This window comes from Pseudoduganella sp. R-32, from assembly GCF_049913245.1.
GTDB lineage: Bacteria > Pseudomonadota > Gammaproteobacteria > Burkholderiales > Burkholderiaceae_D > Rugamonas.
Window position 1 is genome coordinate 2820568 of sequence record NZ_CP183987.1, and the last position, 56573, is coordinate 2877140.

The 56573-nt window shown below is 63.8% G+C and carries 52 protein-coding genes and 1 tRNA gene (1 of these 53 running past the window's edge); 36 read left to right on the forward strand and 17 right to left on the reverse strand.

The window, feature by feature from the left end:
* The first annotated feature begins 74 nt into the window (after positions 1-74).
* The 5 genes from ACN9MU_RS12995 (at position 75) to ACN9MU_RS13015 (ending at position 3274) form a co-directional block, all read left to right on the forward strand.
* Complete coding sequence (locus ACN9MU_RS12995) at positions 75-272, forward strand: hypothetical protein (RefSeq protein WP_426171144.1); 198 nt, start codon at positions 75-77, stop codon at positions 270-272.
* A gap of 93 nt (positions 273-365) precedes the next feature.
* Positions 366-1655, forward strand: a complete 1290-nt coding sequence (gene serS / locus ACN9MU_RS13000) for a serine--tRNA ligase (protein ID WP_426344679.1) — start codon at positions 366-368, stop codon at positions 1653-1655.
* Between the two features lie 82 nt (positions 1656-1737).
* Positions 1738-1828 (forward strand) — tRNA-Ser (locus ACN9MU_RS13005).
* 75 nt (positions 1829-1903) lie between these two features.
* Positions 1904-2239 (forward strand): DUF7716 domain-containing protein, encoded by a 336-nt coding sequence (locus ACN9MU_RS13010; RefSeq protein ID WP_426344680.1) that lies wholly within the window; start codon positions 1904-1906, stop codon positions 2237-2239.
* Between the two features lie 234 nt (positions 2240-2473).
* Positions 2474-3274, forward strand: coding sequence for a hypothetical protein (locus ACN9MU_RS13015; protein WP_426344681.1), 801 nt, complete (start codon positions 2474-2476; stop codon positions 3272-3274).
* A 4-nt stretch (positions 3275-3278) separates the two neighbouring features.
* Here ACN9MU_RS13015 and arsH read toward each other — a convergent pair whose 3' ends face one another.
* From arsH to ACN9MU_RS13035, 4 genes are read right to left on the reverse strand one after another with little or no spacing between them, the layout of a single operon-like run.
* Positions 3279-3992: an arsenical resistance protein ArsH gene (arsH, locus tag ACN9MU_RS13020; protein WP_426344682.1), complete on the reverse strand. Its 714-nt coding sequence runs from the start codon at positions 3990-3992 to the stop codon at positions 3279-3281.
* A 3-nt stretch (positions 3993-3995) separates the two neighbouring features.
* A complete protein-coding gene (locus ACN9MU_RS13025) occupies positions 3996-4718 on the reverse strand; it encodes an aquaporin (RefSeq protein ID WP_426344683.1) in 723 nt (240 codons plus the stop codon).
* On the reverse strand, positions 4715-5194 hold the full coding sequence (locus ACN9MU_RS13030; RefSeq protein ID WP_426322807.1) for an arsenate reductase ArsC: 480 nt from the start codon (positions 5192-5194) through the stop codon (positions 4715-4717). The genes ACN9MU_RS13025 and ACN9MU_RS13030 overlap by 4 nt, the downstream gene beginning before the upstream one ends.
* A complete protein-coding gene (locus tag ACN9MU_RS13035; RefSeq protein WP_426344684.1) occupies positions 5191-5517 on the reverse strand; it encodes an ArsR/SmtB family transcription factor in 327 nt (108 codons plus the stop codon). Before ACN9MU_RS13035 ends, ACN9MU_RS13030 begins: the two co-directional genes overlap by 4 nt.
* Positions 5518-5646: 129 nt before the next feature.
* On the opposite strand from ACN9MU_RS13035, the gene ACN9MU_RS13040 reads away from it, so the two are divergent.
* The 4 genes from ACN9MU_RS13040 (at position 5647) to ACN9MU_RS13055 (ending at position 9545) form a co-directional block, all read left to right on the forward strand.
* The gene (locus ACN9MU_RS13040) at positions 5647-5964 is read left to right on the forward strand and encodes an ArsR/SmtB family transcription factor (RefSeq protein WP_426171158.1); all 318 of its coding nucleotides are present in this window, start codon (positions 5647-5649) and stop codon (positions 5962-5964) included.
* A gap of 50 nt (positions 5965-6014) precedes the next feature.
* Entirely contained in the window at positions 6015-7445 is a 1431-nt protein-coding gene (locus ACN9MU_RS13045; RefSeq protein ID WP_426322812.1) for an NAD(P)-binding domain-containing protein, read from the forward strand.
* Positions 7446-7618: 173 nt separating this feature from the next.
* Positions 7619-8353, forward strand: coding sequence for a sterol desaturase family protein (locus ACN9MU_RS13050; RefSeq protein WP_426322814.1), 735 nt, complete (start codon positions 7619-7621; stop codon positions 8351-8353).
* Positions 8354-8363: 10 nt separating this feature from the next.
* Positions 8364-9545 (forward strand): MFS transporter, encoded by a 1182-nt coding sequence (locus ACN9MU_RS13055; protein ID WP_426322816.1) that lies wholly within the window; start codon positions 8364-8366, stop codon positions 9543-9545.
* Between the two features lie 21 nt (positions 9546-9566).
* On the opposite strand, the gene ACN9MU_RS13060 is transcribed toward ACN9MU_RS13055, so the two are convergent.
* The 3 genes from ACN9MU_RS13060 to ACN9MU_RS13070 all read right to left on the reverse strand — a co-directional run bounded on the left by ACN9MU_RS13060 (position 9567) and on the right by ACN9MU_RS13070 (position 11177).
* On the reverse strand, positions 9567-10040 hold the full coding sequence (locus ACN9MU_RS13060; RefSeq protein WP_426344685.1) for a GNAT family N-acetyltransferase: 474 nt from the start codon (positions 10038-10040) through the stop codon (positions 9567-9569).
* An 11-nt stretch (positions 10041-10051) separates the two neighbouring features.
* Complete coding sequence (locus ACN9MU_RS13065; RefSeq protein ID WP_426337436.1) at positions 10052-10510, reverse strand: MarR family winged helix-turn-helix transcriptional regulator; 459 nt, start codon at positions 10508-10510, stop codon at positions 10052-10054.
* 94 nt (positions 10511-10604) lie between these two features.
* Positions 10605-11177: a hypothetical protein gene (locus ACN9MU_RS13070; protein WP_426344686.1), complete on the reverse strand. Its 573-nt coding sequence runs from the start codon at positions 11175-11177 to the stop codon at positions 10605-10607.
* Between the two features lie 128 nt (positions 11178-11305).
* On the opposite strand from ACN9MU_RS13070, the gene zwf reads away from it, so the two are divergent.
* Positions 11306-12769 (forward strand): glucose-6-phosphate dehydrogenase, encoded by a 1464-nt coding sequence (gene zwf, locus ACN9MU_RS13075; protein WP_426322824.1) that lies wholly within the window; start codon positions 11306-11308, stop codon positions 12767-12769.
* Here the strand turns inward: zwf and ACN9MU_RS13080 are convergent.
* Together ACN9MU_RS13080 and ACN9MU_RS13085 are read right to left on the reverse strand one after the other, a co-directional pair.
* Positions 12753-13511 (reverse strand): LytR/AlgR family response regulator transcription factor, encoded by a 759-nt coding sequence (locus ACN9MU_RS13080; RefSeq protein ID WP_426344687.1) that lies wholly within the window; start codon positions 13509-13511, stop codon positions 12753-12755. The two genes, zwf and ACN9MU_RS13080, sit on opposite strands and share 17 nt — an antisense overlap.
* A complete protein-coding gene (locus ACN9MU_RS13085; protein ID WP_426344688.1) occupies positions 13508-14584 on the reverse strand; it encodes a sensor histidine kinase in 1077 nt (358 codons plus the stop codon). The genes ACN9MU_RS13080 and ACN9MU_RS13085 overlap by 4 nt, the downstream gene beginning before the upstream one ends.
* 155 nt (positions 14585-14739) lie before the next feature.
* On the opposite strand from ACN9MU_RS13085, the gene ACN9MU_RS13090 reads away from it, so the two are divergent.
* The 4 genes from ACN9MU_RS13090 to trxB all read left to right on the forward strand — a co-directional run bounded on the left by ACN9MU_RS13090 (position 14740) and on the right by trxB (position 19072).
* Positions 14740-16803: a TonB-dependent receptor plug domain-containing protein gene (locus ACN9MU_RS13090; protein WP_426344689.1), complete on the forward strand. Its 2064-nt coding sequence runs from the start codon at positions 14740-14742 to the stop codon at positions 16801-16803.
* Between the two features lie 129 nt (positions 16804-16932).
* Positions 16933-17310 (forward strand): thermonuclease family protein, encoded by a 378-nt coding sequence (locus ACN9MU_RS13095; RefSeq protein ID WP_426171174.1) that lies wholly within the window; start codon positions 16933-16935, stop codon positions 17308-17310.
* An 88-nt stretch (positions 17311-17398) separates the two neighbouring features.
* Entirely contained in the window at positions 17399-18028 is a 630-nt protein-coding gene (locus ACN9MU_RS13100; RefSeq protein WP_426344690.1) for a glutathione S-transferase family protein, read from the forward strand.
* 96 nt (positions 18029-18124) lie between these two features.
* Positions 18125-19072, forward strand: a complete 948-nt coding sequence (gene trxB / locus ACN9MU_RS13105; RefSeq protein WP_426171177.1) for a thioredoxin-disulfide reductase — start codon at positions 18125-18127, stop codon at positions 19070-19072.
* A 13-nt stretch (positions 19073-19085) separates the two neighbouring features.
* On the opposite strand, the gene ACN9MU_RS13110 is transcribed toward trxB, so the two are convergent.
* Positions 19086-20108 carry a glycoside hydrolase family 53 protein gene (locus tag ACN9MU_RS13110; protein WP_426344691.1) on the reverse strand — a complete coding sequence of 341 codons (1023 nt, stop codon included), beginning with the start codon at positions 20106-20108 and terminating at the stop codon, positions 19086-19088.
* A 114-nt stretch (positions 20109-20222) separates the two neighbouring features.
* Here ACN9MU_RS13110 and ACN9MU_RS13115 point away from each other — a divergent pair, with 114 nt between their 5' ends.
* Positions 20223-20762, forward strand: coding sequence for a DUF4256 domain-containing protein (locus ACN9MU_RS13115; RefSeq protein ID WP_426344692.1), 540 nt, complete (start codon positions 20223-20225; stop codon positions 20760-20762).
* Here ACN9MU_RS13115 and ACN9MU_RS13120 read toward each other — a convergent pair.
* From ACN9MU_RS13120 to ACN9MU_RS13140, 5 genes are all read right to left on the reverse strand, one after another.
* Positions 20759-23620 carry a response regulator gene (locus ACN9MU_RS13120; protein ID WP_426344693.1) on the reverse strand — a complete coding sequence of 954 codons (2862 nt, stop codon included), beginning with the start codon at positions 23618-23620 and terminating at the stop codon, positions 20759-20761. The genes ACN9MU_RS13115 and ACN9MU_RS13120 overlap by 4 nt on opposite strands.
* 79 nt (positions 23621-23699) lie before the next feature.
* Positions 23700-23945, reverse strand: coding sequence for a hypothetical protein (locus ACN9MU_RS13125; protein ID WP_426344694.1), 246 nt, complete (start codon positions 23943-23945; stop codon positions 23700-23702).
* A 254-nt stretch (positions 23946-24199) separates the two neighbouring features.
* The gene (locus ACN9MU_RS13130; protein ID WP_426344695.1) at positions 24200-26182 is read right to left on the reverse strand and encodes a site-specific recombinase; all 1983 of its coding nucleotides are present in this window, start codon (positions 26180-26182) and stop codon (positions 24200-24202) included.
* A 25-nt stretch (positions 26183-26207) separates the two neighbouring features.
* Positions 26208-28061, reverse strand: a complete 1854-nt coding sequence (locus ACN9MU_RS13135; RefSeq protein WP_426171187.1) for a glycoside hydrolase family 28 protein — start codon at positions 28059-28061, stop codon at positions 26208-26210.
* 10 nt (positions 28062-28071) lie between these two features.
* On the reverse strand, positions 28072-28731 hold the full coding sequence (locus tag ACN9MU_RS13140; RefSeq protein ID WP_426337442.1) for a FadR/GntR family transcriptional regulator: 660 nt from the start codon (positions 28729-28731) through the stop codon (positions 28072-28074).
* A gap of 174 nt (positions 28732-28905) precedes the next feature.
* Here ACN9MU_RS13140 and ACN9MU_RS13145 point away from each other — a divergent pair, with 174 nt between their 5' ends.
* The 5 genes from ACN9MU_RS13145 (at position 28906) to ACN9MU_RS13165 (ending at position 40186) form a co-directional block, all read left to right on the forward strand.
* On the forward strand, positions 28906-31815 hold the full coding sequence (locus tag ACN9MU_RS13145; protein ID WP_426344696.1) for a TonB-dependent receptor domain-containing protein: 2910 nt from the start codon (positions 28906-28908) through the stop codon (positions 31813-31815).
* Between the two features lies 1 nt (position 31816).
* On the forward strand, positions 31817-35587 hold the full coding sequence (locus ACN9MU_RS13150) for a pectinesterase family protein (RefSeq protein WP_426344697.1): 3771 nt from the start codon (positions 31817-31819) through the stop codon (positions 35585-35587).
* The gene (locus ACN9MU_RS13155; protein WP_426344698.1) at positions 35584-37398 is read left to right on the forward strand and encodes a glycoside hydrolase family 28 protein; all 1815 of its coding nucleotides are present in this window, start codon (positions 35584-35586) and stop codon (positions 37396-37398) included. Before ACN9MU_RS13150 ends, ACN9MU_RS13155 begins: the two co-directional genes overlap by 4 nt.
* A complete protein-coding gene (locus ACN9MU_RS13160) occupies positions 37395-38954 on the forward strand; it encodes a DUF5060 domain-containing protein (protein WP_426344699.1) in 1560 nt (519 codons plus the stop codon). Before ACN9MU_RS13155 ends, ACN9MU_RS13160 begins: the two co-directional genes overlap by 4 nt.
* 140 nt (positions 38955-39094) lie before the next feature.
* Complete coding sequence (locus ACN9MU_RS13165) at positions 39095-40186, forward strand: SMP-30/gluconolactonase/LRE family protein (protein WP_426344700.1); 1092 nt, start codon at positions 39095-39097, stop codon at positions 40184-40186.
* Here ACN9MU_RS13165 and ACN9MU_RS13170 read toward each other — a convergent pair.
* Positions 40159-40407, reverse strand: a complete 249-nt coding sequence (locus tag ACN9MU_RS13170; protein WP_426171196.1) for a hypothetical protein — start codon at positions 40405-40407, stop codon at positions 40159-40161. The genes ACN9MU_RS13165 and ACN9MU_RS13170 overlap by 28 nt on opposite strands.
* A gap of 82 nt (positions 40408-40489) precedes the next feature.
* Between ACN9MU_RS13170 and ACN9MU_RS13175 the strand changes: the two genes are divergently transcribed.
* From ACN9MU_RS13175 to ACN9MU_RS13185, 3 genes are read left to right on the forward strand one after another with little or no spacing between them, the layout of a single operon-like run.
* Positions 40490-42412: a TonB-dependent receptor plug domain-containing protein gene (locus ACN9MU_RS13175; protein WP_426344701.1), complete on the forward strand. Its 1923-nt coding sequence runs from the start codon at positions 40490-40492 to the stop codon at positions 42410-42412.
* Positions 42413-42416: 4 nt separating this feature from the next.
* The gene (locus tag ACN9MU_RS13180) at positions 42417-43013 is read left to right on the forward strand and encodes a YfiR family protein (RefSeq protein ID WP_426344702.1); all 597 of its coding nucleotides are present in this window, start codon (positions 42417-42419) and stop codon (positions 43011-43013) included.
* A complete protein-coding gene (locus ACN9MU_RS13185; RefSeq protein WP_426344703.1) occupies positions 43013-44890 on the forward strand; it encodes an ATP-binding protein in 1878 nt (625 codons plus the stop codon). Before ACN9MU_RS13180 ends, ACN9MU_RS13185 begins: the two co-directional genes overlap by 1 nt.
* A gap of 152 nt (positions 44891-45042) precedes the next feature.
* On the opposite strand, the gene ACN9MU_RS13190 is transcribed toward ACN9MU_RS13185, so the two are convergent.
* Positions 45043-45228: a hypothetical protein gene (locus ACN9MU_RS13190; protein ID WP_426171203.1), complete on the reverse strand. Its 186-nt coding sequence runs from the start codon at positions 45226-45228 to the stop codon at positions 45043-45045.
* 174 nt (positions 45229-45402) lie between these two features.
* On the opposite strand from ACN9MU_RS13190, the gene ACN9MU_RS13195 reads away from it, so the two are divergent.
* The 13 genes from ACN9MU_RS13195 to ACN9MU_RS13255 form a co-directional block, all read left to right on the forward strand.
* Entirely contained in the window at positions 45403-45540 is a 138-nt protein-coding gene (locus ACN9MU_RS13195; protein WP_426171205.1) for a hypothetical protein, read from the forward strand.
* Between the two features lie 67 nt (positions 45541-45607).
* On the forward strand, positions 45608-45967 hold the full coding sequence (locus ACN9MU_RS13200; protein ID WP_426171207.1) for a hypothetical protein: 360 nt from the start codon (positions 45608-45610) through the stop codon (positions 45965-45967).
* Between the two features lie 5 nt (positions 45968-45972).
* Complete coding sequence (locus ACN9MU_RS13205) at positions 45973-46836, forward strand: class I SAM-dependent methyltransferase (RefSeq protein ID WP_426171208.1); 864 nt, start codon at positions 45973-45975, stop codon at positions 46834-46836.
* 156 nt (positions 46837-46992) lie between these two features.
* The gene (locus ACN9MU_RS13210; protein WP_154668206.1) at positions 46993-47130 is read left to right on the forward strand and encodes a hypothetical protein; all 138 of its coding nucleotides are present in this window, start codon (positions 46993-46995) and stop codon (positions 47128-47130) included.
* Positions 47131-47211: 81 nt separating this feature from the next.
* Positions 47212-48186 (forward strand): TOMM precursor leader peptide-binding protein, encoded by a 975-nt coding sequence (locus ACN9MU_RS13215; RefSeq protein ID WP_426322863.1) that lies wholly within the window; start codon positions 47212-47214, stop codon positions 48184-48186.
* A 3-nt stretch (positions 48187-48189) separates the two neighbouring features.
* On the forward strand, positions 48190-49518 hold the full coding sequence (locus ACN9MU_RS13220) for a YcaO-like family protein (protein WP_426322865.1): 1329 nt from the start codon (positions 48190-48192) through the stop codon (positions 49516-49518).
* Positions 49515-50381 carry a SagB/ThcOx family dehydrogenase gene (locus tag ACN9MU_RS13225; protein ID WP_426171213.1) on the forward strand — a complete coding sequence of 289 codons (867 nt, stop codon included), beginning with the start codon at positions 49515-49517 and terminating at the stop codon, positions 50379-50381. The genes ACN9MU_RS13220 and ACN9MU_RS13225 overlap by 4 nt, the downstream gene beginning before the upstream one ends.
* Entirely contained in the window at positions 50378-52708 is a 2331-nt protein-coding gene (locus tag ACN9MU_RS13230) for an ATP-binding cassette domain-containing protein (RefSeq protein WP_426344704.1), read from the forward strand. The genes ACN9MU_RS13225 and ACN9MU_RS13230 overlap by 4 nt, the downstream gene beginning before the upstream one ends.
* Positions 52705-53814 (forward strand): ABC transporter permease, encoded by a 1110-nt coding sequence (locus ACN9MU_RS13235; protein WP_426344705.1) that lies wholly within the window; start codon positions 52705-52707, stop codon positions 53812-53814. Before ACN9MU_RS13230 ends, ACN9MU_RS13235 begins: the two co-directional genes overlap by 4 nt.
* A gap of 23 nt (positions 53815-53837) precedes the next feature.
* Positions 53838-54281: a DUF2141 domain-containing protein gene (locus tag ACN9MU_RS13240; RefSeq protein ID WP_426344883.1), complete on the forward strand. Its 444-nt coding sequence runs from the start codon at positions 53838-53840 to the stop codon at positions 54279-54281.
* Positions 54281-54955 carry an ABC transporter ATP-binding protein gene (locus tag ACN9MU_RS13245; protein ID WP_426344706.1) on the forward strand — a complete coding sequence of 225 codons (675 nt, stop codon included), beginning with the start codon at positions 54281-54283 and terminating at the stop codon, positions 54953-54955. Before ACN9MU_RS13240 ends, ACN9MU_RS13245 begins: the two co-directional genes overlap by 1 nt.
* Entirely contained in the window at positions 54952-56181 is a 1230-nt protein-coding gene (locus tag ACN9MU_RS13250) for an ABC transporter permease (protein WP_426344707.1), read from the forward strand. Before ACN9MU_RS13245 ends, ACN9MU_RS13250 begins: the two co-directional genes overlap by 4 nt.
* A gap of 3 nt (positions 56182-56184) precedes the next feature.
* On the forward strand, positions 56185-56573 hold the 5' portion of the coding sequence (locus ACN9MU_RS13255) for an outer membrane lipoprotein-sorting protein (RefSeq protein ID WP_426344708.1). It continues 322 nt past the right edge of the window; only the first 389 of its 711 coding nucleotides appear in the window; its start codon is at positions 56185-56187; the stop codon falls past the right edge of the window.

The window sequence follows — 56573 nt, forward strand, 5'->3', positions numbered from 1 at the left end:
GGCAGGGAGGCTTTAGGTACAGTGTAACCATGGAAGCACGGAAGTAGTTCAACACTGACCTGAAGGAGAACATCATGAAAGCCCTGAAACACATGGAAGCGATCTTCGTTATTGCAGCCGCCCTGGCCACCGTCACCAGCTTTGCAACCGCCACCACTCCGGTCCTGCACGTTGCCGCCGACCCGGTTGTTGCCAAGGTGGACACCAGCATTCCAACCGTGGTGGTGGCCGCCAAGCGCCTGACCGCAGCCGAAAAGGCAGCGCTGATCTGACAGCACAACGCCGGAGGGCGTAAAACTCGGTTGTTGTGCTGTCATCTTGGTACAATTGCCCCTTTCGATTAAACCTCGTAGCGGCAGCAAAACATGATTGACATCCAACTTCTCCGTAAAGACATTGATACTGTCGCCGCCAAACTGGCGACCCGCAAGTTCCAGCTCGACGTAGCCGGCTTCAATGCCCTGGAAGGCGAACGCAAAGCCATCCAGATGCGCACCGAAGAACTGCAAAGCAAGCGCAATTCGCTGGCCAAACAGATCGGCATGTTGAAGGGCAAAGGGGAAGATGCCTCCGCCGTGATGGCCGAAGCAGCCAGCCTGCCCGAAGAACTGAAGGCCAACGAAAGCAAGCTGGCCGAAGTGCAGGCCAAGATGAATGCTTTCCTGCAGGCTGTACCGAACCTGCCGCACGAATCCGTGCCGGCCGGTGCCGATGAAACGGCCAACGTGGAAGTCCGCAAATTCGGCACTCCGCGCAGCTTCGACTTTGAAGTCAAAGACCACGCCGACGTAGGCGCGGCACTGGGCCTGGATTTCGAAACCGCCGTCAAACTGACCGGCTCCCGCTTCAGCGTCATGAAAGGCGGTATCGCTCGCCTGCACCGCGCACTGGCGCAGTTCATGCTGGACACCCACACCGACAAGCACGGCTACACCGAGTGCTACACCCCGTACATGGTCAACGCGGAATCGCTCCTGGGCACCGGCCAACTGCCGAAGTTCGAAGCGGACCTGTTCTCGGTGAAGAAGGGCGGCGCCGAAGGCGAAGGCCAGAACTTCTACCTGATCCCGACTTCCGAAGTGTCGTTGACCAATATGGTGCGCGACGAGATCGTGGCAGTCGAAACGCTGCCGATCAAGGTCACCGCCCACACTCCATGCTTCCGTTCCGAAGCCGGTTCGGCCGGCCGCGACACCAAGGGCATGATTCGCCAGCACCAGTTCGACAAGGTTGAACTGGTCCAGGTGGTGCATCCAGAAAAATCGTACGAAGCGCTGGAAGAAATGGTCGGCCACGCCGAAACCATCCTGCAGGCCCTGGGCCTGCCATACCGCGTAATGCAGCTGTGCACCGGCGACATGGGCTTTGGCGCCGCCAAGACCTACGACCTGGAAGTGTGGCTGCCGGCGCAGAACACCTACCGTGAAATTTCTTCGCTGTCGAACTGCGAAGCCTTCCAGGCGCGCCGCATGCAGGCCCGCTTCCGCAACGCGCAAGGCAAGCCGGAACTGCTGCATACCTTGAATGGCTCCGGCCTGGCAGTGGGCCGCACCCTGGTCGCAGTGCTGGAAAACTACCAGCAGGCCGACGGCTCGGTGGATATTCCAGCCGCGCTGCAGCCTTATATGGGCGGCCTGACGAAGCTCGTCGCATAAAGTTGAAAATAGCCCTTCCTTTTTTTGGAAGGGCTGCTATAATCTTGGCTCTCAACGGCGACCACCGTTAAATGCAGTACCTGGAGAGGTGGCAGAGTGGTCGAATGTACCTGACTCGAAATCAGGCGTAGGGTGTCCCCCTACCGTGGGTTCGAATCCCACCCTCTCCGCCAGAACACTGAAAAAGCCCTCGAGCGATCGAGGGCTTTTTCTTTTTCTTCGTCCATATTCGCGCAGGAGGAAGCACAATGCAGATATTCAAAGGATTTGCGGCACTGGTAAGTGGTGTTGAGAACTTTCCCGATTCTGGCGGCCTTTACACAAAGCCAAAGATCGACCGCAAAACAATTATGGATGCCGAGTTCGTAGTCATTCCGAGCATGGAGATGGAAGAGTGCATGGATGAAAAGAGCGGGTATATTCCGGAGCAGTTGGCAGGGAAAGGCTACGTCGAATGGCTGGCGGCACCGATGGTTCGTGCCGTGGTCAGTAACAAACTTCAGCACTCCCCCCTGGCATCGACGGCGGAGATTGTCGATGCCATGTTCTACTATCTTGAATACGACACCTTTAAGGATGCGTAGTTGCCGCGTGCCGCGCAGCAGGATCTTTCAAACTGAGGGACGCAAATTGGCGAAAACCTATCATGGATTTATTGCGCTGAGAAATGCAGTCGATGACATGCTTCCCGCTGGAGATCGGCTTGAGAGGGACGCGAAGGCTCCACTGCACGATATCGTTGAAGCCGTCTTTCATTTTGAGAAATACGACACCTTCAAGGATTCAGAGTACTGAGGATTAACTGTTGAGGAATGACTATGGGTGCCTGGGCCCCTGCGCTGTATTCGGATGACACGACATGCGAAGTGCGCGATGCATACATCGAAAATCTGAAGTTGGGGCGATCCGACACGGAAGCCTATGAGCAAATACTGCACGGTTATGCCGATCTGGCCGACGACCGCGAGGTCATGTGCCTCGTGTATTTCGCATTGGCGGATACAGCATGGAAGTATGGACGCCTCCACGAACATATCAGGGCTCGCGCACTTGATCTGATCGGCCAGGGTGGCGACATATCTGTTTGGGAGCGCGACGCGCCAGGTGAAGTTTCGGCACGACGAAAAGTACTGCGCACCCTGGAGGCGAGGCTGCTGTCTAAGCAACCAGAGCCCCGGCAGATCAAGGTATCAAAGCCCAAGCCGAAGAAGATCCGATGTAGCGCACCTGTCGGCTCGGTGTTTACGCTGGACTTGCCCAGCAAATACAGGGCCTTCCTGGCGTTGGTGGGGTTTATCGATCTCGGGAAAAGCGTAGATCCTGTGTTTTCGATACTGGACTGGCGCAGTCATCACCTGCCATCCGACGCGGAGCTCAATGAGGCGGCGCGAAAAACCCTCCCTGTCAAATCGGGACTTGGCGATCAAGCGCATTGGGGCATTTTCCCCAAGGACGAGCGAAAGAATGTCATGGCCTGCCTCCAGGAGACCAGGCACTCGCTTACCATCAACATGCCATACGACCCCTCGAAGGTAGTGTTTACGTATCCCGAGTCGCTCGCTGATGATATTGATGCCCACTATGCTGCCCATGGCCCGGCAGCGCGAGGAGAACCCTGAAAACTCAGAGCCTTTCGATCTGACGATTGATGGCGGCTCGCGCCCGTTCGTTTCGTTCGCTGTAACGGTCGGTCAGGTAATCGCTTCGTCCGCGCATCAGTAATGTAAGCTTGAACAGTTCTTCCATCACATCGACGACCCGGTCGTAGTAGGCGGACGGGCGCATCCTGCCCGCATCGTCGAACTCCTTGTAAGCCATTGGCACGGACGACTGGTTCGGGATCGTGAACATGCGCATCCAGCGGCCGAGCAGGCGCAGCGTGTTCACCACATTGAACGACTGCGAGCCGCCACACACCTGCATGACAGCCAGCGTGCGGCCCTGGCTTGGACGCACAGCTCCTTGTTCCAACGGTATCCAGTCGATCTGGTTCTTCATCACGGCAGTGATTGCGCCGTGCCTCTCAGGGCTGCACCAGACCTGGCCTTCCGACCAAAGGCAAAGCTCCCTCAGTTCTACCACTTTGGGGTGCGTTTCGGGCACGCTGCCAACCATCGGCAGTTCCATCGGATCGAAGATTCTGACTTCGGCGCCGAAGTGTTCGAGGATGCGCGTGGCTTCGAAGGTCAGGAACCGGCTGAATGAGCGCTCGCGCAACGAGCCGTATAGCATCAGGATGCGCGGCGGATGGTTCATGTCACCTTGCGGCGCCAGCTTGTCCAGGCTGGGAGCGTCGAGAAGCTCTGCTTTGATGTTCGGAAGTTCAGGGATGTTCATGCGTCAGTGCTTTTCGAGAGAGTCTGCAAAATCGCCGGATGCTACAGTACCGCCAACGGTGGCATCGGCGGGCGGGGCTGGGTAGAGCCAGCAAAACAATGCAGTGGCTGCGACCATGCCCGCCAACTGAGCCAGGATGAAGCCAGGCGCATCGGCGGGGCGAATGCCGGCGAAGGTGTTGCTTGCTGCGCGGGCCAGCGTCACGGCAGGATTGGCGAACGACGTCGAGGACGTGAACCAGTAAGCGGCAGTGATGTACGCGGCCACGGCAAACGGCGTGACGGCGGGGCGGCTGCGGGAGCAGCCGATAATCACGCCGATCAGGCCGAACGTGGCGATAAATTCGCTCCACCATTGCGCGGGACCAGAGCGTACATGTTCGGACGCGAAGAACAGCGCTTCACCGAACATGCCGTGCGCTGCGGCCACCCCTGCGAATGCACCGGCTAGCTGCACCGCGATGTAAGGCAGGACTTCAGCCGCGGGAACGTTGCGCTGCCAGGCTTCCGACAACGTCACCACGGGATTGAAGTGCGCGCCGGAGATGGTGCCGAACATCAGGATCAGCGCCACGAGTCCTGCGCCGGTCGCAATCGTGTTGGCCAGCAGGGCGATGGCCACATTGCCGCCCGCAAGGCGTTCGGCCATGATGCCGGAACCGACCACCACCGCCAGGAGCATGGCTGTGCCGAGTGCCTCGGCGACCAGGCGCCGGGAGAGCCTCATGGCTGCACCTTTCCGATGCGTTCCAGCTCCGCTTTCATGCGTACCGGATCCTTCTTCAGTTCCTCCAGCGGCAGTGCGAAGAAGGTTTCGATGCGGTGGCGCAGGATGCAGTATGCCTTCATGAACGCGGCGTCGATTTCTTCGCCGGTGCCGGTTGCATGGGCCGGGTCTTCAACGCCCCAGTGGGCGCGCATGACAGGGCCAAGGTAGGCGGGGCAGGTTTCGCCTGCGGCGCTGCCGCAAACGGTGATCACGATGTCTGGGGTGACCGGCAGCTTGTCCCAGGACTTGCTGTGATAGCCCTCGGTTGAGATGCCTTCGCGCTCCAGCAATGCCAGCGACCGTGGGTGGACGTAACCAGCAGGCTTGCTGCCTGCGCTGATTGCATGCCAGCCAGCAGGGGCGAGGTGGTTGAAGGTGGCTTCGCCGAGGATGGAGCGGCAGGAGTTGCCGGTGCAGAGGATCAGGACGTTCATGGTTTGCAGGAGTTGAGATTGTTGGAAGGGGCGCAGCTTTGTCCGCCGCAGCAGTTGTCGGTCAAGAAGGAAAGCACGCCGTTCATGGTGTCGAAGTTGGCGCTGTAGATGATGAAGCGGCCTTCCTGTCGCGGCTCGATCAAGCCCGCATTGGTCAGCTCTTTCAGGTGGAACGACAGCGAGGACGGGGCAATATCCAACTGCTCGCCGATCTTGCTTGCTGCCAGGCCTTGCGGGCCGGTCTGGACCAGTAGCCGGAAGGTGTTGAGCCTGGACTCTTGCGACAGCGCCCCTAAGGCGGCCAATACAGCTTTCGTTTCCATGGTGCGGCTTTCTTTAAAGGGTTGGCCTGATTATGGCACAACGATACGACAGTTCAAAGAATATCGAAATATCTTGACAGCTTGATGACATGGGCGCTAACCTTTGTTCGTAGATTGACGAATCGCTTGATGAATATGCTTAGCTGCTGCACCTCCAACCCCAAAACTGACCTGCCCGAGCTGGATGCCGACGAGGTGGCCATGCTGTGCAAGGCGTTGGCGCATCCTGCTCGCGTACAGTTGTTGCGCTACCTGGCAGCGTACGGGGCTTGCTACTTTGGCAGCCTGGCCGATGTGTTGCCATTGGCGCCCTCGACCATTTCGCAGCATGTCACCATCCTCAAGCAGGCAGGGCTGATTCTTGGTTCCGCCGACGAACAGCGCGTCTGTTATTGCGTCAATCCCGAACGGCTGGAGCAGTTCAAGCAGTTGATCGGCAGCTTGTAAAAAATTTGCCTCTTTATTCGTAATTCGACGAACTTCGAAAGGAACGCATCATGGTGCAATTGAATGATCTCCCCGTCGCTGTGCTGGGAGCTGGCCCCGTCGGTTTGGCTGCCGCTTCGCACCTCTTTCAGCGCGGCCTGCGCCCAATCATCTTTGAGCGTGGCGCTGAAGCAGGCGCCAACCTGAATACCTACCGGCATGTGCGCTTGTTCTCGCCATGGCAATACAACATCGACAAGGCCGCGCGCCAGCTGCTGGAGCGTCATGGTTGGGAGGCGCCTGCCAACGATGGCTTGCCGACCGCAGGCGAGTTGCTGGACTTCTATCTTGCACCGTTGTCGAAATTGCCTGAGTTGGCTGGTGCGCTAAAGCTTGGCCATAAAGTTATCCAGGTAACGCGCAAAGGCTTTGACAAGGTCAAAAGCCGCGGCCGGGAGTTGGCGCCGTTTGTGATCCGCGTGGCGGGGCCAGATGGTGAGGCAGACTACCTGGCGCGGGCAGTCATTGACGCTACTGGCACGTGGTCAAACCCGAATCCGCTCGGCGCCAACGGCATTCCGGCCCTGGGTGAGAAGGAACTGCACGACCGCATCGCTTACGGCATGCCGGATGTGGCGGGCGGGCAGCGATCCGACTACGCAGGCAAACGCACCTTGGTCGTAGGTGCAGGCCACTCTGCAGCCGGCACCTTGCTGGCGCTGGCTGAGCTGGCAGAATCCGTTCCTGGCACATCGATTGTCTGGGCGACGCGCGGCGATCAACTGGCTCGCGTCTTCGGCGGTGGCGAAGCTGATGGACTCCCGGCTCGTGGCCAGCTTGGCCTACGGCTCAAGGCATTGCGCGACTCTGGCAAGCTGGAGCTGCATACCAATTTCCGCATGGTCGCGTTGCAGGAGGGGGCTGGAGCTATCACGGTTGTCGGTGACAAGCCCGATGGCCAGCAGCAGGTGATCAACGAAGTCGATCGTATCGTCGCAGCGACAGGCGCGCGCCCGAACCTGGACCTGACCCGTGAAATGCGTGTTCGGCACGATCCTTGGCTGGAAAGCACGGATGCGCTGGCTCCGCTGATCGACCCGAACGAACATAGCTGTGGCACCGTGCGTCCACACGGGCACCGGGAGCTGGCCCACCCCGAGGCGGGATACTACGCAGTCGGCGCCAAGAGTTATGGCCGTGCGCCGAACTTCCTGATGGCGACGGGTTATGAGCAGGTGCGTTCGGTCGTGGCGAGCCTGGCCGGCGACATGGCTGCTGCCGATGACGTTCAACTGGACCTGCCGGAAACTGGCGTGTGCAACACGCGCCTCGCGTATGAAGGCGAGGCCGAACCAGGCGACGGCTGCTGTGGTGGTCCGGCCATCGATGCCGGCACGGCGTGCTGCGCGCTGGACGAGGCGGAAAAGGCCAAAGGGCAGCCTGGTTGTTCGACGTCCGCCGCTTGCAGCCCACGGCCGAAAGCAGGCGCGTGCTGCGCATAAGCCGGGGAGGTACCGTGATAAAGACTTTGCTCGCACGCTTTTTCCTGCCAATGGCGCTGGCTCTGAATGCCGGAGTGTTCCTGGTGGCCAGGAAAATTGGCGGAAGCCTTGAACTTGCGGTCGTGATCCCGAGCGCTCTGATTCTCGCCGCTGCGGGATTCGCAGAGCGGAGCATGACATACCGCCCTGATTGGAAAACAAGGCAGGGCGACCTGAGTACGGACATCACCAGCGCGGCGCTGCTGTTTGCCGTGGTCGATCCGTTACTGAAGTGGCTGCTGCCGGTACTGGTGCTGGCGCTGGTGGGGGCGCAGGCGGCGGAGATTGGTGCTGCCGTCTTCCCCGCCGATTTGCCCTTCGCCACGCAAGTGCTGGTTGCCACCCTGTTGGCCGAGTTCACGAGTTATTGGTCGCACCGCTTGCATCATCGCCTGCCTGCACTGTGGTGGCTGCATGCCCTGCATCATGGCAGCCAGCGCCTGTATTGGCTTAATAACTTCCGCATCCACCCCTTGAACCATGCCATCAACTACATGCTGGGCTTTGCACCGCTTCTGTTAATCGGCACGCCGCCGGACGTGGTGCTTGGCTACCTTGCGCTGACTTATCCCGTCTTGATGACGCAGCATGCGAACCTGCCGCTACGGAGCGGATGGCTGAACTATGTGTTCAGCACCAACGAAGTCCACCGTTGGCACCATGCTGATAACGCCAGGGACGGCGACCGGAATTTTGGCCGTGCTTTGGTGCTCTGGGATATGGTGTTTGGCACCTACCGCTATCATGCCAAAGGCAATGATCCTGCTGCGGTGGGCCTGTATCGGCCGACCACGTATCCGGCCAGGTCGTCTTTCGCAAAGCAGGTCTGGTCGATGTTCTTGCCTGGCTGCTGCAAGGCTGCGCACTGAAGGAGGTGAGATGCAAATTCGGAAGCCTGTTGCAGTTCTGGCGGTAACGCAGGTAATTTCATGGGGAATGTTGTACTACGCCTTCGGCGTCCTGGCGAGCCGGATCCAGGCCGACCTGGCGCTGACGGCGAGTCAGACTTTTGGTGCATTCTCCTGGAGCGTGCTGGTGGCGGGGCTTGCCGCTACGCCGGTCGGTATTGCGATTGACCGGCATGGCGGTCGCTGGATCATGGTGGCGGGATCCATGGCCGCTGGTTTGGGCTTGTGGTGCCTTGCGGTTGCCGGGTCGTACGCCGCCTATATGGCCGCCTGGACCTTGATTGGCGCTGCAATGTCGCTCACCCTGTACGAGGCAGCCTTTGCAACGCTGAATGGCTCCCTCGCCAATGATGCTGCAAGGGCCATATCGACAGTCACCTTGCTGGGCGGCCTCGCCAGTACGGCATTTTGGCCACTGACCGAGGCCTTGGCGGTGCGTTTGGGCTGGCGAGATACGTTAACGCTCTATGCGCTTGTGCAACTGCTGGTTTGTGCGCCATTGCATTGCCTTCTTGGCGGCGCGCACCAGCATAAAGCGTCCGCATCGCGTCACGCCGGTGCGACGCTGAAGCAAGCCATCCGACAGCCACGATTCTGGCTACTGGCCGCAGCTTTTGCGATTAACGCATTCATCTTTGCTGCGATTTCCGTGCACCTGATCCGCGTCATGCGGGCCTTGGGACATTCGATGGAGCTTGCCTTGATGCTGGCGGCGTTGATAGGACCTATGCAGGTGGCGGGACGGCTTATCGAACGCACCTGGGGCAGCGGAAGGCCGCCGACGATCGTGGGGATCTATACGTTCGCAGCATTGCCGGTGGCGCTGTCCGCGATTGCTGCATTTGGAAGCCAGGCATGGGGTGTTGCTGCTTTCTGCCTGCTGTATGGACTCAGCAATGGGGTGCTTACCATTCTGCGCGGGACGCTGCCGGCAGCGATGTTCGGCCGTCTGCATTACGGGGCGATATCCGGCGCGCTTGCGGCGCCGGCGCTGCTGGCGAAGGCCAGTGGGCCGCTAGTGCTGGCAATGTCGTTTGACGTGATCGGCCCTCGTCAAGTACTGATTCTCCTGCTCGCGATGTCGCTCATTTCCTTCGCGGTGTTCACGCAGGCCATCCGGAAACGCGTCCGCCATTCAGTGGCAGCGGTGTAGCGCCAGGAGCGTGACGGCCAATCAGCAAACGTCGCCGGTAACGCGGCGTTCCACCAGCACGACATCGCGCCAGACGCCGTGTAACTGCCCCATCCTTTCCCTTCGGCCGACCTGGCGGAACCCGACGCTTGCATGCACAGCCAGGCTCGCGACATTCTCCGGAAATATGCCGGCTTGCAAAGTCCAGAAACCGTATTGTTCCGAGGCCGATACCAATTCCCGCATCAGGGCCTTGCCAACCCCTTGTCCGTGGGCAGAGGGCGTTACGTAGACACTGACTTCAGCTACGCCGCGGTAGACCGGGCGAGCCGATATCGCCGCCAGGACTGCCCAGCCGACGATGGAATCGCCTTGCACGGCAACCAGGCGGCAGGCCTGCAAATGGTTGGCGTCCCATTGTTCCCAGTCTGGTGCTTCGGTCTGAAAGGTCGAATTTCCGCTGGCAATACCTTCGAGATAGATGCTGCGGACCGCAGGCCAATCCTCCGGACGCATGGGGCGTAACGTTATTTCTGGCATTTGACCCTCGATCTTTCATCAGGTGCGCTCAGCGCGGCGTGCAAGGTTTGCAAAGCATTGCGCAGCGCGGCCCTTTGTGCAGGTGGAACATCCGCTAGCAAGCCTTCTACATGTTGATTCAGTTGGAGATTCAAGGAAGCAGCGCGAGCTTTGCCTTTGGCTGTGAGCGACAGCATGACACTGCGTCTATCGCGCTGGCTCGGTTCCTTCGACAGGCATCCTTCCATGCAAAGGCCGTCCACAGCTCGGCTGATCCATGCTTTGTCCAGGCCGAGGCGATTGACCAATGCTTGTTGTGGCAGGGGCGTTTCGCGCAGCAATTCGTTGAGTATGTGGCAGCGTACCGTCTGTCCACCGTCCATGCACCCTGCGTTTTCTCTTTGGTCGCGAACGAATAGGCGCACGACGTCGCGGAAAAGCTGAGCAGTGTTTTCGTTGGTACTCATGGCGGATTGGTTGTGTTAGTCAACCAATTTTAGTTTTTGCACCAACTGGTAGTCAAGAACAACTAAATTCCCGGCGCCGGTGCTGGTCACAGGATCATCCGACAGGTATCTTGACTCGCCATTTGCCTTTGCCCCAGGTGGTCTGGACGGCCTGGCGGCAGATCACATCGACACTGTTCCTGGCGCCGTCCCGCCATTCGACGGCGAGGGGGACCGCGCATTTGGGCACCTGGGTCTCATTTGCCGGGTATCCGGCCTTGCGGTTAGATTTGCGCCGCGCGTTTTCGCGGCGTACGAATGTGCTCGCCGCTTTGTGGATATGGTAGTTCAGCTGCTCGCTCTCGCTGTAGATGTCGACCGCGGCCTTCCAGGTGCGCTTGTAGGCCGATGGATCGGTGCGGTCGCAACTCACCGTCACGCTTTTCCGGGCTTCGTATATGGCCCAGGTCGCGCCCAGGGGAACGAGGCAGGGTTCAAACATCATCCTGATATCGGGGCCGAGTGGCCGCCAGTCGGTCTTGTCGCGGATGTTCTGCTGGTCCAGGAATCGCTTTGCGGCCGCCTGGATCGCGCACAGTTCGCGCTCCGGGCCGCCGTTTTCGGGGCGATAGTAGGGCGGCTCGCAAACTACTCCACCTGCCCAGGAGGGAAGGGCCATGAGCAGCACGGCGCCCCCAATCGCTGATCTTAACAGTCCTGGCAAACCTCCTCCTTTGTCGTCGTCCTGCCGCCCGGCGAGAGTTTGGGTATTATTATCAATCCGACCCGCTACCACCAACACTTTTGAGCCTCGACATGACCTCTGCTCCGCAATTCGACTCCAGCCTGCCCCTCGACATGATCATCTTTGGCGGGGTGGGCGACCTCGCCATGCGCAAGCTGCTTCCGGCGCTGTATATGGCGCACCTGCATGGCAACCTGCCGCCCGGGACCCACATCATTTCCACCGGCCGCCAGGACTACGACCGCGCGGCCTACCTGGCCTTCGTCGAGGACCATTCGCGTCCCTTCATCAGCGGGGAGAATTTCACGGACGAGGCCTGGCGCAGTTTCCTGCAGTTGCTGGAGTTTGTGCGGGTCGACGTGGAAAAAGACGGCATGGCGCCGCTGGCCAAGGTCTCGCGTCCTGGTGCAGAACGGGTTTTCTACCTGGCCACGGCGCCGTCGCTGTTTACCACCATCTGCGACAAGCTGGCCGAAGCCGGCCTGGTTGACCGCAACGCGCGCGTGGTGCTCGAAAAGCCGCTTGGCCGCGACCTGGCGTCAGCGGTAGAGATCAACGAAGCGGTCGGCAAGCATTTCGAGGAATCGCAGATTTACCGCATCGACCACTACCTGGGCAAGGAAACCGTGCAGAACCTGATGGTGCTGCGCTTTGGGAATTCGATCCTGGAGCCGCTGTGGCGTGCGCCGAATATCACCAGTGTGCAGATCACGGTTGCCGAAGAAGTCGGCGTGGGCAGCCGCGCTGGCTTCTACGACAGCGCCGGCGCCATGCGCGACATGGTGCAGAACCACTTGCTGCAGCTGCTGTGCATCGTTGCGATGGAACCGCCTGCCTCGCTGGCGCCGGATGCGGTGCGCGACGAGAAGCTCAAGGTCCTGCGCTCGCTGCGCCGCTTCAGCCTTGCCTCGATCGCACGCGACACCGTCCGGGGCCAGTACGTGCGCGGCGTGAGCGGCAACCAGGAAGTGCCGGGCTACCTGGAGGAGCGCAACGTGCCGGAGGGCAGCAGCACTGAAACCTTCGTGGCGATGCGCGCTTACGTCGATACCTGGCGCTGGTCCAAGGTACCGTTCTACCTGCGTACCGGCAAGCGCATGGCGCGCCGCTCGTCCAAGATCGTGATCGAATTCGCCAACCCGCCGTTCCCGCTGTTCCCTGAGACGCCGGGCGGGGTAGCCAACCGGCTGGTGATCGAACTGCAGCCGGAAGAAGCGATCAAGCTGCAGCTCATGGCAAAGCAGCCCGGCAGCGGCATGCAGATGCAGCAGGTGGCGCTGAACCTGGACCTGCAATCCGCATTCTCGCAGCGCAGGGCCGAAGCTTACGAGCGCCTGCTGATCGACGTGGTGCGCGGCCGCCTGACCCACTTCATGCGCCGCGACGAACTGGAAGCTGCATGGGAATGGGCCGATCCGATCATCAACGGCTGGAACGCCCTGGCCGAGAAGCCGAATCCTTATGCTGCCGGCACCTGGGGCCCGTCCGAATCGTTCGCGCTGCTGGCGCGCGATGGCTTCAGCTGGGTAGAGTAGGCCGCGCGAGGCGGTCTTTTACCGCCGCGGCATAACGTTCGCTGACCGGCAGTTGCGCACCGCCGGCCAGCGTCAGTTCGTGGCTTCCTTCCTGGAGCTGGCGAACGGCCAGCATTTCGCTGCTGCGCACCAGGATGCGGCGGTGAATACGAAGGAATTGCGCCGGGTCCAGGTAGCGCTCCAGCTCCGTCAAGGTGCTGCGGTGCAGGAAGGTACGCTGCGGCAGGTGCAGTTCCACATAATTTCCCGCGGATTCGATCCACAGCACTTCCGACAGGTTGACCCGGTCTATCCTGCCGACCGAGCGCACAGCCAGTTCGGTCCAGTAGCCGGGGCGGGGATCGACGAAGCCGCGCAGGGCTTGCGTGTATGCGGCGCGCTGGTCGAGCAGCTTGGCGGCGCGTTCGAGGGCCTGCTGCAGCCGGCGTTCATCCACTGGCTTGACGATGTAGTCGAGCGCGTGGACGTCGAATGCTTCCAGGGCGTGACCCCGGTGTGCCGTCACGAACACGATCAAGGGCGGCAGTTCGCGCCGGCTCAGTTCAAGCGCAAAGTCGAGTCCCGACTCCACCGGCATTTGCACGTCGAGCAGCACGATATCCGCACCGCCGGTTTCCAGGAACGCGCGTGCGGCCGAGGCGCTGGCGCATTCCGCCACGATCTCCCATCCCGGCAATGCCTCCAGGGCAAAGCGGAGGTTGGTGCGGGCGTGCGCCTCATCGTCCACGATCAGCGCTTTCACGGCTGCGACCTCCAGGGAAGGGAAAGCTCCGCGAGGAAGCGGCCGCCGGCGCGCGACGTCGCCAGGGTGGCTGCATCGCCGTAGGCCAGCTGGAGGCGCGCGCGAATGCCGCGCAGGCCAATGCCCAGGCCTGCCGAAGGTGCAGCGTGCATGCGGTCCGGATTCGATACTTGTACCGTGAGCCGGTCACCATGCCGTGTGAACGCCATGTCGATATCGCTGTCGCCTTCATGGCATTCAAGATCGTGGCGCAAGGCATTTTCGACCAGCGGCTGCAGCAGCATTGGAGGGCAATCGATGCCGTCGTCCAGCAAATGCGCGCCCGCAATGCGTACCTTCAGGCGCTCGCCGAAACGCAGGCGCTGCAAGTCCAGGTAGCTGCGGACAAATTCCAGCTCCTTGCCGGCTTCCACCCAATCGCTTTCGCTGCTCGTCAAGGCATATTCCAGCAGGTCGCCCAGCCGGGACAGGCCGTCCAGTGCGAGCGCCTTGTCGTCCATGCGCACCAGGGCGCCGATCGCGCTCAAGGTGTTGAAGATGAAGTGCGGTTCAAGCTGGCCGCGCACGGCGGCCAAGCGCTGGCGTTCAAGCGAAAGCAGGGCCTGGGCCAGTTGCCGGTCTTGCTGCCGGCGCTGGCGCCACAGCAGTAGCGCCACCACGACGCCAAAAGCCATCGTCAGCAGCACGTACTCGATAAACCACTCGAGTTTGTCCATCGTGGCCACGTAGGTCCAGGCGTTTCCAAAGGTCGGGTCGATGTCGAATTTGACGCAGCGGCGGAATGCCAGACCAAGCATTGCAGTGGGCCAGCCTACTGCGAGATAGGCAAGGTAGCCAAGGCCGACGCGGCGCATGCTGGTGAGCCATTCCGGATGGCGACGGTAGACCATGTACAGCATATAGCTTTGCAACATCATCGCCGAGTAGCCAACCCACCAGCCGGCGGTCATCTGCCAGTAGCTGCGGGTGTCGCCGCTTTCGATACGGTCGCCGTATGTGGTGATGCCGGCCAGCGCGCAGACCAGCGTCCACAGCGCGAAGTTGGCCAGCAAGGCGCGCAGCCAGGATGGCATTGAATGTAGTCGGTCCATGGCGCGGCAGTATAGCAGCCGCCCTTGGGCATTCGTCCCGGCGGGCCGGGTGTTCGTCACACTCCGTATCGGCTTTCCCGAGGTTTCGCCAACAATGCGCATCGTTCTTTTACAACCGGGTCTTTACGATGCGAATATTGCTTTACTTGCTCCTGTTTCCCCTTTGCGCCAGTGCCGAAAGCGACGTGGTGAGTGTCGAGGTCAAAGCGGCCAGCACCTTGCAGCAACGCCGCGATGATGGCGCGGGCCGGGTTATCGTTTCACGCGATGAGCTGTTACGCTATGGCGATCCCACCTTGTCCGAGGCCCTGCGTCGCCAGCCCGGAGTTACGGTAAGCGGGGGGCAGGTGCAGTTGCGGGGGCTGGGCGGCGGGCGTACGCAATTCTTGCTGAATGGCGAACCGGCGCCGCCCGGATTCTCGCCGGAGAACCTGGCGCCGGAGCTCGTCGAACGTATCGAGATCCTGCGCAGTGCAACTGCCGACAGCAGCACCCAAGGCATCGCCGGCAGCATCAATATTGTTTTGCGCCGAAGCACTGGGCGGGCCCGGTCGCTGGCCTCACTGGCCGGCAAGGACGCTGGCGCCGGCTGGTCTCCGGAAGCGTCGTTCGACCTGTCGCGTCCCGGCGAGGTTTATTCCGGCAACGTGGCGATACAGGCCACACGCGGAAAGAGCGCACAGGCAAGCAGCATTTTCGAGAGCACCTTGTCGGCCCGGCGCCAGACTGCCGAAGCGAACTTCTTGGCCACGGAGCGCATAGGCCTGGCGCCGCGCCTTAATTGGAAATTCGACGGCGGAACGAAGGTAGCCTGGCAAGGCCTGCTGGACCATGTCCGCAATCGCAACCGTGGCAGCAGCGGGGAAACTGCGCTGCTCGGCGCATCGAGCGATTTCCCGGTGAGCGCATACAGGGCCGATGCCCGCACCGGCATCGCGCGCAGCGATATCGAGGCCAGTCATCGTCTTGGGGACGCAAACCGCATCGATTGGAAGGCTGGCCTGGCGCATAACCGGCGCAACAGCGACTATCTTTTCACCGGAAGTGACGCGTCAGGCGATGCGGCCTGGCTGCGCCGCGTGATTTCCAGCGCGTCGGACGATAGCGCCAGCAGCAGCGGAAAATGGCGTCTGGGAGGCAGCAGCGGACATGTACTGGCGGCAGGGTGGGATGGTTCGGTGGCGCGGCGTTCGGAATGGCGGCGACAGGAGGACGCCAGTGCGGCAGGCGAGCCGCTTGGCGAGCTTGACCAGCGTTACATCGCCCGCGTGCGGCGCTTTGCCGTGTACGCCCAGGATGAATGGACGGTATCGCCCGGATTTGAGGCATATATCGGCCTGCGCTGGGAAGGGCTGCGCACGATGACCAATGGACGCGACCTGGCGGACGTGCGCAAGAGCACCGCCGTCTGGAGTCCGGTGGCGCATTTGCTCTGGCGCTTGCCCGGTTCGCGCGACCAGCTGCGGCTTGGCCTTGCGCGCAGCTACAAGGCGCCCAATACGCGCGACCTGGTGCCGCGCCGTTTCACCGTCAACAATGGCAACGGCCCCGCCAATCCCGATGTGCAGGGCAACCCGGCCTTACGCCCGGAGCTGGCATGGGGAATCGATGCCGCTTACGAACGCTATTTCGGCCAGGACAGCATGGCCAGCGTGGCTGCATATCATCGGCGCATCGCCAATGTCATAGAGTCGGTTCTTTTCGAAGACAAGGGAAAATGGGTGGCGACACCAGGCAATATCGGCGGGGCCGTGGCCCACGGCCTGGAGTTTGACGGGCGCCTGGCTTTGGCGGCGGGGACGACGGCGCGAATAGGCGTCGCGCGCAATTGGTCAAAGGTGGATTCGGTGGCGTCGCCCGGCAACCGGCTTGGCGAACAAGTGCCGCTTACCGTCAACGCGGGTGTCGATATTCGCTTCGGAGCGGGAAAGACGGCGGGCTTCAACTGGAACCTGCAAAAGGGCGGCCTGTCGCATCTATCGGCCTCGCAGTGGAGCGGGCGAGGCACAGAGCGCCGGCTGGACTTGAACGCCGCCTGGCAATTGCGTCCGGGGCTGACCTTGCGCGCCACGGCTGGCAATGCATTGAAGCCCGATACCCGCAATACGCAAATTTTCGAGGACGGCCGCCACGATTCCTTGCGAAGCGTGACAAGCAGTGGGCAGCGCACGTTCAAGCTCGCTGCGGAAGTCGCGCTATGACGCTACAATTGCGGCCGTCTAAACAAGTGGAGTAGGGAAATTAAGAAGCTTGCACTGATCTTTGCACTGATTTGCACTCATTCATACGCAGACACGGTCATCGGCGTTTCCGATGGGGACACGCTGACTGTGCTGAGCAAGGGCCGTCCGGTCAAGGTTCGCCTGGCGAATATCGATGCGCCGGAAAAGAAACAGTCTTTCGGCGCGCGTTCGAAGCAGTCGCTGTCGGACCTTTGCTTTGGCCGCGACGCGACGCTCGACTCGGGGAAACAGGATCGTTACGGACGCACCGTGGCCGTCGTCCATTGCGGCGACGTCAACGCCAACGTGGCGCAGGTGCGCAAAGGCATGGCCTGGGTCTACCCCCAGTACAACCATGATCCTTCGCTGCCGGCAATCCAGGCTGCAGCGCGCAGCTCCCGGGTCGGTTTATGGGCGGAACGCGAGCCGCTCGAACCCTGGTTGTTCCGCAAGGAGCGCAAGGCGCGCAGCAGCTACCTGAACTAGTGGACTGTGCCCTGCGCGCCGCCCTGCAGCCGCCGTCAATCTGTTTTACTATTATCCGCCTGACGACACCCAACTCAAGAGGACCAAGATGGCGGAATTCAAATTGCACTGCTTTGCTGCTTCCGGCAACTCGTACAAGGCAGCCCTTTTCCTGGCGCTGGCCAACGCGGACTGGGAGCCTGTGGTAGTGGACTATTTCGGCGGCGAGACGCGCACGGAAGGCTGGCGTGACAATCTCAATGAAATGGGAGAGATTCCGGTGCTCGAGCACAAGGGGCTGAAGATCAGCCAGTCCGGCGTGATCCTCGACTACCTGGCCGAGGTGACCGGCAAATTCGGTCCTCGCACCGATGAAGAGAAGCGCGATATCTGGCGCTGGATCCTGTTCGACAACCACAAGTTCACCAGCTATTACGCGACCTTGCGCTTCATGTACGGCCTGCAGAAGACCGGCGACACGCCCGTCACCCAGTTCCTGCGAGATCGTGCGATCGGCGCTTATCGCATCGTCGACAAGCACCTGGCCGCCAACAAGTTCCTGGTTGGCGACCGCCTGACCATCGCGGACCTGTCGCTGATTGGCTATGTCTACATGCCGGAGGAAACCGGGATCGACCTGGCTGAATTCCCGCACATCGAAGCGTGGAAACGGCGCATCAGCGACTTGCCTGGCTGGCGCCACCCGCACGAGCTGATGCCTGGCAAGAAGGCTTTCTAAGCCCAGGCGGTTTATTGCCCACTACAGCAGGAAGGAATGAACTTTTTCGCGGCATGCCGGTATTAACCTGCATTGTGATTATTTGAGGATCCCGACATGCCACAACATTCCCGCCTGCTCATTCTCGGTTCCGGTCCTGCCGGTTACACCGCCGCTGTCTACGCTGCCCGCGCCAATCTGCAGCCAACCCTGATTACTGGCCTCGAGCAGGGCGGCCAGTTGATGACCACGACCGACGTGGAAAACTGGCCGGCCGACCCGCTGGGCGTGCAGGGGCCGGATTTGATGCATCGCTTCCGCGACCATGCCGAGCGCTTCGGCACCCGCTTCATTTTCGACCATATCCACACCACCCACCTTGATGAGCGACCGATCCGGCTGGTCGGCGATGCCGGTGAGTACACTTGCGATGCCTTGATCATCGCCACCGGCGCCTCGGCCCAGTACCTGGGGCTCCCCTCGGAGCAGGCATTCATGGGACGCGGTGTGTCGGCCTGCGCCACTTGCGACGGTTTCTTTTACCGTGGCCGCGAAGTGCTGGTAGTGGGCGGCGGCAATACCGCGGTGGAGGAGGCGCTTTATCTGTCGAATATTGTGGCGCGCGTGACCCTGGTCCACCGGCGCAGCCGGTTCCGCGCAGAACCAATCCTGGTCGACCGCTTGATGTCGAAGGTTGCCGAGGGAAAGGTTGTCCTGAAACTCGACACGACGCTGCACGAAGTCCGGGGCGACGATGCCGGAGTAAGCGGCGCGGTACTGCGCGACGCCAGCGGTGAACTGGAAGCGCTGGCGGTGCACGGCGTCTTCATCGCCATCGGGCACAAGCCCAATACCGGCATCTTCGAAGGCCAGCTGGCGATGCGGGACGGCTACATCAGGACGAAGTCCGGCCTCGACGGCATGGCAACCCTGACCTCGATCGACGGCGTGTTTGCGGCGGGAGATGTGCAGGATCACATCTACAGGCAAGCAATTACGAGCGCGGGGACAGGCTGCATGGCGGCACTGGATGCACAGCGCTACCTGGAGCAGCTTTCCAGATAGGCCGGGCAGGGCGTCAGGGTTCTTCGGCCAGGAAGGCTTGCATCGCCCTGGTCGGCCTGCCGTCGTCGCCCCAGGCGCTGAGCGGGTATTTGCTCCAGCTGCGCGCGCCCAATGGTTCCCAGTAGATCACGCCCAGGCCCTTCTGGTTGGGCACCGCCTTGACCTTGCGCTGCACGGCGACCAGCATCTCATACGTGTTTTGCGGGCGTTTGTCTTCGCCGCCCACCTCCACGATCATGACTTCCTTGCCGTAGCGCGCGGCCATGTCGTTCATATTGCGGGCAAGGGCGTCGATCGACTTTTTGTAATCCGGCTTGCCGGGCAACCAGTAGGGGTAGTACGACATGCCGATCACGTCGTAGCGTGCGCCGTTGGCCCTTGCATTGTCGAACCAGGTCCTGAAACGCTTGCTGTCATTGCCGCGGTCCAGGTGCAGGATCACCTTGGATGCCGGGCTGACGGCCTTGATGGCATCGTAGCCCTTGTTGATCAGTTGCGCCAGTTGCGGCCAGTTCCTGGTGCTGCCTTCGGGATAAATCATCCCTCCCGGCGTTTCATTCCCCACCTGCACCCATTCCGGCGCAACGCCAGCCGCCTGCAGGGCGGACATGACGTCATAGGTATAGCTGTAGACGTCTTCCAGCAGGCGCGGGAAGTCGTGGCCTGCCCAGGCAGCGGGCTTGTTCTGCTTCGACGGATCGGCCCAGCTATCGCTGTAATGGAAGTTGATCATCACCCGCATGCCCATCTTCTGCGCGCGAACGGCCATGGCCACGGTTTCGTCCTTGCTGTTGTGGCCATTCGTCCTGTCGTCAGAAGGATTGACCCAGGTGCGCAGTCGCACCGTATTGATGCCGTGGTCCTTGAGGATTTGCAAGGCGTCTTCCTGCTTGCCCTGTTCGTCATGGAACTTGTAGCCGGTGGCTTCCATTTGCTGGAGCCAGCCGATGTCGGCTCCCTTGGCAAATTCCCCGGCTCCGGCAGGCGTCGCGATTGCAAGGAGCAAGGCAAGCAGCGCACCAATCTTCTTCATCATCCTCTTTCGCTAATTTTGGTGGCACAATGCTAGACCAAGGACATGCTTCGCAGGTATGACGAAACTGGTGCGGGCCATGCAGGATTGATATGAGACTTTGATCGAGGTTTCAAGATGAAGACATCCCATCAGTTGAGCGAACTCCTCGAACAGCGCTTTCTCAAGAACATGGAGCGCCACCAGGAACTGGCATGGAGCGCAGTGCAGGCACGCCTGGATGCGCATCCAGGCAAGCTTCGCGTACTCGAGGAAATGGAACGTACCGGCGGCGAGCCCGATGTCGTGGGCATGGACGCCGCGACGGGTGAAATCGTGTTCTGCGACTGTTCGCCGGAAAGCCCGACAGGGCGGCGCAGCCTGTGTTTCGACCAGGCCGCACTGGATGGCCGCAAGGAAAACAAGCCTTCCGGCAGCGCGCTGGAAGCGGCAAAGGCGACCGGCATCACGCTGCTGACCGAGGCCGAGTACCGCCACCTGCAAACGCTGGGTGAATTCGACCGCAAGAGTTCAAGCTGGGTGCAGACGCCAGCCGACATCCGCAAGCAGGGCGGCGCCCTGTTCTGCGACCGGCGCTACGGCCACGTCTTCCTGTACCACAATGGCGCCGAGTCGTATTACGCGGCGCGCGGCTTCCGCGGCATCCTGAGGGTTTAAGGCGGCAGGTAGCGTTCCAGCGTTTGCATCATCTCGTCGATATCGAGGGGCTTGGGAATGAAGTCGTCCATTCCCGCCGCCAGGCAATCGGCGCGTTCGGATTCCATGACGCCTGCCGTCATCGCCACGATAGGCAGCTTCAGGCCCAGTTTCTGGCGGATGATGCGGGTCGCCGTGTAACCGTCCATGACCGGCATCTGCACATCCATCAGGACCAGGCGGTAGGCCTCGGGCGAGGCGCGCAGGATGCGCACCGCTTCCTCGCCGTTGCCGGCGACATCGATGGTAGCGCCGGCGCGCTCCAGGATGCCGACTGCGACAAGCTGGTTCATCGCGTTGTCCTCCACCAGCAGCAGGCGGCCGCTGATGCGCAAGGCCGGCGCTGCATCCGCCTGCACCTCATGCAGGTCGGCCTTGTCCAGCACCTCGTGCACGGTATCGTACAGGGCGGACGCGGTAATCGGCTTGGTGAGCAGGCCTTCTCGATCGGCATCGTCTTCGAGCATTTTGCTGCGCTCGTAGGCGCTCACCATGAGTATCACGGGAACTGCCGGCCCTTGCGCATGGCGCAGCGATTCGATATAACGCTGGTCTTCGCCGGGCACGCTCCAATCGGCGAGTATCACGTCATAAGGCAAGTCGCGCTGGGCGGCGAGGGCGAGCATCTTCTCCACCTCTGCCCCGGAGGAGGCAACGTCGACGCCCCAGCCCCAGGCTTGCAGCGTCTTGGACAGGTAGACGCGGCTGGTGAAGTGGTCGTCCAGCACCAGCACGCGCAGCGGCCGTGCGCCCGCGCCGCTTGGCGCCTGCTGCTGGCCGGCTGGCACGGCGCCGAAGGGCAGGGTGACGGTGAAGGTGCTGCCTTCGCCCGGCCGGCTTTCAAGCGCGATGCTGCCGCCTTGCAGTTCGACCAGGCGCTGGCAGATCACCAGCCCAAGCCCGGTGCCGCCGAATTTGCGGGTGACGGATTCGTCGGCCTGGGCAAAGGGCGCAAACAGGTTGGCCTTTTGTTCCGCCGAGATGCCGATACCGGTATCGCACACGATAAAGCGCATGACGGAGCGCTGTTCGTCGCACTCCGCGCATTCGACCTTCAGGCTGACTTCACCCCTTGCCGTGAACTTGATGGCATTGCTGGTGAGGTTGACCAGCACCTGTTGCAGGCGCAGGGGATCGCCGAGCAGCATGCGCGGAACGTCCGGCTCGACGCCGATGGCCAGTTCCAGCTCCTTCTCGCCGGCGTTCACGCTCATGATGGTGGATACCGCGTGCAGTACCGCGTCAAGTTCGAAGCGGGTCGTATTGAGCTGGACCTTGCCGGCTTCGATCTTGGAGAAGTCGAGGATGTCGTTCAGCAGTGCCAGCAGGGATTGCCCCGAAGTGCGCAGCATCGTCAGGTAGCGCCGCTGCTCCAGCGACAACGGGGTGGTGGTCATCAGATGCGCCATCCCCAGCACGGCATTCATCGGCGTGCGCAATTCGTGGCTCATGTTGGCGAGGAAGGAACTCTTGGCTGCATTGGCTGCCTGCGCTTCCTTGACCGCCTCGCGCAAGGCTTCCTGTGACTTCTTCAATTCCGTCACGTCGCGCAGGACGCCGACGAAACGGTATTTGCCCTCGTCGCGGATGGCGCTGATGGTCAGTTCAATGGTGAACTGGGTGCCGTCCTTGCGCAATGCGGGCAGTTCGACGGCGCCTTTGCCGATCACGTGCGGCTCGCCGCCCGAGAGGAATCGCCGCATGCCATGCTGGTGCGCGGCGCGTATCGACTCCGGCATCAGCATCTGGATGCCGGCGCCGACGGCTTCTTGCGCTGAGTAGCCGAAGATTTCGCTGGCAGCGCGGTTGAAGGTTTCGATCCGGCCTTGCTCGTCGATGGTGACAATGCCTTCCCCGACGCTGTCGACAACAGTGCTGATGCGCACGTTGGCGTCCTCGAGCTGGTCGGTGCGTTCGTGGATCAGGCTTTCAAGCTGCCGGATCTTGCCGCTGATGAACCAGGCCAGGCCGAAGCCTGCCAGCAGAAGCGCCAGCACGATCCAGGTAAGCCAGGTGACGGAGGCCAGCAGCTCCTGCAAGATGGTGGCGCGCGGCACGCCGACCGCGACGGCCCAGCCGCTGCGGCTGGAGCGGGTGAAAATCGTGTACACCGGGATGCCTTCCAGCGTCGTGGACTCGAACACGGCTTCATCGGTCTCGCCCAGCCGCTTGACCAGGGCGTCCGAGCCGGGCTTGCCGACAAAGCGCTCCGGTTCGTGGGTGCGTGCAATGATCACGCCTTTACGGTCGAAAATGGCAAGCACCCGATCCCTGGGCAGGGTTCCGGAAGCGAGGACGCGCCCCAGGTTGCCGGGCTGGTAGCCAACCGAAAGGCAATAGACGACCTGGCCGCCCCGTATGACCGGCACGTGGACCGCGACCAGGGGCTTGCCGGTAACGCCGCCAATAAAGACGTCCGACACCACGACTTGCCCCGTTTCGAACACGCGCTGGATACGTTCGCGGCTGCCGGGGTCGGGAATCTGCTGGCCGAAGGGGAGCAGCGTGTTGAGGAGCTGGACCGAGTCGCGCGTGCTGAGCACGATGTTCGAACCGGGAAAGCCGGCATTGACGATATTGACCGCTTTGCGGTGAAAGCTGGCCAGGTCGCCCTGGTCGAGTTCCGCCGACATGGCCAGCGCCCTGGCCGCAGTGATGCCGAGGTCGAGATCGCGGTCGACCGCCTGCATCATCGAGCGCACGACGAACAGGGAATCGCGCTCGACCTGGGCCCGTTCGCGGGTATAGAAGTGCTGGATCAGCAGGCCGAAGCCCAGGGCCGCGGGGAGGGCGCATGCCAGCACGAGTGCAAACAGCATGCGGCGAATGGTGGGCCTTCTTGGTTGCCGAATTTGAGCCAAGTTGCTTCTTCCTTCGGATGGGCAAGTTGTAAGCTGGTCATGGCATTGTACAGTTGTAGGCCTCGACTGGGCGCTGGATTCCCACTGTGCGCATCGCCCGCTCGGCAACGTCGGCAATACTGGGATGGGCATCGCCCCAGCGGTCGAAGGGTGTGCGCAAAATGGCAATGATCTCGGGATCGGCTACCCCTGCCATGGCAAGATAGGCCCAGGCATAGACGCCGCCGTAGACGAAATCAATGCAGTGGGCATTCAGGATAATGGAAGATGTGGGCGTGCGCATGCAGTTTCATGGTGAAGCTAGCGCACAAGAGTGGGGTGCAGCGGATATCGGGGCGGCGGCGGGCGGGTTCGGGCATGCCGGAGCGTAGTGCTGCACTGTAGCACGCGGCAAGGCTTCACTTCAAGTTTTGCCGCCTCATCGTGAATGACAGTAACCGTGTAGTGAAGCCATCAACGGAAGCGGTGTTCCCGGCTTCCGATTGCTCGGGACGAGTTCATTAGCATGCCCCGGCCAGCCAGGAAGGTCTGTGCGCTTCAGGGCGCCTCGGGCGGCGGCAGGAAAAAGCTGCGCGGCGCCTGGCGGAAGCGCTGCCATACCAGGCCGGCCAGGGCCCGGCCGCGGCCAAAACTGACGCGGCGCGAACGCAACGCAACCATCAGGGCCAGCGAGAAGCTGACCGCCAGGTTGGTCAGCGCGATCAGCACAATGCCTGACAGCGACAGCAGCCATTGCTCGGTGCTGAGCTGGTAGTCCAGCCCAACCAGTGCGAAAGCGAAATTGGCGCTCGAGAAGGTCACATGGCGGATGTCGATCGGCAGGCCCAGGACGTATCCGATGGTGCCGATTGTGCCGAGCATGATGCCGAAGAAGAAATTACCTGCAAGTGCGCCAAGGTTGCGGCCGATGTAATCGGTGACGCGCCCCAGCCGCTTTTCGCCCAGCAGCCAGCGCAACCAGTGCAGCTGCCGCAGGCGCGCGGCGATGTCGTTATAAGCCGCCTTGTTGTCGTAGTAGCCCGAGATCAGGCCGGCCAGGAACAGGCACACGCCGGCGATTGCCGCATGCGGCAAGGCCAGGCTATGCAGCGGGTCGATATCGTGCAGCAGGTGCTGGGCCTTTTCCGCGCCGGCCAGGTGCTGGCCGAACGCCGCCTGCCACCCCACGGCGATGGCGAAGGCGGTGGGCATGGCAAGCGCCACATTGCCGACGATTGCCACGAATTGCGAGCGCAGCACCCTGACCACCAGCTCGGCCAGTTCATCGAGCTTCTTCTGGCCTTCGTCGATTGCCGCGGCGATGCGCGCCGCCGTCATTGCCGGCTGCTTGGTGGCCACCGTGAAGTGCAGCACGTGGATCAGCATGAAACCGAGCGAGTAGTTCAGGCTATACAGCGCGGCGTAGCCGATCGGGGCAAGCAGCAGGCGGGCCATCAATATCTTGAGCGTCGCCATGAAGCCGACGATGAATCCCGCGCCGGCGGCGGAGCGCATCATGGACAGCCATTCGGCGCGCGTGCTGGCGACATAATGTTCGCCCGAACGTCCGGCGTGCTCCGTCACCTGCAAGGCCAGCAACTCGGTATTGGTCTGGAACAGGTCGGTCAGGCTCAGTTTTCGATTGTCGGCTTCCACCAGTTGCTGGAACAGGCCGAGCGCGCTGGGCAGGGATTCCTGCAAGGAGGGCGCTTCCAGCAGGTCCAGCAGGGTGCGCAGGCGGCCGATGCTTTGCGTCAGGCGCAGGAACAGGCGGGTCAGGCTGACCGACACCCCTTGCACCGATGCCGCCTTGCGCGAACGGCCGATGATTTCTTCGCACTGGCTGAGAAGCACGTCGAGGTGGCGGGCATCCGGCACTGCGGCCCGGGTGTCGACCAAGCGCGCGCGCCAGGCTTCGGTCAGCTGCACCACTTCGGCATTCTGGCGCAGGAAGGGCGATTCGAAGCGTTCGATGTCCGGATGGACGCGCACCAGTTCAGGCTCCAGGCCGATGGCGCTGATGCGGTAGGAGAGCACCTGGATGGCTTCCAGCAGTTCACCCAGCGCCTGTCCCTGCAGCCAGCCATGCTGCGGCAACTGGAGCGTACTGAGCAAGTCCAGCCAGACCGTGGGTTCCACGCCGTTGACCCACTTGTAGTCATCCTGGCGATTGAAGATCTGGCCGAAGACGTCTTTCAGGTAGGCGTCGTTGACGGTCGGCGGCAGCCATTTGTGATTCAGGCGGCGCCATAGCTCGCCGAAGAAGCCCTGGTTCTGCAACACGCCGGTATCGGTGAGCAGGTGCACCAGCTTGCGCTGTCCGATTACTTCGGCCAGGTATTCGCACAGGGCTTGCGCCCACTCTGGCCGCGTGGCAAGCAGGTGCGCCAGGGCGCGCAGGCGGTTGGTGGCCTGTTGCAGGTCATTTGCATGGCGGGGACGTACGGTGCCGGCCAGTTCCTGCAGCAGGGAGGTATCGCGCGACGGGGCCGTGGCCTGGATGCGCGCCAGTATGCTGTCCATCATCATTCGCGACAGCATACTGGCGATCGCGCTGCTTGTCCAATCAGGCGCTTAGGGTAGCCTTAAGGACCTTGCCGCCGATCCTGACGTTTTCGAGCGCGAGGCCGGCCACGTTATACAGCCAGACCGGCTGTGCGGCATTGACCGGGTTGCCGAAGTCGCAGTTGCTGATGGTGACCCGGCGTACCGGCAGCACAGGCGGTGCGGGCTGCGGGCCGTTGTAATCGCTGGCGACGGGGCCGAGGATCGCAATGGCCTGGTAGCAGGAGCCGGAGGTGCCGCCTTTGGTCACGTTGCCGACGGTGAGGTTCTCGATGTGTACATCGGAGACCTCGGGCGGCCGGATGCGAACGCTGTCGGCGCCTGGCTGGTAGTCGCAGTCGAAGGAAACGACGGCGCCGGCGGCGGTGGCCAGCCCCCTGGTGTCGATCGGCGACCCGGGCAGCAGGGCGTAGTGCGAAGGGCTGAGCTGGACGCCATTCGGGATCTTCACATTCTTCACGTAGAAGTGGCGCAGGTAGCCGCCGCGGTTCATATTGGTCTTGAGCCGGATGGCGATATTCAGCGGATCGGTCTCCCAGTGCACGTTCTCGAATACCAGGTCGCGGGCGTAGACGTGCTCGATGCCGCCGGCCATTTCGGAGCCCAGCGTCACGGCGCCGTGGCCGCTGTGCATGGTGCAGCCCTGGATCACGATATTGCGCGTTGGGCCGTACTGGACGTCGCGGTTCTTGCCGGCCTTGATGGCAATGCAGTCGTCGCCGGAATCGAAGACGCAGTCTTCCACCAGCACATGGTCGCAGGCTTCAGGATCGAAGCCGTCGCTGTTCGGGCCGCGGCTTTCGGCGTGGACCTTGCGGATCACGAGGTTGCGGCAGTTGACCGGGTGGTGCTGCCAGAAAGGGGTGTTCTGCACATGGTAGCCCTGCAGCAGGACGTTGCTGCAGTTGATGAAGTGGATCATCGGCGGGCGCAGGTAGTGGCCTTTGCCGAACACGCGCTGTTCAACCGGCAGGCCTGCTTCGGACAAGGCAGGCAGGTAGCGCTCGTCGCTGCGCCATTTGTCGCCTTCGCCTTCGATCAGCTTGCGCTGGGCGGCGTTCAGGCCCGGGGCGATTTCCGCCAGCGGCTTGTTGAGCGGGTTGGGGACCACTTGCGTCGGCTGGCCTTCCTTGTAGCCGGGCGCCGTGGTCTGAGAGACCGCATTCATGGTGCGGTTGCGGCCCTTCCAGGACCACCAGCAATCGCCGGCTTCGTTGAAGGCGACGCCGCCCTGGCCGTCCAGTTTCGACGTCCAGTCTTCGCCGGTCAGCGCGATATTCCTGGCGTTGACGGCGTACACCATGGGCGAGTAGTTCAGGCAATCGTTGCTTTGCCAGCGCGAGAGCACCAGCTTGCCGTTTGCGTCGCAGTCGAAGTCGCCGTGGCGGGCGTAATCGTCGGGGTACTGCGAGAACAGGATATGGGCTCCGGCTTGCAGGTGGACGTGGACGTTGGAGCGCAGCACCAGCGGGCCGGCGCAGTACCAGTGCCCTTTGGGAATGACGACCCGTCCGCCGCCGGCGGCAGCGCAGGCGTCGATGGCCGCCTTGAAGCCTGCGTAGCAGTCATGGGCGTCGTCGGCCTGGGTCGGGACCAGCTCCTGGTCGTCGTGGGTAACCCAGGCCTTGACCGTCTTGGTACCGCAAGGCCTGGCGCCAAAATCCGTGACCAGGAAATCCTCGTTGCGGAAACTGACGGGAGCGCGCAGTGCAGCGGCGATGGCGTCGGCACGGCGCCAGGCATTGGCGCGGCTGGGCGGGGAGGCCGCCAGCGCGGGCAGCCATTGCGGTGCGAGCAGGGCGGCGGCGCCGGCTTGCAGCAGTTTGCGGCGGCGTAGTTGTCGTGGTGCGTTCAAATCAAGTCTCCTAAGCAGAGAAAGTGCGTGTCACGCGGCCAAGGTGCACCCGCATGGCCTTGCGGGCGGCGCCCGGGTCGTGGCTGGCGATGGCCTGCAGGATGGCGCGGTGATCGCCCAGGGTTTCCTTGCGCAGTTCTTCGGTCTGGAAGTGTTCCTTGAGCTTGTGCCACAGGTGGCCGCGCTGGTCCCACAGGTGGTTCATCACGCCCACCAGCGCGCTGTTGCCGGTGGCATTGGCAATCGCCATGTGAAAGTTGCGGTCAGCCTGTTCATTGGTGGCCACGTCGTCGTGGTCGCGCTCCATGGCTTCCACCGCGAAGAGGATGGCGTCGATCGCACGGTCGGTGGCCACTTGCGCGGCGATGGCGGCAATCTCGGCCTCGATCACGCGCCGCGCCGACAGCACTTCAAACGGTCCCGGGCCGGCTTCGGGCAGGGCGGGCGCGTGCCCTGGACGGTCGCATATATAGACGCCGGAATTGCTGCGCACCTCGATCACCCCGCCCAGCTCCAGCGCAATCAACCCTTCGCGCAGGGACGCCCGGCTCACCTCCAGCTTGGCCGAAAGTTCGCGCTCCGACGGGAGGCGATCGCCGCTTCCATATCCCTCGGTGGCGATCATCGCCTGGATCTTGTCCGCCACCTGTCTATATAGTCTGGTCTCCATGTGCGCAATTCTAATGTGGTCAGGCCAAAACAACAATCTGGACTGGCCAATAGTGGCTTTTTTGCACAAGCTTGCAATTTCTTCTTGTGAAATTGGCCTAACCACTTTAGTCTGTGGTTATACCAAAATCGAAAATCGATCAAACCAATTTGATCATACAACTGGAGGAGACTCATGAATTACGTTGCAGGCCCTCAAACCAAACGCGCCGTGCTGGCAGCAGCCGTAGCAGCGGCCGTTCTTCAGATGGCGAACCAGGCAGCCGCACAGACCGCGGCCCCGGCGGAAGAGCCGGTGGCTTCGGTGGTGGTGACCGGCTCCCTGATCCGCCGTGTAGCCAATGAGGGCGCCACCCCGCTGGTCACCATCAAGTCCAGCGAACTCCAGGCGCGCGGCAACACCGAGTTGAAAGACCTGGTGCTGGAAATGCCGCAGTCGCTGTCGCTGGGCACCAATAGCGGCGCGGCCGGGCCGATCATCAACCTGCGCGGCCTGGGGCCGATGCGCACCCTGACGCTGCTGAACGGCCGCCGCCTGGCCAACGAGCCTTTGCAGGACCAGTATGTCTCGGTCAACGTGATGCCGCGCATGGCGCTGGACCGCGTGGAAACCCTGAACGGCGGCGCCGCGTCGATCTACGGCGCGGACGCCATCGGCGGCGTGCAGAACTTCATCACCAAGCGCGGCTTCGAAGGCGCTTCGGTCAAGGCCGAATACGCGCCGACGGAAAAGGGCGGCGCCGATACGAAGAGCTTCGGCATGATCCTGGGCGCCGGCAACCTGTCGCGCGACGGCTGGAACGCCTATATTGCGATCGACCACCAGAAGAAGGATGCGCTGTTCCAGAGCGACCGCCCGGAGCAGCACGACCCTGCCATCCTGCGCACGCTGGGCCTGGGCATCACGCCGGACGCCCGCAACGCGACCCCGGCCGCCAACTTCGGCTTCGCGCGCAACGCCAACTCGAACTACAACCCGACTTTCGCCACCGGCTGCCTGTCGCCGTACGCCACACCGACCCTGGGCAACAACAGCACCGCCACGCCGCCAGTGTATGCGCCGGGCTGCGCCCGTAATCCGCTGTACTGGAATGCGGTGACCGACGGCAGCGAGATCACCAACATCAGCGGCCGCGCCAGCATGAACCTGCCGGGCGGCCACAAGGTGGACCTGGACATCCTGCACTCGGAGTTCACGGTCCAGAAATACCGCGGCATGCAGGCGCCGGGGTCGACCAACCCGTTCACCACTTATTCGCTGCCGGCTTCCAGCAAATACTATCCGGGCAAGGGCATCACGCCGGCCGTTCAGGTGGTGGGCAGCAATACCGGCAGCAACACGCCGACCATGTTCATCGACCCGGCCAAGACGCCGGGCACGGTCAGTAACCTGAACATGAACAACCGGACCATCTACTTCCAGTGGGGTCCTGCCGAACTTGGCCCTGCATACCGTAACGACGAACAGACCAACGACCGCATCGTGCTGACCGCCGAAGGCGAGGTGCTGGGCTGGGACTACCGCGCCGGCCTGAATTACGGCGAGTCGAAGCGCGATACGCGTGCCGGCGCAGGTTATATCTCGTACACCAAGGCGCAGGAAGGCTTCAATAACGGTACCCTGAACCCGTTCGGCCTGCAGGACGCGGCCGGCCTGGCTTACCTGCAAAGCATCCAGGCGGACGACTATACCTATCGCCTTAACAAGGCCTTCAACCAGAGTGTCGACGTGACCCTGTCCAAGGGCGTGTGGGACCTGAAGGGCGGTCCGCTGACCCTGGCCGTTTCGGGCGAGTTGCGCCGCGACGGCGCGCAGACCTTCAATGCGCCGCTGGACTACGTGCTGAAGAAAGCCGACGGCAGCTACAACATCGATGCGGCAGGCAACGTGGTGCAATCGGACCTGGTGGGCGAGACCCCGCAAGGCGTCGCCAAGAAGATCCACCGTACCATCGCTTCGCTGCTGATGGAGGCCGATGCGCCGATTACCGACAAGTTCCTGCTGAATGCAGCGGTGCGCGCCGACCGTTACTACGACCTGAAGCAAACCACCGTCAACCCCAAGCTGGCCGCACGCTGGCAGCCGTTCCAGCAGCTGGTCCTGCGCGGCAACGTGAATACCGGCTTCCGCGCGCCGTCGATCATCGACATCCAGAACCCGACACCGGAAGTGCGCAACCAGGTGATGGACGATCCGGTCCTGTGCCCAAGCTCGCAGCCGCTGGTGGCAGGCACCGGCACGCCAAAGGCCGGCTATACCTATGACCAGGTGTGTAACGTCGCCACCAACTACTGGACCAAGTCGCCGAACAACGATTTCCTGAAACCGGAAAAATCGCGCGGTTTCTCGCTCGGCTTCGCGCTGGAGCCGGTGAAAGACCTGTCGATCACCGTCGACTACTGGGGCCTGAAGCTGCGCGACGTGCTGGGCGCGGTGACCATTGCCGAGATCCAGCAGAATCCAGCCAAGTACGACGTAAACTTCGTGCGTAATGCGGACGGCACCATCGACCACATCGTGGCGAGCCAGGCCAACCGCGGCCAGACCCGCATCCGCGGCCTGGACCTGTCGGCCAGCTACCGCTTCCCGAAAACCAGCTTCGGCACCTTCGACGCGAAACTGGACGGCACTTATATGGACAAGTATGAGTTCCAGTCTGAGAAAAACGGTGCTTGGCTGAGCAACGTGGGCATCATCACCAACGATGGCCGCTACGGCGGCTCGGGTCCGAACGCCGGCCTGGCTGGCCTGCCGCAGATCAACCCGCGCTGGAAGCATACCGCCTCGGTGACCTACACCAACGGCGCCTGGGCCACCACGCTGTCGCAGCGCTATAACTCGAGCGTGACCGACGTCACCCCGCGTGCCGGTTCCACCCTGACCGAAGTGGAGGCCTACAAGCAGTACAACCTGAACGTGAACTACACTGGCTTCAAGAACACGACCCTCAGCTTCGGCGTCAACAACCTGACCGAGGAATGGCCGCCACTGACCTCCAACAGCACTTATAGCGGCGGGTACGTGACTTCGATGGCCGACATGCTGGGCCGTGTGTATCGCTTCTCGGTGGAGTTCAAGTTCTAAGATGCTGCTGCGTTGCCTGCTGCTGGCCTGCGTCCTGCTGCTGTCGGCAGCGGCGCAAGCCGATCCCGTGGAACGGTGGGGCACGGCCGAGATCGAGCTGGGCGGGCCCCGCGACGGCAACCCTTTCCTGGACGTGCAACTGACGGCCACGTTCAGGCAAGGGGGCCGCAGCGTCCCCGTGGCAGGCTTTTACGATGGCGACGGGCGGTACAAGATCCGCTTCATGCCGGATAGCGTCGGCACCTGGGAGTATGAAACGCGCAGCAACCGGGACGCCTTGTCCGGCAAGACGGGCAAGATCCAGGTGGTGGCGCCGAAGCCGGGCAACCGCGGGCCGGTGCGCGTGCACAATACCTGGCATTTCGCCTATGCCGATGGAACGCCGTTCTGGCAGGTCGGCACCACGTCCTACTCCTGGACCAACCAGCCGGCGGCCTTGCAGGAGCAGACCTTGCGCACGCTGGCTACGGCGCCGTTCAACAAGCTGCGCATGGGCGTTTTCCCCAAGCGCTATGAATTCAACCGGAACGAGCCGCCACTGTATCCTTTCGAGGGAAAGGCACCCTCGCAGTGGGATTTCAGCCGCTTCAACCCGGCCTTCTTCCGCAATCTGGAGCAGCGCGTCGGACAGTTGCGCGATCTCGGGATCGAAGCGGACATCATCCTGTTCCACCCTTACGACAAGGGTCATTGGGGCTTTGACGCCATGCCGCAGGAGGCCAATGAGCGCTACCTGCGCTACATCGTGGCGCGCCTGGCGGCCTACCGCAACGTGTGGTGGTCGATGGCCAACGAGTTCGATTTCATCAAGTCGAAGTCGATGGCGGACTGGGACCGCTACTTCCAGCTCGTGCAGGCGAGCGATCCCTACCAGCACCTGCGCTCCATCCACAATGCATTCGAGTTCTATAACCATAGCAAGCCCTGGGTGACGCATGTCAGCGTGCAAAGCGGTTCGCTGGCTACGGATTACGAACGTGCGGTGCTGTTGCGCGATGTCTACAACAAGCCGGTGGTGTACGACGAAGTCAAATACGAGGGCAACTTCCCTCAGCGCTGGGGCAACCTGACGCCGCAGGAAATGGTGCTGCGCTTCTGGGAAGGGGCGATTGCCGGCACCTACGTCGGCCACAGTGAAACCTACACTTCGCCGGACGAGGTGGTGTGGTGGGCCAAGGGCGGCGTGCTGCGTGGCCAGAGCCCGGCACGGCTGGAGTTCTTCCGCAAGATCCTGGCGGAGAGCCCGGCGCAGGGTCTGGAGCCGATCGACAAATGGCAGGGCTTCCCGTTCGCGGGGCGGCAGGGCCAGTACTACCTTGGCTACTTCGGCCGCGAGGCGCCGGTTTCCTGGCCGGTGGTCCTGCACAACAAGGGGCTTGCCGAAGGCGCGACATTGCGGGCGGAGGTGATCGATACCTGGAACATGACCGTCACGCCGGTGCCGGGCGTGTTTGAAATGCGCAAGCGCGATACGTATAGCTTCGCCGACAAGGACGGGCGCAGCATTGCGCTTCCGGGACGGCCCTACATGGCTGTGCGGCTGGTGCGCGTTGGCGAAGGGGCTGCTTGCGCCGGCGGCGCGGCGTGGTGCCGCGGCGAACCGTGGCTGGTCTCTCCTGCCGCGCCGACGGCTGCCGTGGCGCTGGTACCGGCTGCGGAAACCGCGGCGGCGACCAGCGCTGCCTACCATGTCGAGGCGCGCCTGAGGCCTGCGCCGGGATCGGCGGCGACCGATGCGAAACGCAGCGGCTACGTCATTGCGCGCTACGCAGACGACCGTAACTGGCTTGGCTTCGGCCTGGAAGCCGCGCCGGGCGGCACGATGGCGGTCAATATTCTGCGCATGATCGACGGCCAGCCGAAATTCCTGAAGCAGGTGCGCATCGAGCCGGATGCAGGTGAGGCGTTCTACACGATCCGCCTCGACGTCGACGGCGCGGCACTTACTGCTTACCTGAACGGCACGCGCCTGATCGGTGTCGACGAAGCCAATTCGCTGCCGCCGCGCATCGGCGTGCTGGCGCTAGACGGCCAGTTCGAGATCGATGGCTTGCGTGCGGGAAGCGCGGCGCAGCCGCCGACCAGCATCGGCCTGGCCCACCAGCACAAGCAGCTAGTCTTGCAGGCCGGCGATCCGCCCCAGCGCTTTACGGTACGCGCCGCGAGCCGCGGCGGCCTTCGCGCCCTGCGCTTTGCCGCCAGCTCGAGCGATGCCTCGGTGCTTGACGCCAGCGTGGACGGTGAGGAACTCATGCTGGCGCCCCGCAGCGCGGGCTTTGCGGCAGTCAGGCTCGCCAGCGCGGACGATCCGAACGTGGCGGCGACGCTGGCGGTTCGCGTGGGGGCGGCGTTTGCAGCCTCTTCGCGCAGCGGCGCACTGGCTGCCGGCAGCGTGTCGCCGGCGGCGGGGGAGCGCGACGTCCCGGTCGACACGCGGTTGCAGCTTCGTTTCGACCAGGCGCCGGCTCTCGGCGACAGCGGATCGGTCCGCATCGTCCGCGCCAAAGACAATGTGACGGTCGACGTCATCCGCCCCGGCCTGGAGCTGGACGAAATCGGCGCCAGCCGGGACGGCGTGAAGCGCGTCGTCCGCTACAAGGCGATCACGCTCGATGGCGCTACTGCCACGATCCGTCCACATGACGGCAAGCTGGCATACGGCACCGACTACTACGTGCTGGTGGACGGCAAGGTGTTCACGGGCGCCGCGCTGGGCAAGGTCCCGTTCGAAGGCGTCGCTAAGCAGGTCGGCTGGACCTTCCGCACCCGCGAACGCGCCCCGCAGGGCACGACGCTGCGCGTGGCGCCGGCAGGCAAGGCCGACTTCCGTACCGTGCAGGGCGCGCTGGACCACGCAATGCAGAACATCCCGCGCGCGACTCCGGTTACCATCAGCCTCGCCAACGCCAAGCACGACGGCCTGCTTTACCTGCGCGGCAAGGACAATGTCACGTTGCGTGGTGACAGCCGCCATGGCGCCATCATCGCCGGCGAGAACAGCGACGGCGTCAATCCTGGCAGCGGCAACGGCCAGTTGCCGCTGGCACCCGGGGCCGGCGGCGGCCGTTCAGTGTTCCTGGTCGAGGATGCGGACCTGCTGCGCCTCGACAGGCTGACATTGGTCAACACGACATGGCGCAGCAAGACCATTGGGGCGCAGGCGGAAGCGCTCAACTTCAACAGCGAAGGCCGCCTGATCGCCAACGAGGCCGATTTCCTCAGCGAGCAGGATACGATCCAGGTCAAGGGCTACGCCTGGTTCTACCACAGCCTGGTGGCGGGGAATGTGGACTTTGTGTGGGGCTATAACCGTGCCGCCCTGTTCGAAGAATCCGAGATCCGCTCGGTAGGCGACAGCGCCAACCCCTCAAGCGGCGGCTACCTGGTGCAAGCGCGCACCGTGGCTGAAGACGATCCCGGCTTCGTCTTCCTGAACAGCCGCCTGACGCATGGACCGGGGCCGGCCGGCAACGATGTGCCGCCCGCTGCAACCTTCCTGGCGCGGCCGGGCGTGGCCACGGCCTGGGACAATGTGCGCTTTATCAATTGCAGCATCGGGCCGCACGTCAATGCCGCAGGCTGGCATGGCAAGCCGCGCGCCGGCAAGGGCTGGGAAGAGGGCGGCAGCACCGACCTGGCGGGCAGGCCGCTGGACCTTTCGCAGCGCGCAGCAGGGCGCGTGCTGGCGCCCGCCGACGCCGCCCGTTATGACAGCCGCGCCAAGGTCTTCGCCCAATACGCAAACGGGAAAGGATGGAACCCTCAGCCATGAGTAAAAATGTCCAGCATTCAGCGCGCCGCCGCAGGCTGCTGCAAGGCGCCGCCGCCGCGGGCGCGCTCGGTTTTGCCAGCGCCGCATCGGCCGTTGCGGCGTCCGATCCGTGGTCGCGGGCGCAGGATATCCGGCGCCGCTTCGCCGTGCCGCTCCGCTTTCCTCAGCGCGACTACCTGGTGAGCGACTTTGGCGCCAGGCCCTGCGAACTGGCGAAGGTACCCGGCTATCCCACTATCCGCGCCAAGGGCGAACTGGAGACGCAGGCGCCGGGATCGCATGACAGCCATCCTGCCTTCAGGGCGGCCATCGCAGCTGCGCACAAGGCGGGCGGCGGCCGTGTCGTCATCCCGGCGGGGAACTGGTACCTGAAAGGCCCGATCACGCTGCTGTCGAACGTTCACGTCCACTTGCAGGCCGGCGCGCATATCCTGTTCAGCGCCAACCCTGCCGACTTTGCGCGCGATGGCGACTATGACTGCGGCGGCAACGGCAAGCTGGTGCTCACGCGCTGGCAAGGCAACGACTGCCTGAACTTCAGCCCCATGGTCTATGCGCGCGGCCAGCAGAACATCGCCCTCACCGGCGAAGACTGGAGCAGCATCCTGAACGGCCAGGCCGGCGTTCCCTTCGAAGACGGCGGCGGCAACTGCTGGTGGGGCATGAACCCGAAAGGCGCCTTGCCCGGCGCCGTGCACCAGGCCATCCCGAACCCGGCCAATCCGGCTTCGCTGGCGGAAGTGGCGCCCCAGCTCGATGCCGAGGCGCGGGCCAGGATACAGGGAGCGGGCGAGGGCTGGCGCGCGGACGCAAGCCTGTTGCCGGCGCTTTCCGAAGCCGGCGTTGCGCCGGAAAAGCGGGTATTCGGCCTTGGCCATTTCCTGCGTCCTTCGATGATCCAGTTCGTCGACTGCACCAATGTGCTGATGCAAGGCTATATGGTCGTCAACACGCCGATGTGGATCCACCATCCGCTCAACTCGCGCAACGTGCACATCAAGCGCGTGCGCATGGACAGCATCGGTCCCAACTCCGACGGCATCGACCCGGAGGCCTGCGACACGGTGCTGGTCGAAGGCTGCGAATTCAATACTGGCGACGATTGCATCGCCATCAAATCCGGCAAGAACCGCGACACCCAATACGGCCCGACACGCAATATGCTGATCCAGGATTGCGTGATGAACAGCGGCCATGGCGGCATCACGCTGGGCAGCGAAATGTCGGCCGGCATCGAGCATATCTATGCGCAGGACATCGAGTTCCGCAACGCGCACTGGGCCAGCGACCCGCTGTGGACAGCGATCCGCCTGAAGACCAATATGAACCGCGGCGGCTACCTGCGCCACCTTTACGTGCGCAACATCACGCTGCCAAATGGCGTGCAGACCACGCCACGGCCGTACAAGCCCCTGCCGGGCAACGGCCTGGGCGGCAAGCTGCCCTCGACCGGCGGCGGCGCGGTGCTGACCATCGACTGCGACTACGCTCCTGCGGACGACATCGTGCGCACCCGGCCGCCCAGGGTGTCCGACGTCCACCTCAGCGGCATCCGCGCCAGCAACGTGCAAGGCCCGGACGGGGCCTACTCCTGCAACCAGGTCATGGTGGTGCTGGGCCCTGTAGCGGGCAGCTATAACGGGCCGCCCGGCACGCCTGTGCTGCCGCTGCGCGATGTCTCCATCACCGATGCCGATTTCGGCACGCCGCGCAATGCCGCCGATCCCTGGTTTGTTTTCAACGCCAGGCGCATCAGGCTTGCCAATGTACGGATAGCCGGGAAAACCATCAACACGGAGCTGAACGTATGAAGAAGATGCTTGTGCTGCTGGCGACGGCCCTGTTCGCCGCTGCGGGGGCGCAGGCGCAGGATGCTGGTCCGGTCGAGCGCTGGGGCAGCAAGGAAATTTCGCTGAGCGGGCCGCGCGACGGCAATCCCTTCACCGAGGTGGAAATTTCAGCCACCTTCCGCCAGGGCGCGCGCCAGATGACGGTGGACGGCTTTTACGACGGCGATGGCCAGTACAGAGTACGCTTTATGCCCGATGCCGCCGGCGAATGGGAGTACGAAACCCACAGCAATCGCACAACGCTTGACGGCAGGCGCGGCAGCTTCATGGTCATGGCTGCGAAACCCGGCAACCACGGTCCGGTGCGGGTGAAGGGCGTGCATCATTTCGGCTATGAGGACGGCACGCCGTTCTGGCAAGTCGGCACCACCAGTTACGGCTGGACCCACCAGCCGGAATCCATCGAGCGCCAGACCCTGGCGACCCTGGCGGCGGGGCCGTTCAACAAGATCCGCATGCTGGTATTTCCGAACCAGGACGTCAAGCACCAGCCGCCGCGCTTCCCCTTCGAAGGCACGCCGCCGAAACAGTGGGACTTCACGCGCTTCAAGCCCGAGTTCTTCCGCCACCTGGAGCAGCGCATCGGCGACTTGCGTGCTCTCGGCATCGAGGCTGACGTGATCCTGTTCCATCCCTATGACAAAGGCTTCTGGGGCTTCGACCAGATGCCGGCCGAAGTCAATGAGCGCTACCTGCGTTATGTAGTCGCGCGGCTGGCTTCCTACCGCAACGTCTGGTGGTCGATGGCGAATGAATTCGACTACCTGGTGAAGAAGCAGATGCCGGAGTGGGACCGGTATTTCGAAATCGTCCTGCAGCGCGATCCCTACCGGCACCTGCGCTCGATCCACAATGCCATGATGCTGTACAACCACACCAAGCCCTGGGTAACGCACGTCAGCGTGCAAAGCGGCGCCATTGCGGAGGACTTCGAGCGCGCCGTGCTGCTGCGCGACGTGTACGCGAAGCCCGTGGTCTATGACGAGGTGAAATACGAGGGCAATATCGAGCGCCGCTGGGGGCAGCTGTCCGGGCAGGAGATGGTGCTGCGATTCTGGATGGGGGCGATTGCCGGCACTTATGTCGGTCATAGCGAAATCTTCAAGGACCCTGGCGACATGTCCTGGCTGGGCAAAGGCGGGACCATGCGCGGTGAAAGCCCGCCGCGGCTGGCGTTCTTCCGCAAGATCATTTCCGGCAGCCCGGCCGAAGGGCTGGAGCCGATCGACAAATGGCAGGAGTATCCGTTTGCCGGCAAGCCTGGCCAGTACTACCTGGGCTATTTCGGCCGCCAGGCGCCTGTTGCCTGGCCTTTCGTGCTGGCCAAGCCAGGCCTGGCGGAGGGCATGAAGTTCAAGGCCGAGGTGATCGATACCTGGAACATGCTGGTCACGCCGGTGGAAGGCACGTTCGAAATCCGCAAACGCGACAACTACAGCTTCGCCGACAAGGACGGCCGCAGCATCGCGCTGCCCGGCCGTCCCTACATGGCCTTGCGCATCACGAGGCTGCCGTGAAGCGCGGCGCGGCACCCGCGGCAGGCGCCGCCGCCTCATGGCCGCTGCCGGCGGAAGCCACAGGCGGGGAAAATGCGGGCGCAGTTCGCGCAGGGCCAATTAGTTAAAATGTCTGCCATCTTTGTTATGGGGAGACATTCTTGGAAAGCTCGAAGGGACATAAGATCGCGGCCGGCGCCGCCCTGACGCTGGCTGGGTTACTGGCCTACCTGCTGCTGTGGCCAGTGCCCGCTGAACCGGTTTCGTGGACGCCACAACAGGCGCCGGGATACCTTGGCGCGCATGCGCCGAACACGAGGCTCGCCGGCCTACAGAAAATCGACATCGGCACCGAGCAAGGCCCTGAGCACCTGGCCATGGGACCGGACGGCAAGCTGTACGCCGCCGTCGCCAGTGGAAAAATCCTGCGCATGGCGCCCGATGGCAGCCAGCGCGAAGTCTTCGCCAGCACCGGCGGTCGGGTGCTAGGCTTCGACTTCGACGCCGGCGGGCGCCTGATTGCAGCCGACGCGATGAAAGGCCTGCTGGCGATTGCCCCGGATGGCAAGGTCACCTTACTGGCCGCGCAAGTCGCGCAAGGCGATCCAATCCGCTATGCCGATGGCGTCGTGGTGGCCCCCAGCGGCATGATCTACTTCACCGACGCCTCGACCCGCTTTGCGCCCGCCGAGTGGGGCGGCACGTTCGAGGCCAGCGTGCTGGATATCCTCGAACAGTCGGCAACCGGCCGCGTGCTGGCCTACGACCCATCAAACGGCAGTACGCGCGTGCTCGCCGGCGGCTTTTCGTTCGCCAACGGCATCGCGCTGTCGGGAGACGGGCGCAGCCTGTTCGTCAGCGAGACAGGCCGCTACCGCATCTGGAAAATCGACGCGCAAAGCGGCAAGCGCGAAGTCCTGCTGGACAACCTGCCAGGCTATCCCGACAACCTGATGCGCGGGCGTGACGGCAAGATCTGGGCCGGCCTGGTCAAGCCGCGCAACCCGACCATCGACAAGCTGGCGCAAAAGCCCTTCATGCGCAAGCTCACGCTGCGCTTGCCGCGCGCCCTGTGGCCGGTGCCGAAAGCCTATGGCCACGTGTTCGCCTTCGGCGAAGATGGCAAGGTGCTGGCCGACCTGCAGGATCCTTCAGGCGCCTACCCGGAAGCCACGGCAGTTCTGGAAAGCCAGGACCGTCTTTATATCCAGAGCCTGCACGCAGCCTATATCGGCTGGATGCCACGGCCCTGACCGGCCGGCGCGTCGTCTGGCACCGCCGGCAGGGGCGCCTGCGGTGCCGGCGTCGGCACGACGATCGTCGTGGTATCGACGGCGCCGGTGACGCGCTGCTGGACGACCTGCATGGCGACTGCCTTGCGCGGCGGTTCGGGCCGGGGCGGTTTCGGGAACATGGCTTCTCCTGTCTGTGCGGTCCGGCCCATATTGGGCGCCCCTGTCAAATTTACAAGCACATACTGTTGCCAATATGGTCACAGCGAATCGTGCGCCGGATAGTTGTGTCTATAATTCCCTACGACAATTTTCCTCTTCGCCATGTACAGGAATCCCACTCCCTTGCTGTTGCTGGCCGTACTGTCCCTGGCGCCCGGCGCGCGCGCTACGGGCCTGGCCGATGGCGACATCGCCGACCTCACGCTGGAACAACTGAATGAAATTGTGGTCACCTCGGTCTCGCGGCAGGAAGAAAGGCTAAGCAAGGCCGCCGCTTCACTGTTCGTCATCAGCGCCACCGATATCCGCCGCAGCGGCGTGCGCTCGCTGCCGGAAGCACTGCGCCTGGCGCCAAACCTGCAAGTGGCGCGCATCGACGCGCGCAACTATGCGATCAGCGCGCGCGGTTTCAACGGCGCGTTCGCCAACAAGCTGCTGGTGCTGATCGACGGCCGCAGCGTCTACTCGCCATTCTTCTCCGCCGTGTTCTGGGACGCCCAGTCGGTGGTCATGGAAGACATCGAACGCATTGAGGTGATCAGCGGCCCCGGCGCCACCATCTGGGGCGTGAACGCCGTCAACGGCGTGATCAACATCATCACGCGCAGTGCGAAGGACAGCCAGGGCACGCTGCTGTCGGTCGCCGCGTCGAGTGGGGAGGGCGACGCCAGCCTGCGCTTCGGCGGGCGCCTGCCGCACAATGGCTACTACCGCGCCTACGCGCAAGCCATGGCTTCCGAAGACACCGAGACCGAAACCGGCCTCAATACCTACACCGGCATGCAGCGCCGCCAGGCCGGCTTCCGCGCCGACTGGGGACTGGAGCAAGGCAGCTTCGCCGTGTCGGGCGACGCCTACCAGGCCAACCTGGGCCAGCTCGGCACGCGCGATATCCGCCTGTCCGGCGCCAACCTGGTGGCGCGCTACATGCGCCAGCTGGCCGAAGACAGTGCGCTGCGCCTGCAGCTCGTGCTGGACCACACGGAACGCAACCAGCCCAACGCCTACGTCGACCGGCTCGATACGGTGGAGCTGGAAGGCCAGCACGACGTGCGCTTCGGCCTCCACAAGCTGTCGTGGGGCGGCGGCTATCGCCATTCGCGCGACGACAATACGCCCGGGCCGAACTTCGGCTTCTGGCCCTACGAGCGCAATATGCATTGGGGGAACCTGTTCGCACAGGACGAGGCGGCGTTGTCGCCGAACCTGCGCGCCACCGCCGGCGTGAAGGTGGAGCACAACACCTACACAGGCTCCGAAGTGCTGCCCACGCTGCGCCTCGCGTGGAGCCCGGATGCCAGGCAAACGGTCTGGGGCGCGCTGTCGCGCACGGTACGGGCGCCGGCGCGCGCCGACCGCGACTTCGTGCAGCCGCCCACGCCGGTCATGATCGGCGGCGTGCCGCGTTTCGCAGTCGGCGCCAGCCCCGAGTTCGAATCGGAGGTGGCCAAGGTGCTGGAACTGGGCTACCGGGCGCAGCCGGGGCAGAACTGGTCATACTCGGCCACGGCCTGGTACGCCGATTACGACAAGCTGCGCACCCTGGAGCCGAACGCCACGGCCGAACCTTACCGCGGCATCTTCGAATTCCGCAACCTGGCCGAAGGGCGCACGCGCGGCATCGAACTGTGGGCGCGCTGGCAACCGATGCTGCGCTGGCGCCTGAATGCCGGCTTGGTGGTGCAGGACATCGACACCAGGCTCAAGCCAGGCAGCAAGGACGCCAGCAGCATCGGCATCCTGATCAACGACCCGCACAGCTACTGGCAGTTGCGTTCTTCCCACGAAATTGGCGAACGCATCCAGTTCGACTGGACATTACGTTACAACGGCAGCATGCCTAAACCCCATGTTCCGTCGTATCATGAGCTGGATACGAACCTGGTCTGGAAAGCCAGCCAGCATATTGACGTCGCGCTCGCCGGACAGAACCTGCTGCATGCACGGCATGGCGAGTGGGGCGGCTACCCCGGCCGCAATGTGTTCGAACGGCGGGCGGTCCTGAAATTGACGATGCGATACTAAGGAAATGGTAAGCGCAAGCCTTACTTTATGGGCCGCGCCGCCGCTGGCGGCCGGCAGTTGGCGCAACCGCCTGCTGGCGCTGGCGCTGATGCTGTTCGCCTTCAGCTGCCTGGCGGTCGGCTCCCAGCAGAACGGCGCGACGCCGGTGCTCGAGCGCAGCGTCAAGGCTGCTTTCCTGTATAAATTCCTGGGCTATATGGAGTTTCCATCCGATCCCGGGCCGACGCTGGTGGTGGGCGTGCTGGGGGCGGACGAGGTGGCGGCGCAACTGGCGCAGATCAGCAGCGGCCGCAGCGTCGGCAACCGCAGCATCAGCGTGCGCAAGCTGAGCGAGGGCGATGCGCTGGGTGGCCTGAACCTGCTGTTCGTCGGCAGCGATGCCAGCCTGCCGGAAGCGGCGCTGCGCGCTGCGGAAAAGAACGGTACCGTCACGGTCACCGAGCAGGACGATGGCTTGCAAATTGGGAGTGTCATCAATTTCCGCCTGGTTGACGAGCGCGTGCGATTTGAAGTCTCGCTGCCGGCGGCCGAACGCTGCAATGTACGACTCAGTTCACGCTTGTTGTCGGTCGCCTATTACGTGCAGAAAGGCGGGCAGTAATGATCACCAGGGCGGCAGGATCAGTTCGCATCAAGCTGATCCTGACGGCACTGGCCACGACTTTCGTCGCACTGGTGGTGACCACGGCGACCATGCTGGTGTATGACCTGCAAAGCTTCCAGCAGGGCTGGATCGATGACCTGACCACGCAGGCCGAACTGGTGGCCACGGCCTCGGCGCCGGCGCTCTCCTTCAACGATCCGCGGGCGGCGCGCCAGAACCTGGGGCTGCTGCGCGTGCGGCCGCAGATCGAGGCCGGCGCGATCTATGCCGCCAATGGCGCCCTGTTCGCATCCTATGTGCACGCACCTTCCGAAATACCGGCCCTACCGCAGAAACCGGGCCCGCTCGGCTATTCGATCGAAGGCGGGCGCATGGTGGTGACCCACCCGATCGTCGAAGACGGCGAACGCATCGGCACGGTGTACCTGAGCGCCTCCTACCGCCTGCTCGACCGCGTGCAAAGCTACGCCCTGATCCTGCTGGGCGTGATGCTGGGCAGCCTGCTGCTGGCAGCGGTGGTCGCGCACCGGCTGCAACAGGCCATCACGCGCCCGCTGCTGGCCATGACCGACGTGGCGCGCGCGGTGATGCAGCGCCGCGATTATTCGCTGCGCGTCGGCGAACGTGCCAGGGGCGAGATCGGCACGCTGGTCGATGCCTTCAATGACATGCTGGCCGAGATCGCACGCCGCGCCAATGCGCTGCAGGATGCCAACCTCACGCTGGAGCACGAAATGACCGTGCGCCAGGGCGCCGAGCGCGCGCTGCTGCTGGCCGATCGCCGCAAGGACGAGTTCCTGGCCACGCTGGCGCACGAGCTGCGCAACCCGCTGGCGCCGATCCGCACCGGCCTCGACATCATGCGCATCAATGCCAGCGACCAGGTGGCGTGCGGACGCGCGCGCTCCATCATGGAGCGCCAGTTGAAGCAGATGGTGCGGCTGGTGGACGACCTGCTGGACGTCTCGCGCATCAACACCGGCAAGCTGGCCATCCGCCGCGAGCAGCTCATGCTGCAGGAGGTGGTGAACGATGCGCTGGAACTGGCGCGGCCTTTCATTGCTGCGCAGGGACATACCCTGCATGTGCAGGTGCCGGAGCAGGCGGTCTACCTGGTCGGCGATGCCACGCGCCTGGCGCAGGTGATTTCCAACCTGCTGCATAACGCCGCCAAGTACACCGCGCGCGGCGGCAGTATCGCGCTGGAAGCCGAGGCGCATGCGGGCCAGGTCGAGCTGCGCGTGCGCGACAACGGCATCGGCATTGCGCCAGCGATGCTGCACGCCATTTTCGAGATGTTCATCCAGGCCGACTCCTCGCTCGAGCGCAGCACGGCGGGCCTGGGTGTCGGCCTGTCGTTGGCGCGCAAGCTGGTGGAGCTGCATGGCGGCAGCATCCGCGCCGACAGCGCCGGCGAAGGGCAGGGCAGCACCTTCATCGTCACGCTGCCGGCGCTGGCCGACGGCCATGCCGCAACGCCCGCGGCGCAAGCCTTGCCGTCCGATGCGCGCCTGCACCGCATCCTGCTGGCCGACGACAATGTCGACTTCGTCAATGGCATCGGCGGCCTGTTGCGGTCGATGGGCCACCAGGTGCATATCTCGCACGACGGCAAGCAGGCGCTGGCGGCCGCCGAAGCGTTCGCACCGGAATTCGCCTTCCTCGACATCGGCTTGCCGGAGCTGAATGGCTATGACCTGGCGCGGGCGCTGAAGCGCCTGCCGGCCCTGCGCCATACGGTGCTGGTGGCGGTGACGGGCTGGGGGCAGCAGAAGGACCGCCAGCAAGCGTTCGAGGCCGGCTTCCACCATCACCTGGTGAAGCCGGTCAGTATTGACCAGCTCCAGGAAATCCTGGCTCACGCTGGCCCTTGATATCCGGCGAAAACGCCCGATCTGCTTTGACAGGCAACGTTAATCGAGGAGTAATGCCATGCGAGCGCATATCACACCCGACCCGGAATCCCCTCCGCCCGAGCCGGAAAAAGATCCGCCGCCGGACGACCTGCCACGGCCGGCCGAGCCGCCTATCGAGGAGCCGGTGCCGAAGCCGCCCCCGATGCAGGCTTGACCCCCGCGTCGGGCAGGGGAGGAATCTGGCGAATCTGCTCGTCGGTATCCTGTTCGCCCGGCGTTTTCTCGCCGCTGCCGATGTCGGCTTCTTCAATGAAATGGCGGCCTTTTTCAGGCTGCGATTTTGCTGGCTGTTCCATGCTGGATCCTCCTTGTTGCCGATGCTACCAGCGCCCCACACCTGCTGTCGCTTGCTTGCTAAAAGGAAATAAGTGTTGTGCGCTGAGAATATATTTTGCGCTGTCACGAAAGCGTCACGATCCGCTATCTATAATAGGTCATCGACACACGCTTTTTCTTCGTCGGAGGCCGCGATGGGCAATTCCCTGCACAACAAGATCTACCTCAAACGCCGTATTGACCTGCACAGCCGCCGTCTCCAGGCGCTGGTCTGTGCGACTGCCGTGACGGGGCTGGCGCTGGCATGGCTGGCGCTGCGCGCGCTCAAGTAAGCTTGCCGCCTCCGGTGCAGGCGCGTACCATGATGGGTTGCAAAGGCACCATCATGGAATACGAGCAATGAAAAACGAAAAACTGAGCACCGACGAATTCAACGCGCTGGAAGAGATTGCCCGCGGCATCAAGGGCAAGCCCAGCGCTTGCGTCGGGCGCAACAGCAAGCGCCTGTCCGGCATCAAGTTCATCAAATTCGAGCGCAGCGGGGCCATCATCCTGACCGATGCCGGCCGCCAGCAGCTGTTCCTGCGCCGCTGCGTGATGGCCTTGCGTGCGCTGGCCGTGGCGCCCGGTGCGGTGGCGGACAAGGACGTGGCCCTGTTCCTGGGCAAGAAGTCGCACATCGTGGCGACCGAAGGCGGTTTTGCCATCACTGAAAAAGGCCGCGAGTCGCTGGCCGATATCGAAGCGCAGGGCATGTAAGCCCCATGTCCAGCCACCTGCTCAGCGAAGGCCAGCCCAGCCGCAGCGCGCTGATGGTGGCGCGCTTGCGCGCAGCCCACCAGCTGCTGGACACGCCGGCCATTTTCGACGACCCGCTGGCGCTGCCGGTGCTGGGGCCGGAAGACTGCGTGCAAGTGCAGTCCAATGCGCGCGTCTACGACGCCGGCTTCAGCCGCATCCTGCGCGCTGCCATGGCCGTGCGCAGCCGCTTTGCCGAAGATGAACTGGCGCGCGCCGCTGCTGCCGGCGTGCGGCAATACGTGGTGCTGGGCGCGGGCCTGGATACCTTCGCCTGCCGCCGCCAGCATGACGCGGCGCTGCAGGTGTTCGAAGTGGACCACCCTGCAACCCAGGCGTGGAAGCGCAAGCTGCTGGCGGCCAGCAGCATCACCGTGCCGGACAGCCTGCGTTTCGTGCCGGTCGATTTCGAACGCGATGCGCTGGCCGATGCGCTGCGTGCGGCCGGCTGCCGCCTGGACCGGCCCGTGTTTTTCTCCTGGCTCGGCGTCACCCTTTACCTGACCGAACAGGCCATATTCGACACCCTGGGTTTGGTCGCCAGCCTGCCTTGCGGCAGCGGCATCGTGTTCGATTACGGCATCAAGCCGGAGCTGCTCGATACGCTCGAGCGTGCCGGCGTCGAGTACTTCGCGCGCCGTTATGCCGAGCAGGGCGAGCCCTGGCTGTCGTATTTTGATCCTGCCGGACTGTGCGCGCGCCTGCGCGATTTGGGATTTTCCGCAGTGCAAGATTTTGGGCGCGATGCCCTGGAAAGCCGCTATTTTGCTGGGCGCGGGGACAATTTGCGCCTCGGCGGCGGCACGCATTTAATGCTCGCTAGCAACTAAAAAGTTAATATTTTTGGAATGTTTCTTCTACTAGATGTAGTTTAGTTTCATGCTACCTTCCGGAGCGGTCGTGCCCGATGCGGAATCCGCATTTGCTTATGCTGGTTTCGCATATGGTGCGGCCATTCTCTTAAAAACTCAAAAGGAAGCAGAGAAATGACCATTCTGATTGAAACCACCCACATCCAGATCACCGACTCCACCGAGCCGGAATACCTGATGGACGACATGAGCGGCGCCCTGGCCGACGTGAGCGTCTCCTGCTGCACCTGCTCCTGCTCTTGCTGCTGCTAAACGGTTAAGTCCGGACACCGGCGTCGTTGCCTCGTGCAGCAGCGCCGGTGCCACGCCTTTTTTCTGAGATTGGTTAAGAGAATGAGTGAGTCCCTGTACATCTCGCCGCTGGCCGAAGTGACCACGCTGGGCGAAGACAAGATTGCCATTTCCGTCGTCGGGCGCCGCTTCACGGTGGAAGACCGGGTCGGCATCCTGAAAAGCATCCTGGCCGACGCCGCGCAAGGCGTCACGCTGAAAAAGCTGCTCGACGACCGCGCCGAGAGCTTCCCGCCCGAGGCGGTGGAAGCGGCGGTCAACGCCCTGGTCGAGGCGCGCGTGCTGCTGAAGCAGAACGGACGCAGCGGCGGCGATGCCACCTTCCACCACCTGCAGCACCGCCGCGAGCAGGACGGCATGTCCGGCCCGGCACAGCGCCCGCACTACGACAAGTCCAACTGGGTGCTGGCGCTGGCAGGCACCGGCTCCTGCGCCGATGCGCTGGCCGCTTCGCTGACCGAACTCGGCGTGCAGGTGGAGCGCGTGGTGCGCGACGGCCCCTTGCCGGACAAGGGCGAACGCCGCGCGCTGCTGCTGGTGGCGTCCGATTTCGACGACATCGCGCTGTTCCGCGCCATGAATGCCACGGCCGTTGCTGCCGGCTGGCCGGCGCTGTTCGTCGGCATCGACTGGAACACCGTGCATTGCGGCCCCCTGGTGCTGCCGAAAGCCACCGGCTGCTACGAATGCTATTTCCACCGCGTGCGTTCGACCCGCAAGTTCGTGGCGGAATTCGACATGCGCAGCCAGTCGGAGAACATCCTGTACCACGCGCTGCCAAGCCGCCTTGCCGTCCAGTTCGGCGTGGCCGAGGCGTCGCGCCTGGCGCTGCAGTTCCTGGCCGGCACGCTGGAAGGCCTGCAGCAAAGCGTGTTCAGCGAAATCGACAGCGCAAGCGGCGAGATCGTGCGTTCGCGCGTGCTGCGCTTGCCGCGTTGCCAGGTGTGCGGCACCGCCAGCACCGAGCGTCCGGTAGGCAGCGTATTCCAGCAGGCGCTGTTGCGCCGTCGGGCCTGAGCCATGGAGCGCCTGTCCGATGCGGGCCAGCTGGCCCTGGTGCACGACGCCCTGGTGCATCGCCGCCACGGCATCATCACGTCGCTGCTGGAAGAAACCGAGCACCCCGATGCACGCGGCCTGTTCGTCTTTAATGCCTTGATGGTCGACATCAAGAGCATGATGGTCGACCCGGCGCGCGGCAAGGCGAACAACCCGAACACCGATCGCGCCAGCCTGGCCGGTTCCGGCGCTGCGTTCGATCGCACCTCGGCCATGTGGGCGGCGTTTGGCGAAGCGGTGGAGCGCTATGCGGCGGCCGCGCATTTCGACGACCAGTTGCTGTATGCCTCGCAGGATTCCCTGGGCGACGCGGCGGTCGGCCCTGGCCAGTTCATCCTCTTCGCGCCGGAGCAATATGGCGAGGGCTTCGAATTCGCGGCCGACGACACGTCGGTGGTGCGCGCCTGGGCGCCGGCTGCCGACCTGATGGACCCTGCGCGCGAGGCCTATGTGCCGGCGCAGATGGTCTACCTCGGCATGCAGGTCAAGGACAAGCGCGAGATCGTGATGCAATCCTCGTCCACCGGCCTGGCAACGGGCATGGACGAAGGCAGGGCCTTGCTGAGCGGCCTGGCGGAAGTGATCGAGCGCGACGCCTTTGCTGCCATGTGGCAGATGAAGCATGCGCCGCGCAAGCTGCTGGTGGCCCCGTCCACCATGGAACGCCTGCTGCCCGGCGTGCGCCGCCAGCTGGCGCACCCCAGCCTGGACGTGCATCTGTGGGACATCACGACCGATGTCGGCATGCCGGTGGTGCTGTGCCTGGCGCGTAGCCGCAACGACGGCACCATGTCGCTCGGCGCCAGCGCCCACCTCGACGTCGCCACGGCCATCAACAAGGCCGTGGTGGAAGCCTTCCACGGCTATGTGTGGGGCAGCTCCATCCTGGCGGCGGGCACGCCGCTGCCGGAGCAGGGCGCGATCCGCAACCCGGGCGACCATTTCGCCTTTTTCCTGGATCGTTCGCGCCAGGGGGCGATGGACTTCCTGTTCACCAGCGAGGCCACGGTTTCTTCCGACGCCCCCGCGCTGCGCCAACTGGCCGGCATGGGCGACTTGCTGGCACGGCTGAAGGTCATGGGCCTGCGCGCGCTGGCGGTGGACGTGACTTCCGCCGACGTGGCCAGCCTTGGCTTCTGCGTGCTGCGCGCCTTCATTCCCGGCCTGCATCCGCTGCTGTTCGGCGACGGCCTGGTGAGCCGCGATGAGCGCCGCCTGCGCGCCATCGCTGCACACTGGGGCTTGCCGGGCGTGCCTGAACCTAACCTCGAACCGCATCCGTTCCCATGACCAAGACACTCCAGGAATTGCTGCCGCCGCAGGCCATGGCGGGCCAGTTCGACATCGACGACCCGGCCGAGATCCTGCATGAGCAGACCAAGTTCCACCGCGCCACCCTGATGGGTCAGGTGAAGAACATTGTGCGCTTCCTGCGCCATCCGGCGTATATCGCGCGCGGCGCGGCGGGCTATAACGCCTATCCGTCCTGCCCGGCGATTGAATTGCCGGAACCGGTGCTGGCGCTGGGCGAACTGGCGCAGGCCTTGGCGCAGCGCAAGAGCGCGCGCGCCTTTGCCGGCGCCATGACGCTGCAGGAGCTTTCCAGCCTGTTGCACCATTCGCTGCGCGTGCGCCGCATGGCCAAGAGCGATATTGCGCCGCATGTCAAGCTGGCGTTCCGCTCCTATCCGTCGCCGGGCGGCCTGTACCCGACCGAGTTCTATTTCTTCCTTAACCAGGTAGAGGGCATCGAGCCTTGCATCGCGCATTACGATGCGCGCAACCACTTGCTGCGCGTTTTGAAACCGCAGCAGGGCGACGCCTTCGGCAGCGCGGAAGTAAAGTCGGGCGAGTCGGGCGGGTCGGGCGTCCAGGCGCCGGTGGTGTGCGTGATGACCAGCGTGCCGCAGCGCGCGACCGCCAAGTACGGCGCGCGCGGCTATCGCATGTCGCTGCTGGAAGCCGGCCACGCTTCGCAGAACCTGTGCCTGGCCGCGCAAGGGCTGGGGCTGGGCTCCCTGGTCTACGGAGCCTATTATGACGACGAGCTGGCGGCCTTGCTTGATATCGATGGCGTGACGGAAACCGTGGCTTCCGTCATGCTGCTCGGCCGCGAAGCGCCGCTTGCACCTGCCGCCAGCGAGGACGAATGAACGACGCGCCGGGTTGGCAGGATAGTGAGTTGTGGCTGCGCGATGCGGCAGGTGCCGTGCTGCGCCTGGCCACGGCTGGCGATCGGGATGGCGCAGGGGATGCGCTGGAACGCCTGTTCGCGCTGCGCGGGCGCTTCCATGCCTATCCGGTCCTGCAGGACATCCTGGCCGGGCGGCGCGCCTGGCGTGCTTGCGGCAGCGTTTATGCGCTGGGCGAGCACGAACCGCCGCCTGCGCTGCTGCGCAATTTCGACGAGGCGGCCGCCGCCTGTGCCGCTTTTCTCGGCCTGCCGCCGCCGTGCATCCTGCTGCAATGCGTGCCGTCGGAGCGCGACATGCACCTGACGATGGAGAGCTTGCCGGGGCTGGCCATGGTGCGCCTCTCCACGCAAACTGAAGGCTATTCCGATGGCCTGCGCGCGGTGGTGTTCCATGAAGTCGCCCATTGCTTCCTGACGTGCGGCGTGCGCCTGCTCGACGAGGGACTGGCGCAACTGTTTGCCAACCGGTTCGGCGGCGCCACGCCGCTGCCGCAGCGGCCGGAACTTGCCCCGCCATTGCGCAGCATGCTGTCGCGCGACGGCGATGCCATGTTCGCTGCGTCGACAGGTGCCGGCATTGACGCCTACCGTGCTGCCTGCCGCCTCGGCGCCGACCTGCTGGATGCTGTCTGTGCCCGTGGCGGTGCGACGGCGATTGTTTCGCTGTTCCGTGCCGTCGCGCGCGCCGCCAGCGACGCACAGATCGCCGGGCTGGTGGAACAGGCCAGCGGCCTGGCGATTCCCGCCGCGCATGTCCAGGCCGTACAGCAGGCGGGGAACGAGACTACTGCCCAAGTGCAGCAAGCCATTTTCTCCGCGTGGAGCAGCAAGCGCGCCGAAGACCTGTCGGCCGGCATTGCTTTGCTTGAAGCGGAAGCGGTATTCACCCAGCCCGTGCTGCTGGACGCCTTGCTCAGCGCCCGCCTGAACCAGGCGTTGCTCCAGGTCCACGGCGGCGCCAGGCTGCCGGCCGAGCAGGAGGCAAGCATTGACGCGCTGCTCAAGGCTGCCGATATCCTCCCGGCGGGCCGCCAGTGGCTGTGGCGCGGCGTGCGCGCCATCCTCGCCATCCTGCTGGCCCAACCCAACATCATCAAGGTCGCGACGGCAGGGCAGAACGCCTTGCACGCCTTCGGCAAAGCGCAGGAATTGATCGCCGGCGACCCGGACCTGCTGATTCATCATGCTTCGCTGCTGTTGCATGCACCGCCCAATTACGGCGGTGATCGCGACCGCGGCGCAGGCATGTTGCGGCAAGCAATGCAGCACCCGCTGTACCGCGCGCACGCGCGCGAGATGCTGCTCGATAACGGCATCGACCCTGGCGACGAAGTCGTGGCCATCGCGCCTTCGATACCCGAACCGGCGCCTTCCGCGCCCGCGACCGCGCACGCGCGCGAGCCCGCCGCCATCGCCCTCGAAGCGCTGGGCATCGCGTTGCAGCTTCCGTCCGGCTTCAGGTTGAAACCGGGCGACCTGGCCCTGCGCAAGGGCGAGCGTGTCGCCATCGTCGGTCCCAATGGCGGCGGCAAGACCATCCTGCTGGAGACCCTGCTCGGCCTGCGCGCGCCCGACAGCGGCAGTATCCAGCTGGCCATCGGCGACCCGCGCGACGCCAGGGCGCGGCAGAAACTGGGCGGCCTGCTGCAAAGCGCCGACCTGCCGGGCCAGATGCGCGTCAGCGAAGTCATGTCGCTGCATGAAACGATCTATGCCCGCACGGAACCGGCGGTGACCCGTGCCCTTGGCATGGACGAACTGCGCGGCAAACTCTGGCAGCAACTCTCGCGCGGCCAGAAACAGCGCGTCATGCTGTGGCTCGCGCTATCCCACGTACCGGAACTGGCAATGCTCGACGAACCGTCGCTCGGCCTCGACGAATGGCATGCCCGCGCCTTGCGCGAGCTGTTGGCCGTCATGCCGACCACCGTGCTGCAGATCTCCCACGTCCCCGCCGACCTGCTCGGCATGGACCGCATCCTGTGCATGGAAAGGGGGGAACTGGTCGACGGCGGCACCCTGGACGAACTGCAGGCGCGCCGCGTCGGCCGCTTCAAGGCCCGCATCGGCCAGGCACTGACCGGCGAGGCGGAACAATCCATGCACGCGCTGCCAGCGCTGCTGCGCGCCGAAGCAATGCAGGACGGCTGGCTGCTCCAGGGCGCGCAAGGCTTCGACGCGGGATTCCGCCGCTTCATCGAGCAGCAAGGCATCACCAATTTCAGTCTCGAAGCTTCGACCATCGAAGACTTCCTGGCCGACCTCACCAAAGGTGGAACCGCATGAAAAACCTGCTGCACCTGGTGCGCGCCGACCTGGCGCTTTTCCTGCGCGGCCGCCTGGCCTTGTTCTGGACCTTTGCCTTTCCCTTGCTGATGCTGATGATGCAAATGGCGCTGTTCGGGCAAGAGGCGAAGCTGGGCCCCGTAACGCTGGTCATCCATGACATGGACCGCAGCACGGAAAGCGCAAGTTACGCCAGCGAGCTGTCGCGCGGCCTGCGCCTGCAAAACAGCGTTGAATTCCGCGTGGCCGCACCATCCCGCACGGTAAAGCCCGACCTGGAGCTCACCATCCCCGCCGGTTTCGCCGAAGCCGTGCGCGCGGGCCAAAGCACCGAGATGAAGCTCGAAACCTCGCTCGCCGCCGGCCCCACGCTGGAAGCCAGTTACGGCATGCTGCGCGGCTTCAGCGACGGCTACAACCTGGCCGGCCTGCAGGACGAACCGCGCGTCGTGCTGCCACCGCCGCCGGCGCCGGCCGCCGGCGCGCTGGACTACCGCCTGTTCCTGGTCAGCGGACTGGCCGGCCTGGTCATCCTGTCCACCAGCCTGATGGGATTCGCCGGGCCGCTGGTCGCCGCCCGCGAAGGCGGCATGTTCCGCCTCTACCAGCTGTTCCCGATGCCGACAGGCGTGGTGGTGCTGGCCTGGTGCCTGTCGCGCCTCGTCATCATCGTCCTGGCCAGTGCCGCCATGTTTGCCGTGGCCTGGGCCGTCTATGGCGTGAAGCTGAATGCCGGTCCCGCCGGCATCGCGGCAGCTGGCGGCATGCTGGCCCTGGGCTGCGCCGCCTTCCTGGCATTGGGACTCCTGCTGGCCGCAGCGAGCCGCAGCGTGGCGGGCGTGACCATGGCCAGCAACCTGCTGTACTTCCCGCTGCTTTTTTCGGGAAACCTCATGATCCCGCTGGGCGGCTTGCCGCCGTTGCTGCGCGACGCACTCGAATTCCTGCCGCTGAATGCGATGATGGCCAGCATCCGGCACGCGCTGACCGGAAGCATGAGCTGGAAGGGCGACGCCTACAGCATCGTGGTACTGGCCGCAATGATGTGCGCCTGCCTGCTGCTGGCTGTGCGCCGCTTCGGCTGGACGCCGCGTGACCTGCACTGAGAAGGAGTCCTGGATTGAAGAAGATGAATATCCTGATGATCGCCGGCGTGCTGGCACTGGCCGCTGCCGCTGCCGCCTATGCCTTCGGCAGCCGCCAGCCCTCGGCCTCCGGCACGGCAACGGTGAACGTGACCCTGGGCGGCGTCGCAGGGCAGAAGGGCGCGTTGATGGGGGCCATCTGCAACAAGGATTCCTTCCTGAAGACCTGCCAGTACTTCGCAGTGCAGCCAGCCATCGCAGGCAATGTGCTGAGATTCTCCGGCGTGGCGCCCGGCAGCTACGCCGTGATGGTCTACCACGATGAAAATGCCAACGGAAAGCTGGACAAGTCGGCCAACGGCATGCCGCTGGAAGGCTGGGGCTTCTCCCGCAACGCACGCGGCCATTACGGCCCGCCGGCCTTCGACGACGCCCGCATCGACATCAAGTCCGGCGCCAACGATATTGCACTGGACATGGTGTATTGATGGCGCCCATTGTCGACGTCAGGCAGGTCAGCAAGCATTACCGGCGCGGCGAAGAAAGGATCGCCGCGCTGGACAGTGTTTCCTTCAAAATAGGCGAGCCTTCGGTCGTGGCCATTGCCGGCCCCTCCGGCAGCGGCAAGACTACCTTGCTCGGCATGCTGGCGCGCTTCGAACGGCCGGACAGCGGCAGCATCCACCTTGACGGCGCCGCGCTGGATGCCTTGCCGGACCATGAGCTGGACACTTTCCGCAACCGCAAGCTCGGCTTCGTCTTCCAGAACTTCAACCTGGTCGGCACCCTGACTGCGCAGGAAAATGTGGAACTGGCGCTGGCGACATGCGCCCTGCCGAAGCGGGAACGGCGCAAGGCGGCGGCCGAAGCCCTGTCCCTGGTCGGCATGGAGCACCGCCTCGACCACACCCCAGCGCAACTGTCCGGTGGCCAGCAGCAGCGTGTCGCCATTGCGCGCGCCCTGGTCAACCGTCCCAAGCTGGTGATTGCCGACGAACCCACCGGAAACCTGGACAGCAAGACCGCCCAGCAGATGCTGGAACTGGTCGATCGCCTCCACCGCGACCTCGGCACGACCTTCATCATCGCCACCCACGACCAGCGCGTGATGGATATGGCCGGCCAGGTGCTGCGCCTGGAAGACGGCAAGGTGACGGCATGACACAATGGCTGGTGCTGGCCCATCGCAACGTGCTGCGCAACGGGCGCCGCTCGCTGCTGCTCGGCGGGACCATCGCCATCGGAACCCTGGCCTTGCTGCTGTTCGCCGCCTACATCGCCGCCTCGCTCGATGGCCTGCGCGAAAGCACTATTCGCGGCGGCCTGGGGCATGCCCAGGTCAGCGCGCTCCCGCCTGCTGACGGTTACGTGGAACAGCAGCTCCAGTATGGGCTGGACGGTGCCGAGCGTAGCCGCATCGAGACGCTCCTGGCGAAAATGGACGGCGTCCGGCGCGTCGCCCCGCGCCTGCAATTCAGCGGCCTGGTATCGAACGGACCGCGCACGCTCACCTTCGAAGCCCAGGGCGTGGACCCGGTGCGCGAACTGCAGGCATTCGGCACTTTCCAGTTGCTGGCGCAAGGCGCACCGCTGCGCGCCGGCGACGAGGGGCGCTACCAGGTCCTGGTTGGCCGGGAAATGGCGCGCCGCCTAGGCGTTCGCCCCGGACAATCGCTGACGCTGATGACCACGACGGTGCAGGGCAGTGTGAACGCGATGGATGTCGAAGTCGCAGGCCTGCTCGCCACAGGCATTCCGGAGCGCGACCTGTATACGCTGCAGATTCCGATCGAGACCGCGCAGGAGCTGCTGCGAACCAGGAAAATCTCTCACCTGTCCGTGCTCTACCAGGACACGGCCAGCGCCGATGCGCAATCGGCCGCCATCGCACAGGCAATCGGCGGCAAGGTACGCCTTCAGCGCTGGCAGGAACTGGCGCCGCTCTATCCGCAGGTGATGGCCCTGTTCCGCAACCAGTTCATCGTCTTCGGCGCCATCATCGGCCTGATCGTCTTCCTTGGCGTGGCAGCGATGACCCTGGCCACCATCTATGAGCGCGGCAAGGAGATCGGCACGCTGCGCGCAATGGGCATTCCGCAAGCGATGGTGCGCCGCCTGTTCATGTTCGAAGGCCTGCTGCAAGGCGCCTTCGGCGCTCTGGCCGGCGGCACGGCTGCATGGCTTGCCACGCTGGCGATCAACGCCGCCGCCATCGAACTGGCGCCGCCGCCCGGCCGCAACGTCGGCGTGCCCCTGCACCTGCTATGGCTGTTCCAGCCAAGCCTGGTGATCGTGCTGGTATTGCCGCTGCTTGCGATGGCGGCAGCCTGGCTGACCAGTGGCCGCATCGGCCGCATGCCGGTGAAAGCCATCCTGACCTCCAACTAGACCATGCTGAAACGATTCCTGATCCTGATGGTGTGCGCCGGTGCGGCACAAGCATCGCCGCCGGGCGCCACCGAAATCCTGCAACAGGTAGACCAGTACCGCATGCCGGTCAACAGCTTTGAAGCGAACGTGCGCATCGAAGCCGGCGACGGCCAGGAGCCCGGCACCTATGTGATCCGGGGCGCCAATTACAACCAGGTGCTGGTGGAAGCGACCAGCGTCGACCAGCGCGGCCAGAAATTCCTGACCACGGACAGCGGCCTGTTTTTCTATGCGCCACGTACGCGGCGCGCCATTCGCCTGACTCCCTTGCAAACACTGCTCGGCAAGGCAAATATCGGCGACCTGTCGCGCATCCGTTTCAGCCATGATTACGACGCCGCCGTGCTGGA

Coding starts and splice junctions, on each gene's coding strand:
- ACN9MU_RS13065 (WP_426337436.1), bottom strand. CDS start 10,510: ATGAGTACCAACGAAAACACTGCTCAGCTTTTCCGCGACGTCGTGCGC.
- ACN9MU_RS13125 (WP_426344694.1), bottom strand. CDS start 23,945: ATGCGCACGCCCACATCTTCCATTATCCTGAATGCCCACTGCATTGAT.
- ACN9MU_RS13230 (WP_426344704.1), top strand. CDS start 50,378: ATGAACGACGCGCCGGGTTGGCAGGATAGTGAGTTGTGGCTGCGCGAT.
- ACN9MU_RS13140 (WP_426337442.1), bottom strand. CDS start 28,731: ATGGAGACCAGACTATATAGACAGGTGGCGGACAAGATCCAGGCGATG.
- ACN9MU_RS13250 (WP_426344707.1), top strand. CDS start 54,952: ATGACACAATGGCTGGTGCTGGCCCATCGCAACGTGCTGCGCAACGGG.
- arsH (WP_426344682.1), bottom strand. CDS start 3,992: ATGAACATCCCTGAACTTCCGAACATCAAAGCAGAGCTTCTCGACGCT.
- ACN9MU_RS13120 (WP_426344693.1), bottom strand. CDS start 23,620: ATGCTGTTTGCACTCGTGCTGGCATGCGCCCTCCCCGCGGCCCTGGGC.
- ACN9MU_RS12995 (WP_426171144.1), top strand. CDS start 75: ATGAAAGCCCTGAAACACATGGAAGCGATCTTCGTTATTGCAGCCGCC.
- ACN9MU_RS13220 (WP_426322865.1), top strand. CDS start 48,190: ATGGAGCGCCTGTCCGATGCGGGCCAGCTGGCCCTGGTGCACGACGCC.
- ACN9MU_RS13200 (WP_426171207.1), top strand. CDS start 45,608: ATGAAAAACGAAAAACTGAGCACCGACGAATTCAACGCGCTGGAAGAG.
- ACN9MU_RS13205 (WP_426171208.1), top strand. CDS start 45,973: ATGTCCAGCCACCTGCTCAGCGAAGGCCAGCCCAGCCGCAGCGCGCTG.
- ACN9MU_RS13015 (WP_426344681.1), top strand. CDS start 2,474: ATGGGTGCCTGGGCCCCTGCGCTGTATTCGGATGACACGACATGCGAA.
- ACN9MU_RS13185 (WP_426344703.1), top strand. CDS start 43,013: ATGATCACCAGGGCGGCAGGATCAGTTCGCATCAAGCTGATCCTGACG.
- ACN9MU_RS13060 (WP_426344685.1), bottom strand. CDS start 10,040: ATGCGTCCGGAGGATTGGCCTGCGGTCCGCAGCATCTATCTCGAAGGT.
- ACN9MU_RS13210 (WP_154668206.1), top strand. CDS start 46,993: ATGACCATTCTGATTGAAACCACCCACATCCAGATCACCGACTCCACC.
- ACN9MU_RS13190 (WP_426171203.1), bottom strand. CDS start 45,228: ATGGAACAGCCAGCAAAATCGCAGCCTGAAAAAGGCCGCCATTTCATT.
- ACN9MU_RS13150 (WP_426344697.1), top strand. CDS start 31,817: ATGCTGCTGCGTTGCCTGCTGCTGGCCTGCGTCCTGCTGCTGTCGGCA.
- ACN9MU_RS13025 (WP_426344683.1), bottom strand. CDS start 4,718: ATGAGGCTCTCCCGGCGCCTGGTCGCCGAGGCACTCGGCACAGCCATG.
- ACN9MU_RS13010 (WP_426344680.1), top strand. CDS start 1,904: ATGCAGATATTCAAAGGATTTGCGGCACTGGTAAGTGGTGTTGAGAAC.
- ACN9MU_RS13040 (WP_426171158.1), top strand. CDS start 5,647: ATGAATATGCTTAGCTGCTGCACCTCCAACCCCAAAACTGACCTGCCC.
- trxB (WP_426171177.1), top strand. CDS start 18,125: ATGCCACAACATTCCCGCCTGCTCATTCTCGGTTCCGGTCCTGCCGGT.
- ACN9MU_RS13035 (WP_426344684.1), bottom strand. CDS start 5,517: ATGGAAACGAAAGCTGTATTGGCCGCCTTAGGGGCGCTGTCGCAAGAG.
- ACN9MU_RS13050 (WP_426322814.1), top strand. CDS start 7,619: ATGACATACCGCCCTGATTGGAAAACAAGGCAGGGCGACCTGAGTACG.
- ACN9MU_RS13215 (WP_426322863.1), top strand. CDS start 47,212: ATGAGTGAGTCCCTGTACATCTCGCCGCTGGCCGAAGTGACCACGCTG.
- ACN9MU_RS13240 (WP_426344883.1), top strand. CDS start 53,838: ATGAATATCCTGATGATCGCCGGCGTGCTGGCACTGGCCGCTGCCGCT.
- ACN9MU_RS13055 (WP_426322816.1), top strand. CDS start 8,364: ATGCAAATTCGGAAGCCTGTTGCAGTTCTGGCGGTAACGCAGGTAATT.
- ACN9MU_RS13085 (WP_426344688.1), bottom strand. CDS start 14,584: ATGCCATCCTGGCTGCGCGCCTTGCTGGCCAACTTCGCGCTGTGGACG.
- ACN9MU_RS13175 (WP_426344701.1), top strand. CDS start 40,490: ATGTACAGGAATCCCACTCCCTTGCTGTTGCTGGCCGTACTGTCCCTG.
- ACN9MU_RS13115 (WP_426344692.1), top strand. CDS start 20,223: ATGAAGACATCCCATCAGTTGAGCGAACTCCTCGAACAGCGCTTTCTC.
- ACN9MU_RS13160 (WP_426344699.1), top strand. CDS start 37,395: ATGAAGAAGATGCTTGTGCTGCTGGCGACGGCCCTGTTCGCCGCTGCG.
- ACN9MU_RS13130 (WP_426344695.1), bottom strand. CDS start 26,182: ATGCTGTCGCGAATGATGATGGACAGCATACTGGCGCGCATCCAGGCC.
- ACN9MU_RS13235 (WP_426344705.1), top strand. CDS start 52,705: ATGAAAAACCTGCTGCACCTGGTGCGCGCCGACCTGGCGCTTTTCCTG.
- ACN9MU_RS13225 (WP_426171213.1), top strand. CDS start 49,515: ATGACCAAGACACTCCAGGAATTGCTGCCGCCGCAGGCCATGGCGGGC.
- ACN9MU_RS13155 (WP_426344698.1), top strand. CDS start 35,584: ATGAGTAAAAATGTCCAGCATTCAGCGCGCCGCCGCAGGCTGCTGCAA.
- ACN9MU_RS13145 (WP_426344696.1), top strand. CDS start 28,906: ATGAATTACGTTGCAGGCCCTCAAACCAAACGCGCCGTGCTGGCAGCA.
- zwf (WP_426322824.1), top strand. CDS start 11,306: ATGACCTCTGCTCCGCAATTCGACTCCAGCCTGCCCCTCGACATGATC.
- serS (WP_426344679.1), top strand. CDS start 366: ATGATTGACATCCAACTTCTCCGTAAAGACATTGATACTGTCGCCGCC.
- ACN9MU_RS13245 (WP_426344706.1), top strand. CDS start 54,281: ATGGCGCCCATTGTCGACGTCAGGCAGGTCAGCAAGCATTACCGGCGC.
- ACN9MU_RS13195 (WP_426171205.1), top strand. CDS start 45,403: ATGGGCAATTCCCTGCACAACAAGATCTACCTCAAACGCCGTATTGAC.
- ACN9MU_RS13100 (WP_426344690.1), top strand. CDS start 17,399: ATGGCGGAATTCAAATTGCACTGCTTTGCTGCTTCCGGCAACTCGTAC.
- ACN9MU_RS13045 (WP_426322812.1), top strand. CDS start 6,015: ATGGTGCAATTGAATGATCTCCCCGTCGCTGTGCTGGGAGCTGGCCCC.
- ACN9MU_RS13110 (WP_426344691.1), bottom strand. CDS start 20,108: ATGATGAAGAAGATTGGTGCGCTGCTTGCCTTGCTCCTTGCAATCGCG.
- ACN9MU_RS13180 (WP_426344702.1), top strand. CDS start 42,417: ATGGTAAGCGCAAGCCTTACTTTATGGGCCGCGCCGCCGCTGGCGGCC.
- ACN9MU_RS13030 (WP_426322807.1), bottom strand. CDS start 5,194: ATGAACGTCCTGATCCTCTGCACCGGCAACTCCTGCCGCTCCATCCTC.